Source organism: Micromonospora orduensis (assembly GCF_006228125.1).
GTDB lineage: Bacteria > Actinomycetota > Actinomycetes > Mycobacteriales > Micromonosporaceae > Micromonospora > Micromonospora orduensis.
The window spans coordinates 1-57,671 of sequence record NZ_VDFY01000200.1 but is presented as its reverse complement, the minus strand read 5'-3'; the positions used below and the strand labels follow the sequence as shown (position 1 = coordinate 57,671).

Below are 57,671 nucleotides of genomic sequence, written 5' to 3'. Positions count from 1 at the left end.
CGTGGGGGCGGGCGGGGAGAGGGTCAGACGCGGGTCGGGGACAGTCCGTAGGTCAGGGCGTCCACCAGGGCGTGCCAGCTGGCCTCCACCACGTTGGGGTGGACCCCCACCGTGGTCCAGTCCCGGCCGTCGCTGTCGGCGGTCTCCAGGAGGACCCGGGTGACCGCGCCGGTGCCGTGGCTGCCCTCCAGGATGCGCACCTTGTAGTCGGCCAGCTCGAAGTCGCGCAACTGCGGGTAGTGCCGGGCCAGCCCCACCCGCAGCGCCTCGTCGAGGGCGTTGACCGGGCCGTTGCCCTCGGCGGTGGCGATCACCCGCTCGCCGCGTACCCGGATCTTCACAGTGGCTTCGGAGACCACCGCGCCGTCCTCGCGGTGCTCGACGAGCACCCGGTACGACTCCAGGGCGAACGGGCGGGCCGGCCCGCCCTCGGGCAGCTCGGAGCGGACGAGCAGCTCGAACGACGCGTCGGCGGCCTCGAACGACCAACCGCCGGCCTCCAGCTCCTTGACCCGCCTGGTGACGGCGGTCAGTGCCTCCGGACGGCCGGCCAGGTCCAGGCCGAGTTCACGACTCTTGAGCTCGACGCTGGCCCGGCCGGCCATCTCGGTCACCAGGATCCGCATGTCGTTGCCCACCACCGACGGGTCCACGTGGTTGTAGAGCAACGGGTCGACCTTGATCGCGCTCGCGTGCAGCCCCGCCTTGTGGGCGAAGGCGGCGGCCCCGGCGTACGCCTGGTGGGTGTCGGGGGCGATGTTGGCGATCTCGGCGATGGCGTGCGAGACCCGCACCATCTGCGCCAGGCAGCCGTCGGGTAGGACGGGCATGCCCAGCTTGAGTTGGAGGTTGGCGACGACGGCGAAGATGTCCGCGTTGCCGGGACGTTCGCCGTACCCGTTGGCGGTGCCCTGGACGTGGCGCACACCGGCCTCGACGGCCGCGATCGTGTTGGCCACCGCGCAGGAGGTGTCGTTCTGCGCGTGCATACCGAGCAGCCCGGCGTCGATTCCGAGCTTGTCGGTGAGGTCGAGGATCGCGGCGGTCACCTGGGAGGGCAGCATGCCGCCGTTGGTGTCGCAGAGCACCATGCGTTCCGCGCCGGCGGCGAGCGCGGTCTGCACCACTGCGGCGCCGTACCCCGGGTCGTGCCGGTAGCCGTCGAAGAAGTGCTCGCCGTCGACGAAGACCCGACGGCCCTCGGCGACGAGGTGGCTGACGGTGTCGTGGATCATCGCCAGGTTCTCCGCGCCGGTGGTGCGCAGCGCACGTTCGACGTGCCGGATGTCGGCCTTGGCGACCAGGGCGATCGCCGGGGTCTGCGCGTCCAGCAGGCCGCGTACCTGGGGGTCGTCGGCGACGGCGACGCCTGCCTTGCGGGTGGCGCCGAAGGCCACGAGGACGGCGTGCCGCAGGCTCAGTTCGGTGCGCGCCCGGCGGAAGAACTCGGTGTCCTTGGGCACCGCGCCCGGCCAGCCGCCCTCGATGAAGCCGACACCGAACTCGTCGAGCAGCCGGGCCACCGCCAGCTTGTCGACCACCGAGTAGGTGAGCCCCTCACGCTGGGCGCCGTCGCGCAATGTCGTGTCGAAGACCTGGAACGTCATCAGGATCCTTTCTCGGAGCAACAAAAAGACCTCCCGCGGGTGCGGGAGGTCTGCGCGCTCGGCGGAGGGGAGAGCCGGCGCGCTAGGTCGCAATAATCAGGGCGGTGCTGGTCACGACCGTCACTCTGCCACTCCTGCCCCGTTTTTGGGAGGACCTATCCATATGACGGGATGGTGACACAGCGTGGCTCCGCGGGGCAGCTCCCCCGCCGGTGACCGGTCTCACCGCTCACCTGGCCACCCACGGTGGCACCATGCGTACGCGAGCCGCGATCGAGGAGGACCTGGTGCTCACTCCCAGCAACCGCGTTGGAGCCTGACCATGGGTCTGGACACGATCCGGGCGGCCCTGCCGGCGTACGCCGGGGACATCGCTCTCAACCTGGACTCCACCATCCGCGCCGCCACGCTGACGCCGGTACAGGCCTGGGGCACGGCGCTGGCCTGCGCGGTCGCCGCCCGCAACCCGGTGGTGCTGCGCGAGATCGCCGCCGAGGCGCTCGGTCACCTCGGGCCGGACGGTGTCGAGGCGGCCAAGGGCGCCGCCGCCGTCATGGCGATGACCAACACCTACTACCGGGCCAGGCACCTCATCGGCGACGAACGGTACGCCTCGATCCCCGCCCGGCTGCGGATGCGGATCGTCGCCAGGCCCGGGGTGGACAAGGGCGACTTCAAACTGTGGTGCCTCGCCGTGTCGGCGATCAACGGCTGCGGGATCTGCCTGGAGTCGCACGAGAAGACGCTGCGCGACAACGGCTTCACCCCCGAGCAGGTGAACGAGGCACTGCGGATCTCCGCCGTGGTGCACGCCGCCGCGGTCACGCTCGACGCCGAGGCCGCACTGGCCTGAGCCAGGTACGCCCCGACGCCACGGTGTCCCGTCGCCGTTTCCGGCCCCCGACGGCCGGGTAGCTCGTGCGGGGACGCACCGCACCCACCGCCGCCGAGCCGATCGGCGACAGTCAGGAGTGAACGGCATGGACAGGATCGACCCGCACGCCGCCCACGCCGGGCCGGACCCGCTGCGCGGCGGCGGCCAGGGCGCCGTGGCCGGCGGCGCGCCGGCCGGCACCTTCGACCCCTGGCGCTACCGGGACCAGGCCGAGGTGGCCGACGCCGACCTGGTCGGATACAAGGTCGAGGCCACCGACGGTGGAATCGGCAAGATCGACAGTGCCAGCCACGAGGTGGACGGCAGCTACCTCGTGGTGGACACCGGCCCGTGGATCTTCGGGAAGAAGGTGATGCTGCCGGCGGGCACGGTCAACCAGGTCGACCACGACCAGCGCACCGTCTCCGTGGACCGGACCCGCGACCAGATCAAGGCCGCCCCGGAGTACGACGAGACCAGCCACAGCGACCCGACCTACCGGGACCGCCTGGGCGGCTACTACGACGAGACGTACGGCGCGCTCCCGCCCGGAACGGCGCGCTGACGATCGGACCGACGGCCGGTGGGGGCAGACCCCACCGGCCGTTACCGTGTCAGCGTGGACGCCATCGACGAGAACCGACACATCCCGCTGCCCGCGACCTTCAACTTCCGCGACGTCGGCGGCTACGTCGGCCACGACGGCCGCGCCGTACGCCGGGGTCGGCTCTACCGCTCCGACTCCCTGCACCGCCTCGACGAGCAGGACCGCGACGCGTTCGCCGCGATCGGCGTGCGCACCGTCATCGACCTGCGCCGCCCCGCCGAGGTCGAACGCGACGGTCGGGTGCCGGCTTATCCGGGACTGACCTACCGGCACATCCACCCGGAGCACGCGGACTGGGCGGGTACGCCGCACGAGAAGGGCGCCGACCTGGCCCGCTATCTCGCGGACCGGTACGCCGACCTGGCGCAGACCGGCACCGCCGGCCTGGCCGAGGCGATCGGACTGATCGCGGACTCCGCGAACGCCCCGGTGGTGGTGCACTGCGTCGCGGGCAAGGACCGCACCGGCATCGTCTGCGCGTTGACGCTCTCGGTGCTGGGCGTGGACGACGCGGACGTCGTCGCGGACTACGCGCTCAGCACCGAGGCGTCGGCCCGGTTCAGTGCCTGGCTGGCCGCGACGATGCCGGACGCGGGCGAGGTGCCGGCCCCGTTCTTGGCCTCGCCCGCCGAGGCGATGCAGATGTTCCTCGACGAGCTGCGCGCGGGCCACGGCTCGGTGGAGGGATACCTGCGCCACGCCGGGGTGACCGACGAGCAGCTGGCCGCCCTGCGCGAGCACCTGCTCGACGAGGTCTAGCGCGCGCCACGCTGACCAGCCCGCTCCGACGGACGGGCCGGTCAGCGGTGGACGTCAGAGGACCTGGCGCACCCAGCCGTGCGGGTCGGCCGCCTTGCCCCGCTGGATGTCGACCAGCTGCTGGCGCAACGACGTGGTGACCCGGCCCGGCTCGCCACCGCCGACGAGGAACTCGCCGTCCGGGAAGCGCACCCCGCCGATCGGGGTGATCACCGCGGCCGTGCCGCAGGCGAAGACCTCGCGGAGCCGGCCGCTGGCCGCGTCGGCCTGCCAGTCGGCGAAGGAGACCGGCCGCTCCTCGACCCGGTGCCCGGCCTCGCCGGCCAACGTCATGACCGCGTCGCGGGTGATGCCCGGCAGGATCGTGCCGGTCAGCGGCGGGGTGACCACCGAGCCGTCGTCGTAGACGAAGAACACGTTCATCCCGCCCAGCTCGTCGACGAAGCGACGCTCCACCGCGTCCAGGAAGACGACCTGGTCGCACCCGGCCTCGATGGCCTCGGCCTGCGCGGCCAGGGACGCGGCGTAGTTGCCGCCGCACTTGGCGGCGCCGGTGCCCCCGGGCGCGGCGCGGGTGTAGTCCGGGGAGACCCAGACGGTGACCGGCTTGACCCCACCTGTGAAGTACGCCCCGACCGGCGACGCGATCACCATGTACAGGTACTCGTTGGCCGGGCGGACGCCGAGGAAGACCTCACTGGCGAACATGAACGGCCGCAGGTAGAGGCTGCCGTCCTCGCCGGTCGGGATCCACTCCCGGTCGATCTCGATGAGCTTGTGCAGCGAGTCGACGAAGACCTCCGGCGGCAGCACCGGCATCGCCATCCGCTGCGCCGACGTGGCGAACCGCGCGGCGTTGGCGTCCGGCCGGAACATGGTCACCCCACCGTCGGCCGTCCGGTACGCCTTCAGCCCTTCGAAGATCTCCTGCGCGTAGTGCAGGACCGCGCTCGCCGGGTCCATCGGGATCGGCCCCCGCGCCTCCACCCGGGCGTCGTACCAGCCCTTGCCGTCCGCGTACCGGACGGTGACCATGTGGTCGGTGAACACCCGGCCGAACCCGGGGTTGACCAGCAGGGCGGCCCGGTCGGCGGCGGATACCGGCGCGGGATTCGGACGGATCTCGAAGTCGAGCATGTCACCACCGCTCATCGCGCTGACCTCCCTGCGGGACAACGGCATGCGGGATCGCACACCGACATGGCTGTGCCAGAAACTTACCCCGAACGGTCGTTCAGCGGGTAGCGCCGCTCGGGGCGGGCGGAGTGCCCGGACAGGCGGAAACCGCCCCGGCGTTGGTGGGCCGGGGCGGTCAGGCTACGGCGTGGGCGACGAGCCGGTCGCCGACCTCGGCCGTCCGCAGTGCCACACCAGGCGTCCGGCCGGCCAGTTCGGCGGCGACCGCCGCGTTGACCCGGGTGGCGGCCTCGGCGTGCCCGAGCTGCTCCAGCAGCAACGCGACCGAGAGCACCGCGGCGACCGGGTCGGCGACGCCCTGGCCGGCGATGTCCGGCGCGGAGCCGTGCACCGGCTCGAACATCGAGGGGTACGCCCCCTCGGGGTTGATGCAGCCGCTCGCGGCCAGCCCGATACCGCCGGTGACGGCGGCGGCGATGTCGGTGAGGATGTCGCCGAAGAGGTTGTCGGTGACCACCACGTCGTAGCGCTGCGGCTGGGTGACCAGGAACATCGCGGCCGCGTCGACGTGCTGGTACTCGGTGGCGACGTCCGGGTGCTCGGCGGCGACCGCGTCGAAGGCGCGCGCCCACAGCGACCCGGCGTGGGTGAGCACGTTGGTCTTGTGCACCAGCGTGACCTTGCGGCGCTCCCGGCGACCGGCTCGGGCGAACGCGTCACGGATCACCCGCTCCACGCCGTGCCGGGTGTTGAGGCTCTCCTCGGTGGCGACCTCGGCCGGGGTGTCGCGGTGCAGCGAACCACCCGCGCCGGCGTACAGCCCCTCGGTGCCCTCGCGGACCACGACCAGGTCGACCTCACCGGGCTTGACGTTGCCGAGCGGGCCGGCGACGCCGGGCCAGAGCCGGGAGGGGCGCAGGTTGACGTACTGGTCGAAGGCGAACCGGAGCTTGAGCAGCAGCCCGCGCTCCAGCACACCGGGCGGAACCGTCGGGTCACCGACCGCGCCGAGCAGGATCGCGTCGTGCCCGGCCAGCTCGGCCAGGACCGAGTCGGGCAGCACCTCTCCGGTACGGTGCCAGCGGGCCGCGCCGAGGTCGTACTCGGTGGCCTGCACGCCGGGCAGCACCGCGTCGAGGACCCTGCGGGCCTGCGCGACAACCTCAGGCCCGATGCCGTCCCCGGCCACCACCGCGATGCGCGCCACGGCCAACTCCCCACGTTTCGACTACCCGTCCGGCCACGGTACGTCCCCGTCCCGCCTCCCGGTACGAAGGTTCCACCATCTGGGAAGCTCGGATCCACAGCACCCTCTCAGCGAAGACTCATCGAGCGATCATCTCCGCTGCCTAGGGTGAGGGTCTGCGGGTCACGGGGGCCCGCGACGGGCGGCGCGACGACGCGGCGCCAACTGCGAGGGGGCAGATGCGATGCGCATCGACGAGCAGCCGCGTACCCGCTGGCCGGACCCGTCAGCGTTCCGCAACCGTCGACCGGATTTCCGGCTCGGCGGCCGGCGGCACCGGGTCGACCCGGCCGGCGCCGCCCACGGCCGGATCGCCGTGCGGCACACCGTCCGCACCGGCACCGCCGAGTACACCCTGATCCTCAACGCCCCCGAGTGGCTCGGCCGCCGGGGTGTCGGCGATGCCCTGCGGGACAGCGTCGCCGAGCTGCGCGCCATCGACCTCACCTACGGCCCGAACCGGCCGGAGAGCCTGGTCTCCCGGCTGCGCCGACGTGAGATCAGCCCCGACTCGTACCCCCCGCTGGCCGACCTGGTGGACCGCTGCGCGGCGATGCGCGCCGCCACCGACGGATGGTTCGACGCCTGGGCGGTGCCGGGTGGCTTCGATCCGGGTGGCCTGCTCAACGGCTGGGCCGTGGAACGCGCCGCCGAGCGACTACGCGCCGCCGGCGTCCACGACTACGCCGTGCTCACCGGCGCCGACCTGGTGGTCCGCGGCCACGCCCCGCACGGCGGACCGTGGCGGGTCGCCGTACACCACCCGACCGCGCCCGAACGCGCGCCGCTGGTGCTGGAGATGACCGCCGGCGCGGTCGGCACCTCCGGGGTGACCGGACGGCAGGGGCACGTGGTGGACCCGCACACCGGAGAGCCGGCCGACCACCTCGTCGCCGCGACAGTCGTCGGCCCCGACCTGACAGTTGCCGACGCCTACGCCACCGCGCTGTACGCCGCCGGCACCACCGGCCTGGCCTGGTTCCGGGGAAACTCCGACTACCGGGCGCTCTTCGCCCACCGGCGCTGAGCGGAACGTCGCCCCACCGCGTCGTCTCCCCGCGGCGCTCCGGCCCGATTCGCACCTCGGCCGCCCCTCGGACGGCCGGCCGGGCCTGCGATCGGCCCCCACAGCCTCGGCAACGGCCGTGGGGGCCGGTCAGCGACGAGTGCGCGTGGCTCGCACAATCGAGGGGTGCGGACCGGTCGGGCCGGACGTCGACCGCGCCACCCGAAGACGGGCCGGCGCCGCGAACTCGGCCAGTGACCGCAGTCGTACGCTAGCGAATCGACGCAACTCGACGCAAGAGTCTCCACAGCGGACCGTCCCGGGCGGACCGTGGCGGATCAGCGATCGGCCTGCGGCGAGGCAGTTTCGACATGGTGAACGCCGGATGGCACGCTGTCCGCCGTGAGTTTCGATCTGAGTGTGTGGGCCCTGGACGACGGGGCGACGCCCGAGGACGTGCGGGCAGCGGTCGACGGTTGCCGGCAGGGGCGGCACGTGGACCGTTACCCGGACGCGCGAGTCGTCGCCTTCTACCGGGCGATCACCGCCTCCTACCCGGACCGGCACCCCGGCCCGGACAGCCCGTGGGCACGGGCGCCACTGCACGCCGCCCACGACCACGTCGAGCTGAACCTGCACCCGACCTGCCCGGATCAGGTGCTGCTGGACATCGAACGGCTGGCCGGCGAACACGGGCTGATGCTCTTCGACCCGCAGGACGGCTCGGTCTACCCGCCTCCGGCGCGGATGCCCGGCTGACCCGGCCCGGGCGGCGGGACACCCACCCCGGGTACGACGAAGGGGCCCAGCGGATCGCCGGGCCCCCCGTGGTGCTGCCGTGACTACTCGTCGCGCAGGTCGGCGGCGCTGGCCGCCGTCGCGCCGATCGACTCGGCCGCCGAGGTGAGCAGGTCGGCGCCGAGCGCCTGGTCGACGGTGAGCGTCATGAGCGTCTCGCCGCCCGCCTCGCGCCGGGCCACCTGCATGGCGGCGATGTTGATGCCCGACTCACCGAGCAGGGTGCCGACGACGCCGACGACGCCCGGCCGGTCGGCATAGCGGAGGAAGAGCAGGATGCCCTCCGCGCCGATCTCCACGTCGAAGCCGTCCACCTCGGTCAGCTTGAGCACGTCGCGGGCGCCTGAGTGGGTGACCGTGCCGGAGACGCTTACCGTCCGGCCGTCCGGCAGCGCCCCGCGCACGGTGACCAGGGTGGGCTGCTCCACCGTCTCGGCCAGGCTGGACAGGGTGACCTCGACGCCACGCTCGGCGGCCAGGTGCGGCGCGTTGACGTAGGTGACCTGCTCCTCGACCACGGAGCTGAACAGGCCCTTCGTCGCGGCGAGCTTGAGCACCGACACGTCGTGCGCGACGATCTCGCCGCGAACCTCGACGGTGACGCTCGCGGCGACGCCGCCGGCGACAGCGGTGAACGCCCGGCCGAGCTTCTCGGCCAACGGCAGCAGCGGCCGCACGTCCTCGGCGACCACGCCGCCGACCTGCACGTTGACGGCGTCCGGAACGAACTCGCCCTGCAACGCCAGCTTCACGCTCCTGGCCACCGCCAGGCCGGCCTTGTCCTGCGCCTCGTGCGTGGAGGCACCCAGGTGCGGGGTGGCCACCACGTTGTCGAAGGCGAACAGCGGCGAGGACGTGCAGGGCTCCTTGCTGTACACGTCCACGCCCGCGCCGGCGACCCGGCCCTCGGCGATGGCGTCGGCGAGGGCCTGCTCGTCGACGAGGCCACCGCGGGCGGCGTTGACGATGCGGACGCCCGGCTTGACGATCGCCAGTTCCTTCTCACCGATCAGGCCCACCGTCTCGGGGGTCTTCGGCAGGTGGATCGAGATGAAGTCGCTCTCGCGCAGCAGCTCGTCCAGGCCGACCAGGCGGACGCCGAGCTGCGCGGCCCGCGCCGGCTGGATGTACGGGTCGTACGCGATCAGCCGGGTGCCGAACGCGGCGATGCGCTGGGCGAAGAGCACGCCGATGCGGCCGAGCCCGACCACGCCTACGGTCTTGCCCTGCACCTCGACGCCTGTGTACCTGGACCGCTTCCACTCCCCCGCCTTCAGCGCGGCGCTGGCGCTCGCGGTGTTGCGGGCCACCGCGAGCAGCAGCGCGACGGCCTGCTCGGCGGCGGAGACGATGTTCGAGGTGGGCGCGTTGACGACCATGACGCCCCGGGCGGTGGCAGCCGGCACCTCGACATTGTCCAGCCCGACGCCCGCCCGGGCGACCACCTTGAGTCGCGGCGCGGCGGCGACCGCCTCGGCGTCGATCTGGGTCGCGCTGCGCACGATGACGGCGTCGGCCTCGGCGAGCGCGGAGAGCAGGGCCGGACGGTCGGTGCCGTCGACGTGACGGACGTCGAAGTCGTGGGCGAGCACCTCGATGGCGGCGGGGGCGAGTTCTTCGGCGATCAGTACGACAGGATTCATCGGTCCTCGTAGACGTCGTGTTTGCGATCGGCTCGGCGGCAGGGCGCCGCACTGCGCCCTGCGCTGGTCCGTGCCGTGGCCGTCAGGTGCCGGCTCAGCGCACCTACCCGCGATCGTAGGGGCTCGCTGGTCGGCGTGTTCCGGTCCGTGGGGTGAGTGCCCTCACACGCCGGGTCGGACGGCGGACATCACCCGTTCACCTGACCGACATGGTTGGCCCCGGCGGGCGCGGCACCGCGCGAGGCGTTTGTCACCCGGTCCCACGAGGTGGGCACGCGGGTGGTGGTGGAAGCCGGACGGCCCCGGGCGGCACTGGGGAGAGCGCCGGCCCGGGGCCGTGGGGAAACGCCGTGGTCCGGGCGGGCCGGACGGTCAGGCGGTCTCGGTGATCGGGCGGTCCACCCAGCTCATCATGCCGCGCAGCTTGCGGCCGGTCTCCTCGATCGGGTGCGCCGCACCCTCGGCCTGCCACTTGGTGAAGTTGGGCCGGCCCGCCTCGTCCTCGGCGACCCACTCGCGGGCGAACTCGCCGGACTGGATCTCGCCGAGGATCTTGCGCATCTCCTCCTTGACCCGGGCGTCGATGATCCGCGGGCCGCGGGAGAGGTCGCCGTACTCGGCGGTGTCGGAGATGCTGTACCGCATCTTGGCGATGCCGCCCTCGTACATCAGGTCGACGATCAGCTTCAGCTCGTGCAGGCACTCGAAGTAGGCCACCTCGGGGGCGTAGCCCGCCTCGGTGAGCACCTCGAAACCGGTCTGCACCAGCGCCGCAGCGCCACCGCAGAGCACCGCCTGCTCGCCGAAGAGGTCGGTCTCGGTCTCCTCGGTGAAGGTGGTCCGGATCGCACCGGCACGGGTGCCGCCGATCCCCTTGGCGTACGCCAGGGCCAGGGCGAGGGCGTTGCCGCTGGCGTCCTGCTCGACGGCGACGAGACAGGGCACGCCCTTGCCGTCGGCGTACTGGCGGCGGACCAGGTGGCCGGGGCCCTTCGGGGCGACCATCGCCACGTCCACCTCGGCCGGCGGCTTGATGAGGCCGTAGCGGATGTTGAAGCCGTGGCCGAAGAAGAGCGCCTTGCCCGGGGCGAGGTGCGGCTCGATCGACTCGGCGTAGAGCTTGCGCTGGGCGGTGTCCGGTGCGAGCACCATGATCACATCGGCCTCGGCGGCGGCCTGCGCCGGCGTGGCCACCCGCAGGCCCTGCTCCTCGGCCTTGGGGCGGCTCTTGGAGCCCTCCGGCAGACCGATCACCACGTCGACGCCGGAGTCCCGCAGCGACAGCGCGTGGGCGTGACCCTGGCTGCCGTAGCCGATCACCGCGACCTTCTTGGCCTGGATCAGGCCGAGGTCGGCATCGTCGTCGTAGTACACCTCAACGCTCATGAGACTTCCCTTTCGTACGACGGCCTCGGTGGCCCGTCGTGGTCTGTTCGGATGGGTCAGGCGGCCCGCAGCGCGGGACCGGCGGTGATCGAACGCGAGCCGCGCCCGATCGCCACCAGCCCGGACTGGACCATTTCCTTGATGCCGAAGGGCTCGAGGTCGCGCAGCAGCGCGTCGAGCTTGTCCGGGGTGCCGGTGGCCTCGATGGTCAGCGTGTCCGGGGCGACGTCGACCACCCGGGCGCGGAACAGGTTGACCGTCTCCAACACCTGGGTCCGCGCGGACCGGTCGGCGCGGACCTTCACCAGCAGCAACTCCCGGGCCACCGAGACCTGCGGGTCCAACTCAACGATCTTCAGTACGTTGACCAGCTTGTTGAGCTGCTTGGTGACCTGTTCCAGGGGGGACGACTCGGCGTTGACCACGATGGTGATCCGGGAGACGTCCGGGTTCTCGGTCTCGCCGACGGCGAGGCTGTCGATGTTGAACCCGCGCCGGGAGAAGAGGCCGGAGACCCGGGCGAGAACGCCTGGCTTGTTCTCCACCAGCACGGACAAAGTGTGCATCGTCATCAGATGTCATCCTCGTCGAAGACCGGGCGGACGCCGCGGGCGAACATGATCTCGTCGTTGCTGGTGCCGGCGGCGACCATCGGCCAGACCATGGCGTCCTTGCCGACCACGAAGTCGATCACCACGGGGGCGTCGTTGATCTCCATGGCGGCGGCGATGGTCTTGTCCACGTCGGCGGCGTTCTCGCAGCGCAGCCCCACGCACCCCAACGCCTCGGCGAGCTTGACGAAGTCGGGGATGCGGTGTTTGTGGGTGCCCAGCTCGGTGTTGGAGTACCGCTCGTCGTAGAACAGCGTCTGCCACTGCCGGACCATGCCGAGGTTGCCGTTGTTGATCACAGCGATCTTGACCGGGATGCCCTCCAACGCGCAGGTGGCCAACTCCTGGTTGGTCATCTGGAAGCACCCGTCCCCGTCGACCGCCCACACCACCGTGTCCGGCTTGCCGACCTTGGCGCCCATCGCCGCCGGCACCGCGTAGCCCATCGTGCCGAGACCGCCGGAATTCAACCAGGTGTACGGCTTCTCGTAGGAGATGAACTGCGACGCCCACATCTGGTGCTGGCCAACCCCGGCCACGAAGATCGCGTCCGAGCCGACGATCTCGCCCAGCCGCTTGATGACGTACTGCGGGGAGAGCGTGCCGTCGGCCGGCTCCTCGTAGCCCAGCGGGTAGCGGTTGCGCAGGTCGTCGAGCTGCGTCCACCAGTCACCGAGGTCGGTGCCGCGCCCCGCCGACCGTTCGACGGTGACCGCGGCGATCAGCTCGTCGATGACGTGCCTGGCGTCGCCCACGATCGGGACGTCCGCGTGCCGGTTCTTGCCGATCTCCGCCGGGTCGATGTCCGCGTGCACCACCGTCGCGTCCGGGGCGAACGAGTCCAGCTTGCCGGTGACCCGGTCGTCGAAGCGCGCGCCCAGCGCGACGATCAGATCCGCCTTCTGCAGGCCGTAGTTCGCGGCGACCGTGCCGTGCATGCCGGGCATCCCCAGGTGCTGCTGATGCGAGTCGGGGAACGCGCCGAGCGCCATCAGCGTGGTGACGACCGGAATGCCGGTCAGCTCGGCCAGCCGGCGCAGCCCGTCGGTGGCACCGGCCTTGAGCACCCCGCCGCCGACGTAGAGCACCGGCCGGCGGGCGGCGGCCATCAGCCGGGCCGCCTCCCGGATCTGCTTGCCGTGCGGGTGCAGGGTGGGCCGGTAACCGGGCAGATCGAGGGTGGGTGGCCAGGTGAAGGTCGTCGGCGCCTGGAGCACGTCCTTGGGGATGTCGACAAGCACCGGGCCGGGCCGGCCGGTGCTGGCCAGATGGAACGCCTCGGCCAGCACCTGCGGGATCTCCTCGGCGGTCTGCACGAGGAAGTTGTGCTTCGTGATCGGCAGGGTGATGCCCTGGATGTCCGCCTCCTGGAAGGCGTCCGTGCCGATCGACGCACGGGCCACCTGGCCGGTGATCGCCACCATCGCCACCGAGTCCATGTACGCGTCGGCGATCGGCGTGACCAGGTTCGTCGCGCCCGGGCCGGAGGTCGCGATGCACACGCCGACCTTGCCGGTGGCCTGCGCGTACCCGGTCGCCGCGTGCCCCGCGCCCTGCTCGTGCCGGACCAGGATGTGCCGGACGCTGGAGTCGTAGAGCGGGTCGTACGCCGGCAGGATCGCGCCACCCGGAATGCCGAAGACGACATCGACGCCGAGCGCCTCAAGGGACCGCACCAGCGAGCCGGCGCCGGACACCTGGGCCGGAGCTGTGGGGCGTACCGCCGGGGTGGCCGGGCTGGCCGGGGTACGCGCGGCGGCCTGGTCGACGTCGGCGGCCGGCTCGGCGGCCGCGCGGGCCCGCCGGGCGGTGTGGGCGAGGGTCTCGGGCGTGGGTCTCGTCATGGTGGGTCTGGCCTTCGGCTGGAGCGGCTGGGGCTTGTTCAGCGATGCGAGGCGGGCGGTGGGCCCGTCGCGACAGGTTCCGACGGCAATAAAAACGGCCCTCGTGCAGATGCACGGGGCCAGCGCACTCTCGATGGAGGAGAGTGCGCTCAGGTAAGTACTCGCAGCGACCGGTACGACGACATGCGGCTAAGCCTGACGCATCTCACGCGATGAGTCAACTGATCCCACATGTTGGTTAACGGAGGATGGCGCGTCGGCCGGCGACGCGCCATCACCAGCCGGTTTGGCCTGCCCGGACCCGCCGGAGACCCGGCGTGGCGTGGGCAGCGGAGCGGGACGCGCACCCGGCGACGTCGCCGCCTCCAACATCGCCTCCAGGTGCTCCGCCGGCACCCCCCAGCCGAAGAGCGCGCCCTGACCGAACCGGCAACCGGCGGCCACCACCGCGGCCAACTCGGTAGGCGTGGTCACCCCCTCGGCGATCACCTCGAGCCCCAGCTGGTGGCCCAGCCGCATCACGATGTCGACCATCGGCGCGAACGCCGGACCGTCCTGGCCGACCGGGCGGACCGGCTCGTGCTCGGCCACCAGGCTGTGGTCGATCTTCAGGATGTCGATCGGCAGGCGACGCAGCTGACCCAGCGAGGAGTAGCCGGCGCCGAAGTCGTCCAACGCGATCCGCACACCGGTCAGCCGCAACGCGGTCAGCCGTCGGATCAGCTCGTCCAGGTCGGTGGCGACCGCGTGCTCGGTGACCTCCAGGACCAGCCGCTGCGGCGGCACGTGGTGGGCGCGCAGCGCCTCGGCGACCTGCACCACGTACTCCGGAGCGTGCAGCTCGCGCGGGGACACGTTCACCGACACCCACACGTCGTGCCCGTCGGCCAGCCAACGGGAGAGCTGGTAGCAGGCCTGGTGCAGCACCCACGCGCCGAGCGTGGAGATCATCCCGCACTCCTCGGCGAGGGGGATGAACTCGTCCGGGCGCACGTTGCCCAGCTCCGGATGGTGCCAACGCAGCAGCGCCTCGGCGCCGACCGGACGCACCGACGGCAGCGACGCCACCGGCTGGAAGGCCAACCGCAGCTCGTCGCGGTCGATCGCGCCGCGCAGCTCGTGCTCCAGCGTCGTCCGCCGACGCAGCAGCTGGTCGTAGGTGGCGTCGTAGCGCTCGATCCGGTTCTTGCCGCGCTGCTTGGCGTACCGCAGCGCCAGGTCGGCGTGGCGCAGCAGCAGCTCCACGTCCGGCTCGTCGGCCCAACCGGCCACCCCGATGCTCACCGACAGGAAGACCGGCCCCTCCGGCTGGTCGTACGGCCGGTTGACCACTCCGAGCAGCCGCTCGGCGACCCGGTCCGCGTCGGCCGGCCGGCCCTGCATGAGGACGGCGAACTCGTCGCCGCCGAGCCGGGCCGCCACGTCGCCGGGGCGCAGGTTGCCGCGCAGCCGACGGCCCACCTCGGCCAGCACGGCGTCGCCGACGTCGTGGCCGCGCATGTCGTTGACGTGCTTGAAACCGTCCAGATCCAGGCCGAGCAGGACGCACGGGGTGCCCGCCGCCGCGCTGTCGTGCAACGCGCGCAGCAGCCCGCGCCGGTTGGCCAACGAGGTCAGCGGGTCGGTGTGCGCCAGCTCGCGGAAGTGCGCCTCGCGCTCGGCCAGCCGGTCGGCGTAGTCCCGGACGTCCTTGAGCGTCAGGTACTGACGGGCCACCAGAGCGAAGCCCTCCACGCTGCCGGCCACGATGCCCGCCGCCGTGAACCGGCCGTCCTGCAGCAGGTGGTACATCGCCGAGGCGGCCATCGCCAGCATCGGGGCGAGTGCGTACTCCCCGTCGCGACCGATCAGGTCCAGCTCGACCTGCCCCGGCCGGTCGGCCCGGTGCACGGCGAGCGCGACGCTCAGCAGGCCGGCGGCGAGCACCGCCCCGCCGGTCAGCGCCAGCACCGGCCCGGCCTGGCAGAGCCCCGCGCTCAGGCCCAGACCGCCGCAGCTCACCGCGCTGATGCCGGCGCCGAGCACGGCCAGCCGCCGACGTGGCGCGGCGGCCCGGAAGACGATGATCACGGCGAGCCCGGCGCCGATCGCGGCGCTCACCGTGGCGAGCAGGATCGCCGGGCAGGCCATCGGGGTGGCGTCGCCGAGCAGTCGGGTGGGCTCGGAGAAGAGCACCCAGCCGACGAACCACAACGCGGCCGCCATGGTCAGGCCGTCCAGGGCGAGCCGGGCGGTCCCCGCGGCGGTGGCTGCCACCCCGGGCAGCCGGAGCAGACCGGCCGCGAACGCCAACCCGCTCACCGCCGTGCCGATCGCCACGATGGTGGCCCAGCCGGTGCGCTGCCCCTGCTCGTGGGCCCAGTGGTCGTTCGCGGCGAGCGCCGCCCCGACGCCGACCACGAGGCTGGACAGGGAGATCCCGGCGGCCACCGCGAGGAGCACGTGCGCCGGCCGGCGCGGCCCGCTACGGCGCCGGGCCACCACGGCAAGCAGGGCGGCGGCCACCGCGGCGACGAGGCCGCTCAGCGCCGCGACCGCGACCATGCCCGGGGGGAGATGCACGTCCTCCAGAGTGCCGGATGAGCGCTCGCCATGGGGGACCAGGTGTGCATCTGTTGGGACACGGCACACACGGCCGATGGCGGGCGCCGTGGCGGTGTCATGCTGATAGACATGCCTGAGCTGCGGTCGAAGACCTCCACGCACGGTCGGACGATGGCCGGCGCCCGGGCCCTCTGGCGGGCCACCGGGATGACCGACGACGATTTCGGCAAGCCGATCGTCGCCATCGCCAACAGTTTCACCCAGTTCGTCCCTGGTCACGTACACCTCAAGGACATGGGTGGCCTGGTCGCCGACGCGGTCGCCGAGGCCGGCGGCGTCGGTCGGGAGTTCAACACCATCGCCGTCGACGACGGCATCGCGATGGGCCACGGCGGGATGCTCTACTCGCTGCCCAGCCGCGAGCTGATCGCCGACGCGGTGGAGTACATGGTCAACGCGCACTGCGCGGACGCCCTGGTCTGCATCTCGAACTGCGACAAGATCACCCCGGGGATGCTGCTGGCCGCGCTGCGGCTCAACATCCCGACCGTCTTCGTCTCCGGCGGCCCGATGGAGGCCGGCAAGACGATGGCGATCGAGGGTGTCGTGCACAGCAAGATCGACCTGATCGACGCGATGATCGCCTCCTCCAACGAGTCGGTCACCGACGAGCAGCTCGGCGAGATCGAACGCTCCGCCTGCCCGACCTGCGGCTCCTGCTCCGGCATGTTCACCGCCAACTCGATGAACTGCCTCACCGAGGCCATCGGCCTTGCGCTGCCCGGCAACGGTTCGACGCTTGCCACCCACGCCGCGCGCAGGTCGCTCTTCGTCGAGGCCGGCCGCACCGTCGTGGAGATCGCCAAGCGGTGGTACGACGGCGACGACGCCTCGGTCCTGCCCCGCACGGTCGCCTCGAAGGCCGCGTTCGAGAACGCCGTGGCCCTCGACGTGGCGATGGGCGGCTCCACCAACACGGTGCTGCACCTGCTCGCCGCCGCCCGCGAGGCGGAACTGGACTTCGGCGTCGCCGACATCGACGCGATCTCCCGGCGGGTGCCCTGCCTGGCCAAGGTCGCGCCGAACTCGCCGAACTACCACATGGAGGACGTGCACCGGGCCGGCGGCATCCCGGCCATCCTCGGCGAACTGGACCGGGCCGGGCAGCTCAACCGGGACGTGCACGCCGTGCACTCCCCCTCGCTGGCGCAGTGGCTGACCGACTGGGACGTGCGCGGCGGCTCACCCACGCCGACCGCGGTCGAGCTGTTCCACGCCGCACCCGGCGGGGTGCGCACCGTCGAGCCCTTCTCCACCACCAACCGCTGGTCGTCCCTGGACACCGACGCGGCCGGCGGCTGCATCCGCGACCGCGAACACGCGTACTCCGCCGACGGCGGCCTCGCCATCCTGCACGGCAACCTGGCCCCGGAAGGCTGCGTCGTGAAGACCGCCGGCGTTCCGGAGGAGTGCCTGACCTTCCGCGGCCCCGCGAAGGTGTACGAGTCGCAGGACGACGCGGTGACCGCGATCCTCGCCAAGGAGATCGTCGCCGGTGACGTCGTGGTGATCCGCTACGAGGGCCCGAAGGGTGGCCCCGGCATGCAGGAGATGCTCTACCCCACCTCTTTCCTCAAGGGTCGGGGGCTGGGCCGCTCCTGCGCGCTGCTCACCGACGGCCGCTTCTCCGGCGGCACGTCCGGCCTCTCCATCGGGCACGCCTCCCCGGAGGCCGCCTCCGGTGGGCTGATCGCCCTCGTCCGCGAGGGCGACGAGATCGTCATCGACATCCCGGGCCGGTCGATCTCGCTCAACGTCCCGGAGGACGAACTGGAGGCGCGACGGGTGGCCGAGGAGAAGCGCGACAAGCCGTACACCCCGGTTGATCGGCAGCGACCGGTGTCGGCGGCGCTGCGCGCGTACGCCTCGATGGCCACCTCGGCCAGCGACGGCGCCTACCGCCGCGTCCCGGAGTAGGGGCGCGAGGCCGCCGCACGCGAGATCACGATATCGGGGTATCCCGTCGACCGGGATACCCCGATATCAGCGAACTCGTGTCGATCACCGCTGCCCGACAGTCCTCAGGTCAACGGGAGATCGCGCAGGTCAGGGCCGTCGGCGAGGAGGCGTACGCCGTCGTCGTCGTGTCGGTGCACGGCGCAGCCGGCGCGGGTGAAGCGGACGGTGACCGCCTGCCCCGCGTGCCGGGAGGCGAGCCGCAGCAGATCCGGCTCGGGGTCGACGACGAGATCGCGCGGCCCCGACCACGGCACTGGGATCGGTGTCGCCGGGTCGGTCGGGGCGGCCCCGGCGACGGCGTCGGACAGGCACTCGACGCACCAGGCGAGGGCGGCAGCCAGGCTCGGCCGGTAGGGGAAGTCGTCGGGGCTCACGGCTGCGTCCCGGGGCTTTATCTCGACGGACCAGCGCAGCCCGTCGGCCAGCAGCGGGTCGCCGGCGTTGTGCCGCAGGTCGCAGACGGCCACCACGAGGGCCAGGTCGAGGCCGAGGGCGAGCCGCAGCAGCTCGACCAGCGGCGGCGCGTCGGGAGGCGCCGCCACCACGATCAGCCGGCCGGCGGCGGCGCCCCGCCCGGCAGCGCGCACGTGCTCCCCCACCGGGTCGGAGCCGGCCCAGGGCAGGGTGACGTACCCGTCGCGTAGGTCCCGGTCGAGGTCGTGCCCGCCGTCGGCGTCGCGGAGGTCCTCGGGCCGCGCGCCGAGGACGGCGGTCCAGGAGCCGAGCCGGTAGCGGTCGCAGGCGCGCAGCCGGCTTCCGGGCCGGCAGTCCGGGCAGGGCCGCCAGTCGACCAACTCGCCCAACCAGGACGCTTCGGGTGGCTCGTAGCCGCGGGTCACCGGCACCCGCACACGCCGGACCACCTGGCCGGTGGGCTGCTCCGCGAGGATCTCCGCCGGCTCGCCGGCGCGCAGCGTGGTGTGCCACCAGCGGCCGTCGCGCCAGAGGGCCTGCGCCCCAGGCAGCTCCTCGCCGTGAGCCGCGTCGACGCAGTCGGCGAGCACGCGGCGTTCGAGCTGGTCGACGTCCACGACGGGGGCGGCGGGCGGGCGCGGCGAGTCGGGGCGCAGCAGCCGGGCGGGAGCGGTCAGGCCGCGCTCGGCAAGGCCGCTGAGCGCCTTGGCCACGTCGGTGCAGGCCAACACCTCCGGCAGGTCCCGACACCAGCCGGGCGGCCCGAGCGGTACCGGGGAGCCGGGCACCTCGTACCGAATGGACCAGCAAAACCCCGCGCCCTGCCGACGGGCCTCGACCACCAGGTCGAGCAGCAGCAGGTCGGCCAACGCGCACAGCCGGGCCAGTCGGGCGGCCGGGTCGACAGTCGCCGGGGCGGTGGATCGGCCCAGCACCAGCCGCCAGGGAGCGTGATCGGCCCGCAGGATGGCGTGGGCCTCCAGCTCGCGCCGCTGCGCTGCGGGCAGGTCGGGTCGCCACTGCCGGTCCAGCCACAGCGAAGGCATGTCGGCCTCGTCCAGAACCGCGCCGACAGTGGCTGCGAGTTCGCGTACCCGGGAAGCAAGCTCGACCACCCAGTGGCCCGCCGGGTCGCGGTGGGGGCCGAGGCCGCCGGGCACGACCTGGTGCGACGCGACCGCGCCGGTGTCCAGGTTGGCGACGGTGACCACGAGCTGCGCCCGCCGCCGGCCGCGTCGACCGCAGCGATAACAGGGGTACGCGATGCTGCCCGCGCCGCGACACTGCTCGCAGCTCCGGTACGCCTCCCGGCGCGGCCCGAGCACGTCGGCGTCGGCGAGGAACCGGTCACCGTAGGTGGTGCACCGGCACGGTTCCAGCATGAAGGTCGTCCCGTCGCAGTCGGGGCAGACGACGACGGGCGCGGCGGTCACCGACACCGCCGGGCCGCGCAGTCACCGTCGTGTTCCACCCGCCGCACGCACCGCCGGCCGCCGTCGAGCGGAAGGTCGCAGAAGACCCGATGGCGTACGCCCTGAGCGTCCTCGGCCGAAACGGTGGTCTCGCCGGCGTCCACCTCGGACAGGAAGGTCAGCGATCGGGCCAGGGTGCCGGCGAAGTGCTGGGCGGCCGGCAGGTCGGCGGCGGTGAACGGCAGGTGCGCCACCCACCGGGCGCTCATCGGCGGGCCGCCAGGTCCTCGCGGGCCCGCTGGGACTGCCAGCACTTCAGCGCATCCTTGATCCGCTCGGTCTCCCGCCGGCTGCTGCCCAGCGCCGCGTACACCTCGGCCAGATCGTCAGCGACCTGGTCGAGGAACTCGGCGACCTCCACGGCCTCCACGCCACGCCGGCCACGGCGGGTGAACCGGCGCCCGCGGACCTGCCAGGGCTTCAGGGGTACGTAGTTGGCCGCCCGATAGGACACCGGCCGGGGTGGCTCGGCCCGGAGGTGACGGAGAAACGCGCGCACGAAGCAGCACCACCCTTCCTCGTATGTGATCGACATTCGCCGGCGCGGGAATTGCGCGTCCATCGGCGTTGTCGGACCAATCTTGTAAGGTCGGAATCACCATCGCAATGAATGTCGACTCACACTGTTCCGCTATTTGTGGGCAACATTCCCCTGTTGCAGAACGGCTGTCGGGATGTTGCAAAACTCAACAGGAAGGAGAGCCGGGTGGCCGATGACATGGGCTCGACGGTGCCCCGACGCCAGCTCGGCAGGGCGCTGCGTGACCTGCGCACCGAGGCGGGAGCGACCCTCGACGCGGTCGCCGAAGCGCTGGAGTGCAGCCGCCAGAAGGTGTGGCGGATCGAGAGCGGGCTCGGCTCGGTGCGCGGCGTCGACGTCCGAGCGATGTGCGAGCTGTACGGGGCGACGGGCGAGCTGACCCGGGCGCTGACCTCCCTGGCCGGCGAGACGAGGGCCAAAGGATGGTGGCACGCGTACGGCGACGCGGTCCCCGAATGGTTCGAGCTGTACGTCGGCCTCGAATCCGCCGCCTCCCATCTGCGCTTCTTCAACGAAGCAATGGTTCCGGGTCTCCTACAACATCGGGGTTACGCACTGGGCGTCTACCAACACCGAGCGGAGGTGAGCGACGAAGAGCGGGAGTGCCTGGTGCAGGTCCGCCTGCAACGCCAAGCCCTGCTGAGACGCCGCCTGCCTCCACCTCCGAAGCTGGACGTGATCCTCTCCGAGGCCGCCCTCCTGCGGACAGTCGGCAGCCCCGAGACGATGACGGATCAGCTCAATCACCTGCTGCTGTTAGGGGACACAGCGACCAACTCGATCCGAATCCTGCCGCTCACTGCCGGCCTGCACCGTGGCGTCGAGGCGGGATCCTTCGTGATGCTCGACTTCCCGTTGGGCAACCGGGCCCTTCCGGAGCCTTCGGTGATCTACTGCGAGTCCTGGACGGGCGCTCTCTATCTTGATCGTCCGGAGGAGTTCGCCGCCTACGAGCAGGCCTGGTCAAGCCTGGATCAGCTTGCCCTCGATGAAGGACAATCAAGGCACCTGATCAACAAGATCATCGGGGAGGTCCACCATGGTTGATCTGACCGGCGCCCACTGGCGCAAGAGCACTCGCAGTGGCAGCAACGGCGGGGAGTGTGTCGAGGTTGCCGACAATTTGCCCGGCATCGTCGCTGTCCGCGACAGCAAGGACCCGCACGGCCCGGCTCTCACCTTCTCCCCCACCGCCTGGGCAAACTTCGTGTGCTCGACCCGCATTTCCCGCTGAGGCATCGGTGGGTGTTTCGGGGGCTCCTGGGACACCCACCCGCCCAGGGCGTCGGCGCGCCACCACCTGATCCCACAGAAGGAGCAGCAGCAGTCAGCTACCGGACAGGACCACCCATCAGGGGCCGAACCGGTGACGTCCGCATCTCTGTCCGACAGGCCCGGCTCAACCGCGGCGGGTCCCCCGGCAACCGACCGGCCAACTCCTTGGGTCGTGGGTGCCTCAGTCAATCACCCACCAGGGCAGGCCGCAGTGTGATGCCCCAGCAAGGGCCAGCAGGACCGACGGTTCGCAGCCGCCGGGAGGGACGACCCGGGCGTGCCCTGCGCCGCCAGCGGCAAGGCTTGCCTGCGTCGGCCCTTTGCGCCGCCTTCTCGTGGTTTACTCGCAGAGATGTACTTGTAACCGCCCACGAGCTAGGGGCACGCGGCCAATGCTGCTGAGTTTTCGCTTCGCCAACCATCGTTCGTTTCGCGACGAGCATCAGCTGAACCTGACGCCCGTCTACGGCGACGGGGCCGAGCCCGACGAGCCGGCTCCGCAGGCGGTCCAGGTCGTCGGCATCTTCGGAGCCAACGCGTCGGGCAAGTCGAACTGCCTGGGCGCGCTGGCGTACATGCGGCATATGGTCGTGGAGTCCGACCGGGCGGTCGAGCCCGGTGTGGGCCTGTCCCGGGAGCCGTTCCGGTTGGATCCGGAGGTCGCCACTCAGCCATCGCGCTATGTCGTCGACCTCCTGCTCGGCGGGTTCAGACACACCTATGGCTTCACGATCGACGACGACCGGGTGTTGGAGGAGTGGCTCTACCACTATCCGCTCGGGCGCCGGCGGCGCGTGTTCGAGCGCGACGGCGATGTCTTCAACTGGGGCGAGGAGTCGGGACGACGCAGCGACCTGGAGCAGATTGCCGGGATTACCGCGCCAACAGCCCTATTTCTCAGCACTGTCGCGCGTTTTGGCCAGAGCCGCCCCCAACCGGATCCGGCAAACCCACAGCCGTTGCACGACACCTACCGGTGGTTCTACCTAACGGGCCAACGGACCGACCCGACATCTGGGTTGTCCGCCCTCGTCCGCATTGGCCAGTCGGATACTGAGGAGGTACGCCGGCTGGTGGTTGACCTGTTGCAGGCCGCCGATGTCGGGATCGTCGACGTCGTGATCGCCTCTGATTCGGCTGATGATCAGGCTGTCTGGTCCGACCTGCCAGCCAGGAGGTTGAGCGACCGGTTGAAGAAAGCCGTCGCGGCTATCCGGCCCTCGCCACGCGTCCAGTTCGCCCATCGGGGTCCGCACGGCACCGCACTTCTAGACCTGCAGGACCAGTCGACCGGCACACGGCAACTACTGACGCTGGGCCTGCATGCCGCAGCGATGCTGCGTAGCGGCACCACAATGCTGATCGACGAGATCGATGCGAGCTTGCACCCGATCCTGACCGCCAAGCTCATCAGCCTGTTCCGCAGCCCGGCCGCGAACCCCCTTGGCGGCCAACTCATTTTCACCAGCCACGATGCCGCTCTGCTCGGCACCCTCGACGCTGAGGAGATCCTCCGCCGCGACGAGATCTGGTTCGTGGAGAAGGACGACGAGGGCGCTTCCTCGCTGTACCCGCTGACCGATTTCAAGCCTCGGAAAGAAGGCGAGAATCGTCAGCGCCGTTACTTGAACGGCAACTACGGGGCAATTCCCAACCTGTCCACCGGTCTGTTCGAGCAGGCCCTTGCCACCCGTGGAGGCTCGGATGACACCCCGGCAGGGTGATCGGCGTGCCTCGGGCCCGATACGGTCCGGCCGTGGCCGCGAGACCGACCTCCGGCGACGCGCATCGACCCGGGAGCAGCGGACAACCGTGCTGATCGCCACCAACGGTGAATCCACGGAACGGGACTACTTCAACGGCCTCAAGCAGGAGGCGTGGGTGCGCCCCCGGGTGGTCGTCGTGGTAGAACGCGGCTCGCCGGTCAACGGCGTACGAGGTGCGGCGCGGCGCCGCCAGCGCGACGACTTCGACGAGGCATGGGCCGTCTGCGATGTCGACGACTTCGCCACTGAGCCGGCGACCCGCGAATCTGCCGCTATCGACGTCAATCTGGCCTGGTCCAATCCCTGCTTCGAGGTGTGGCTACTGCTCCACTACGGCAACTGCACCCGGTTCGTGGAGAACGCCAAGCGAGCCCGCGACCTGCTACGGGAGCACATCCCCTCCTGGGACAAGACCAGGCTCGACTTCGGCAACTTCCGCGACCGGATTGAGGACGCCTGCCGGCGGGCTGATCGACTCGGCCCGCCCCCGGAGGGCAATCCGTCCACCTCCATCGGGCAGATCATCGCCGCTCTTCGTTGAGGCGCCACATCTGACCCTCCGTTGGATCGGTGGGCGTGCGGGCTTACATACGCTTCAGACCCACCGTCCTAGCCGGTGGCGCACTTCCTGACAGCTATCTCCGGCCGATCGGGCCGATCGCCGCGGAGAGAGCAGCCGCACGGGCGTGCCGGATCGCGGCCGGTGTGTCGGTGAAGACCAGCCCTTCGCGGCGCAGGTCGTCAGCCACCCCCAGGGTGGCTAGTACCTGGTCGTGGGCGGGGGTGATGCCGGAGAGCAGGACGGTGATCCCGCGTCCGCGTAGCCGTCGGATCGCGTCGCCGAGGACGTGCGCGCCGGTGGCGTCCATGGTGGTCACGCGGGACATCCGCAGGATGACCACGCGAACGTCGGCGACCTCGGACAGTTCGAGCAGGAACGTGTGGGCGGCGGCGAAGAAGAGCGGCCCGTCCAGCCGGTACGCGACGATGTGTTCGGTGAGCAGCGCGTACTCCTCGGCGCTGTGTTCACCGGGGTCGAGGGGCACCTGTTCCAGCCGGGCGCTGCGGGCCACGGCGCGCAGGGCGAGCACCACGGCGACGCCGACGCCGACCGCCACGGCGGTGACGAGATCCCAGATCACCGTGACGGCGAAGGTGAGTACGAGCACGACCGCGTCGCCTCGGGTGGCCCGGGCCAGCGCCCACAGTGAGCCGGCCTCCACCATGCGGGCTGTGGTGGCCAGCAGTACCCCGGCCAGAGCGGCGAGCGGGATCCGTCCGACCAACGGCGCGGCAGCCAGCACGATCCCGGCGAGGGCGACCGCGTGGGTGAGAGCCGCCAGCTTCGAGGCCGCCCCGGCGCGGACGTTGACCGCCGTACGGGCGATGGCGGCGGTCGCCGGGATGCCGCCGAAGAGCGGGGCGGCGAGGTTGGCGAGGCCCTGACCGAACAGTTCCCGGTCCGGGTCGTGTCGCTCACCGACGGTCATGCCGTCGGCGACGGTGGCGGACAGCAGGCTCTCCAGGGCGGCGAGCGCGGCGACGGCGAGCGCGCTGGGCAGCAGCACGCCGAGCGCGCCGAGGTCGAGGAAGCCGAGCGAGGGCGCGGGCAGGCCCTGCGGTAACGCGCCGATCCGCACCAGGTCGACCGGGGCAAGCTCGGCGAGGACGGTGGCAGCCGCCACGCCGAGCAGTGAGAACGGCAGGCCGGGCCGCCACCGGGCGCCCAGCAGCATCAGGGCCGCGACGGCGAGGGCCACCGCGAGCGCGGCCGGCTTCGGGTGTACGACGAAACGGGCGACCGCGTCGGCGGCGACGGCCCAGACCTTCTCCCCGTGCGCGTCGGTGACGCCGAGCGCGGCGGGCACCTGTTGCAGGGCGATGACCACGGCGATGCCGGTGGTGAAGCCCTCCAGCACCGGGGTGGGCAGGTAGCGGACGTACCGGCCCAGGCGGGCCACTGCGAGCGCGATCAGCACCAGGCCGGCCATCGCCCCGACCATGAGCACGCCGGTGGCTCCGAACTGCTGCACCACCGGCACCAGCACCACGGTCATCGCCCCGGTCGGCCCGGACACCTGGAGGTTGGAGCCACCGAAGACGGCGGCCACCGCGCCGGCGATCACGGCGGTGATCAGCCCGGCCTGGGCACCCAGCCCCGAGGTGACGCCGAACGCCAGCGCCAGGGGCAGCGCCACCACCGCCACGGTGAGCCCGGCCAGCAGGTCGCGGCGCGGTGAGCGGTGGACGGCCGCCCAGTCGGCCCGGCCGGGCAGCAGCCCGAGGATCCGCTCGCGGGCCGCCAGTACGGCGGCGCTCACCGGTCGCCGCTCGTGGCGCGCAGCTCGTCGAGGAGGGCGTCCCGGTCGGTCAGGACGGCGCCGAGGATCCGTCGACCGGCGGCCAGCAGGTCGGCCACGTCGGGGGTGCTGAGCGCGTACATGACGAGGGGGCCGTCGCGATGTGAGGTGACCATTCCGGCGCGGCGCAGCACGGCTAGCTGCTGGGAAAGGTTCGACGCCTCGACCTCGATCGCGGCGAGCAGGTCGCGGACCGGCTTCGGGCCGTCCTGGAGAAGCTCCAGCACCCGGATGCGCACCGGATGCCCGAGGGTGCGGAAAAGCTCGGCCTTCGCCTGGTACAGCGGCACCGACATGAGCATCCCTCCCGATCGACACGAAGACTTTAACACTTGAACAAGTCTTCAACTTGGACCCGTGATGATCGTGCTCGAACATCGAAGTAGTGGCCTCCTCGCAACGGGAGACCACTACTTCATGGATCGAGCGCGATCATGGGGCGTCAGCCCAGGTCGTTGACGCAGCGCAGCACCGGGCGAGCGACGAGAGCCGCCTCGTCCACCAAACCGTCGGCTCGCACCGTGAACGTGGCCGACTCACCCGGCAGCAGGGTGACCAGGGCCTGGTCCACAGACGCGGAAGCGTCCAGCCGGTCCGGGAAGAGGGTCAGGTCGCGCAGCACCGAACGGGCGGTGACCCGGACCCGCTGCCCACCGTCGAACGGCTCCACCGTCGCGTCCCACGCCGCCGCCGGCCAGTCCACGTCCCGGTCCTCGGCGAAGAACCAGAGCGCCCGCTCGGCGCTCTCCCCCGCCTCGGCGACCAACAACTCCCGCCGGGCCTCGTCCGGCCGCGCCAGCTCCGCCGGCAGTGCCAGCGTCACCGCCGAGTACGCGGGGACGTCCAGCTCCATCGTCGTCTTGGCTCGCGGTTCACCGGCAAGGGTCACCCGGGTCACCGAAGCCGACGCCCGCCATGGCGTGCCGCCGTCGTTGACCGCGACCACGGCCAGGCCGCCGTCGCGCGGCTGCACGGTGAGAAGCCGGTCGGCGTACGCGTGGCGCAGCGCGTACCACAGGGGTTTGCGGCGGCCGTCGCCGTCGACGGCCGACCAGGAGGTGACCGGCCAGCAGTCGTTGAGCTGCCAGACGATGGTCCCCGCGCACACGCCCCGGTGGGAGCGGAAGTGTTCCACGCCGAGTTGGATGGCTCGGGCCTGGTTGAGCTGCGTGAGGTAGTGCCAGTCGTCGAAGTCCGCCGGTGCGGGCAGGTGCGCGTCCAGGCCCCGCTGGAGCTTGGCGTCGCCGCCGGTCGCCTTCTGGTGGTGCGCCATGCCCGGTGAGTCGGGGGCCAGGGGTTCGTCGCTGAGCGCCCGGCGCAGGGTGGCGTACGCGGGTGGGCCCTGGTAGCCGAACTCGGCGACGAAGCGCGGCACGTACTCCCGGTATTTCGTGTAGTCGTCGGTGTTCCACACGTCCCAGATGTGGGTGGTGCCGTGCGCCGGATCGTTGGGGTGGATCGTCTCGGTGCCCGACCAGGGGCTGCCCGGCCAGTACGGGCGGGTCGGGTCCAGCTCGCCGACGATGCGGGGCAGCACGTCGAGGTAGTAGCCGCGCCCCCAGGTGCACCCGGCGAGTGGCTCCTGCCAGTCCCAGTCGTGCCAGCCCCAGATGTTCTCGTTGTTGCCGGTCCAGAGCACCAGCGACGGGTGCGCCGCCAGCCGGATCACCTGCTCGGCGGCCTCCGCGGCCACCTCGCCGCCGAACGGCTCCTCCTCCGGGTACGCGGCGCAGGCGAAGAGGAAGTCCTGTTGGACGAGCAGGCCGCGTTCGTCGGCGAGGTCGTAGAAGTCCTCCGACTCGTACCGGCCGCCGCCCCAGACGCGCAGCAGGTTGACGTTGGCCTCGGCGGCCTGGTCGAAGCGCCCGGCCAGCCGGTCCCGGGTGATCCGGGTGGGGAACACGTCGTCCGGGATCCAGTTGACGCCCCGCACGAAGACCGGGACGTCGTTGACCGACAGCGCGAACGGGGTGCCGTGCTCGTCTGGTGTGGTGTCCAGCCGGACCGAGCGAAAGCCGACCTGCCGCGACCAGCCGTCCAGGGTGTCGCCGTCCGGCGCGTGCAGGGTCACCTCCAGCAGGTGGCGGGCCTGCTCGCCGTACCCCCGGGGCCACCACAGCGCGGGCTCGCGGACGGCGAGGGTCAGCACGGCCGTGCGCTGCCCGGCCGGGACGACCACGTCGGCGCTGACGCCGGCGACGGTGGCGCGGACGGTCAGCGGTACGTCGGCGACCCGCTCGACCTCGACGTGCAGCTCGACCCGGCCGTCGCGGCCGTCGACGGTGACCAGCGGGCGGACGCTGGCCAGGCGGGCCGTCGACCAGGCGTGCAGACCGATGTCCTGCCAGATGCCGGCGCTGACAAGCGTGGGCCCCCAGTCCCAGCCGAAGTTGCAGGCCATCTTGCGGATGAACTGGAAGGGCTCCGGGTACGCGTTGGGCCGGTCGCCGAGCCGGTCGCGCTGCGCCTCGGCGTAGCGGTACGCGGAGTCGAACGAGACGGTCAGGTCGTTGTCGCCGTCGCGCAGCAGCGACCGGACGTCGAACCGGTAGCCGCGGTGCATGTTCTCGGTGCGGCCGACGGGCATCCCGTTGAGGGTGAGCGTGGCGGCGGTGTCCAGGCCGGCGCAGACCAGGTCGATCCGGTCCGCGTCGCCGGGAGTGTGCGTGAACGTGGTCCGGTAGGTCCAGGCGGTGCGCCCGATCCAGGCCAACGCCAGCTCGTTGTCGTCGAGGTACGGGTCGGGGATCAGCCCGGCGTCGAGCAGGTCGGTGTGTACGCAACCGGGCACGGTCGCCGGCACGGCCCGCCCGGCGATCTCGGCCGGCACCTGCGCTCCGGGTGCCGCGCGCAGGGTCCAACCGTCGTGGAGTGCCTGTCGGCTCAAGACTTCACCGCACCTTCCATGATTCCGCGGACGATCTGGCGTCCACCGATGAACAGCATGACCAGCAGGGGGATCGTCGCCACGAACGCCCCGGCGAGCACCCGACGGTAGATCACGTAGTTGCCGCTGGCCAGGTCGGAGATGGCGACCATCGAGGTCGGGTAGTCGGTGCCACCGAGGGTGATAAGCGGCCACTGGAAGTCGTTCCAGGTCGCCACGAAGGTCAGCAGGCCGAGCACCGCGAGGGCCGGCCGGATCGACGGCAGGACGATGGACCGGTAGACCCGCATGGTGGTCGCCCCGTCCATCCGCGCCGACTCGACCAGCTCGTCGGGCACGGTGTTGAGGATGAACTGGCGCATGTAGAAGACGCCGAAAGCGGTGACCAGGCCGGGCACGATGACCGCCAGCAGGGTGCCGTTCCAGCCCAGCCTGCCCATCACGATGTAGAGCGCGACGACGCCGAGCTGGTTGGGCACGGTGAGGGTGAGCACCACGAACAGCATCAGCCACCGGCTGCCGGCGAAGCGCAGCTTGGCGAAGGCGAACCCGGCAAGTGAACAGAAGAAGAGCATCGAGGCGGTCACCACTGTCGAGACGATGACGCTGTTGACAAGCGACGCGGCGAAGTAGACGTCCTGGAGGGAGAAGACCTCGTCCAGGTTGACCAGGAACCGGTCGCCGGGGATCACCGTCGGCGGGATCTGGGCCAGGGCCTCGTCGTTGCTGGTGGCGATGACGAACATCCAGTACAGCGGGAACGCCGCGAAGAGCATCGTGGTGGCGAGCAGCAGGTACGTCCCGATGCCGGCCGGGGTGTCCTGCGGCGCGCGGCCCATCAGCGCGGCCCGCCGGCGGGGCCTGGTGACCCGTGGTGCGGTGTCGACGGCGCTCACCTGGATCGCCCTCCCGAGAGTCGGTTGGTCAGCAGGGTGTTGATCCCCGCCACGACCAGGATGATCAGGAAGAGTGCCCAGCTCATCGCGGCCGCGTACCCGAGATTCAGGTCCTTCCAGCCGACCTTGTAGATGAGTTGGGCGATGGTCTGCCACTCGCCGTTCGGTCCGCCGGTGGCGGCCTGCGCGTTGAGGTCGAACAGCATCGGCTCGATGAAGAGCTGGAACCCGCCGATGGTGGACAGGATGACGGTGAACACGATCACCGGCTGGATCATCGGCACGGTGATCCGCCACAGCTGTCGCCACGGGCCGGCGCCGTCGACCGCGGCGGCCTCGTAGACGTCCCGCGGGATGGACTGCATGGCGGCCAGGTACAGCAGGGCGTTGTAGCCGATCCACTTCCAGTTGACCATGGTGGCGATGGCGATCCAGGCGTGCAGCTTGTCGGCCCGCCAGTTGATCGGCTCGTCACCGCCGACACCGAACAGGCCGAGCACCCAGTTGGCCATGCCGAAGTCACGGGAGAAGAAGACGCTGAACACCATCGTCGAGGCGACGATCGGGGTGACGTACGGCAGCAGGACACCGACCCGCCACCAGGTCTGCGCCCGCAGCCGGCGATTGAGCAGGGACGCCACGATCAGCGCGAGCAGCAGTTGCGGCACCGAGGAGAGCAGGAAGATGCCGAAGGTGTTGTAGAGCGCATTCCAGAAGTCCTCGTCGCCGAAGAGCTGCCGGAAGTTGTCCAGCCCCGCCCAGCCCGCGGCGGCGGGGTCGTCCAGTCGGTAGGTGCGCAGCGCGATGACGCCGTTGAAGACCAACGGGAACAGGCCGAAGACCAGGAAGATCAGGAAGAAGGGCGCGATCAGCAGGTACGGCATGTAGCGCACGTCGAACCGGTACAGCCGGTCGCGCCAGCCGAGCCGGCGGTGGTGGTCCGGGTCGGCGCCGTGGCCGTGCCGGCCGGCTGGTCGGGCCGACGGCGCGGGCGCGGCGCGTGTCGTGGACATCGGAGACACTCCAGGGCCGAAGAGACAGGGGTACGGGTGGCGCGGGGGCGGACCGCGTCCGGCCCGCCCTCGCGCAGCGGACTCAGGACTTGCTGGCCTTCTCGGCTTCCTTGACGGCCTCCGCCCAGGCGGCCTCGGGCTTGAGGGTCTTGTTCTGCACCCGGATCAGCACGTTCTCCACGGCCACCCGCGTCGGGCCGTTCTTCTTGCCCAGGTACTGCGGGGTGAGGCCCTGCGCCATGTTCGGGAAGATCTGTCCGACCGGCGCGTCGTTGAAGAACGGGTTCTTGAAGTCGGCGATGGCCGGGTCGCTGTAGAGGGCCGGCTGGGACGGCAGGTTACCGACCTTGTTGAAGATCTCGATCTGCTGCTCCGGCTGGACCAGCCATTCCACCAGCTTGTACGCCTCGTCGACGTGCTTGCCCTGCTTGGGAACGGTCAGGAACGAGCCGCCCCAGTTGCCGCCGCCGCCGGGCACCGCGGCGATGTCCCACTTGCCCTCGGTGCCGGGGGCGGTGTCCTTGATGTGCCCGAGCATCCAGGCCGGGCAGGCGAGCACCGCGAAGGAACCGCTGGTGAAGCCCTTGTCCCAGTCGGCCTGGAAGCTGGCCAGGTTGGCGGAGAGGCCGGCCTGGATGGCCTTGACGGTGTAGTCGAAGGCGATCTTCGGGCCCTGCTCCATCTGGAGCTGGTCCTGGTCGTCGTAGAAGCCGACCGGCTGCTGGCCGAGGATCGGGTTGAACAGGTTGCTGCCGGCGTCGATGAACTTCTTGTTGCTGGCGGCGGTGTACCGCTGCCCGACCTCGATGAACCTGTCCCAGGTGGGCCAGAGGGCGGAGACCTGGTCGGGCGCGGTGGGCAGACCGGCGGCCTTGAACAGGTCGGTGCGGTAGCACATGGCCAGGCCGCCGACGTCGGTGCCGAGGCCGATCTGGGTCTTACCGTCGGCGGAGAGCGACTGCTTCCACTTCCAGGGCAGGTACCTGCTCTCGTACGAGCCGGCGCCCTTGTCGAGCAGGTTGACGAACTTGTCGGACTGGCTCCGGAACTGCACCATGAAGCCCTCGTCGATGGCGGCGATGTCCGGTGCGCCGGAGCCGGCGACCAGCTTCTTCTGCAGGTCCTCGTGCTGGGCGTTGTACTCCCCGGAGTTCAGCTGGATCTTGACGTTCGGGTTGGCCGCCTCGTACTTCGTCTTGAGGTCCTGAAGGCCGAAGTCACCCCAGAAGTTGATCTTCAGGGTGACCTGCCCGTCCGTGGCGCCGGAATCCTGACCGCTCCTGCCGCTGCACGCGGCGACCAGGGCGAGGCCGACCGCCCCCACGGCGACCGTACGGGCCCATCGGGTCCAGGACCGTTTCATGTCATCCTCCGAGCATGTGGGAACGCTCCCGACATCGAGAGACGTTGACTGAACCGGATAAGTGAGGCCACCGTACGGTTCGGTTCCAGGAGTGTCAACGGCCGGTTAAATCCGTCCCCGATCGATGCACCAAACAGGCCCGTGGGAGCGCGAACACGCGTGGTGGAGCGCTTTCTTCCGCAGCTCCACACACCAACCGGCACCCCGCCGCCCCCGACGCGGCGGTACGCTGAACCGGGCAAGTGCCTGCCGCCCCCGTTCGCCCACGCCGAGGCGCGACGGCAACCGACCCCGGTTGCGCTAGGTTGGGGCCGCCGACGCGGCGGCCCGAGCCACGGCCCGCGGCAGTCAGGAACCCCGCCTCCGGGCGGAGAGTGGAGGAGCACGCCGGTGAAGCGGCCGACAATCGCCGACGTCGCCCGACGCGCCGGAGTGTCCAAGGGCGCCGTGTCGTACGCGCTGAACGGGCAGCCCGGTGTCTCCGAGGCCACCCGGCAACGCATCCTGGCCATCGCCACCGAGATCGGCTTCAGCCCGAGCAGCGCCGCTCGCGCCCTCTCCGGGGCCACCGCCGAGGCGGTCGGCCTGGCCCTGTGCCGCCCCGCCCGCATACTGGGCATCGAGCCCTTCTTCATGGAGCTGATCAGCGGCGTCGAGGCGGAACTCTCCGCCCGCTCGTACGCGCTGACCCTCCAGGTGGTGGCCGACCAGGACGCCGAGATCGCGGTCTACCGACGCTGGTGGGGCGAACGCCGGGTCGACGGTGTTCTCGTCTGCGACCTGCGCACCGACGACCGTCGCATCCCCGCACTCGAACAGCTCCAACTTCCGGCCGTGGTGATCGGCGGGCCGGGCGGCACCGGCGACCTGGCCAGCGTGTGGTCCGACGACGCCGCCGCGCTGACCGAGGCCGTGGAGTACCTGGTCGCGCTCGGGCACCGACGGATCGCCCGGGTGGGCGGCCTGCCCGACCTGCGGCACACGCAGATCCGCACCGACGCCTTCACGGCGGTGTGCGCGCAGCTCGGCCTGGTCGACGCGGTGACCGTCTGGTCCGACTACACAGGCGAGGAGGGTGGGCGGGCGACCCGCCGGCTGCTCAGCTCCGCCCAGCGGCCCACCGCGGTCATCTACGACAACGACGTCATGGCCATCGCCGGGCTGTCCGTCGCCCAGGAGATGGGGCTCACCGTGCCGGGTGACCTGTCCATCGTGGCCTGGGACGACTCACCGCTCTGCCGGCTCGTGCACCCGCCGCTGACCGCGCTGGGCCGGGACATCCCGGCGTACGGGGCGCACGCCGCCCGCCAACTCCTCGCCGTCATCGCCGGGCAGCCCGCCGGCCGGGTGCAGGACGAGACGCCGCACCTGACCCCGCGCGGCAGCACCGCACCGCCCCGGGAGAGGTGAACCGGTTCACCACCGGGAACGTCAGCGGGACGCCGACGGAAACTCCTCGAAGTACGCCTCGACCCGCTCGGCCGTCGCCGGGCGGGCCAGCGCGAAGCCCTGCCCGTACCGGCAGCCGGCCCGCTGCGCCCCCTCGACCTGGGTGGGCGACTCCAACTCCTCGGCGACGATCTCCACTCCCAGCCGCTCGCCGACGTTCACCACCACGTCGATCAACGGCGGCTGCCCGTCCGGCCGCGCGCCCACCAGCTCCGGGCCCACCTTGAGCAGATCGATCGGCAGCCGGCGCAGCTGGGCCAGCGAGGCGTGTTCGGCCCGGAAATCGTCAAGCGCGGTACGCACACCCAGCGACCGCAGCCCGGCCAACCGGGCCACCACTGTCGACAGGTCGGCGGCGATCCTCGGCTCGGACACCTCGACCACCAACCGCTCCGGCGACACCCCGTACGCGGCCAGCACGGCCGCGGCGCGCTGCACGAAGTCGGGAGTGGTCAGCTCCCGGGGGGTGACGTTCACCGCCATCCACAGCTCCCGGACGCCCGCCGACCAGTGGGACAGCTGCCGGCAGGCCCGATCCAGCACCCACCACTCCAGCTCACCGATCAGATCCAGGTCCTCCGCGACCGGCAGCAGCTCGGCGGGGAGCACCGTGCCGAGCACGGGACTGCGCCAGCGCAGCAACGCCTCCGCGCCCACTGGCTGCCGGTCAGCCAGGTCGAGCACCGGCTGGTAGACGAGGTCCAACTCGCCGCGCGCCACCGCGCCGGGCAGCTCGCGTTCCAGGTCGAGCCGGCGGACCAGCTGCTCCTCCAGGAACGCGTCGTACCACTCGACCCGGTCCCGACCCAGCTGCACGGCCCGTCGGCGGGCCAGCTCAGCCTGGCGGAGCACGTCCGCCGGCCCGGCGCCGCTCACCTCGGCCAGCCCGATGCTCGTCCGTACCCGCACGGCCGAACCGCCAAGCAGGTAGGGCGGACCGAGCGCGGTCAGCAGTCGTATGCCCAGCGCGTACCCCAGCACCGGTCCTGCCGCGGTGACCACCGCGAACCCGGCGCCCGTGCAGCCGGTGACCAGGTCGCCGGGAGCAACGGTGGCGCGGGCCCGCGCGACCGCCTCGGCCAGCAGGTCCTCGCGGACCGACGGGCCGAGCACATCGCCTCCGTGCAGGTCCACCAGCAGCAGCGCGCCGGCCGGCGCGGGCACGTCGCCGATCGCGGCGAGGGCGTCCAGCAGGGCCGCCCGGTCCCCCGGGCCATCGCCGGGCGGGACGGACGGCCAATCGTGCCTCGACCGGGCCGCACCGTCGTCCGACGGCCAGGCCGCGTCGAGACCGGTCGAGGCGCGGGAACGCCCGGTCGCGCCGGACGTCTGATCGCCGGGCGGCGGCTGCGCCCCCGGCCAGCGTGACGCGGCCACGCGGCGGTGCCGGACCCCGCGGCCGGCACGCCGACGGTGCGCGGCGCGCCGTTCCGGAGTGGCCGCGTCGCCGGCCCGCAGCAGCTCCCGCAGCACCAGCGGTGGCACCGCGGCCAGAGCCAGCAGCACGCTCGTGCGGTCCGGTGCCCGGCCGGCACCCACGTGCAGGCCGGCCGCCAGCAGCACCACCGTCGCCGGGAGCACCGCCCGGGGCCACGCCGGGGCAGCCCGGGCCTCCGTCGACTCCGCGTCGGCGGCGTCCACCGCGGCGGCCGCGCCGAGGGCGGTGAGCAGCATCCCGAGCACCAGCGGCGGCACGGCCAGCAGGGCCGTCCGACCGCTCACCCCGGGCGGCAGCGCCGCCAGCAGGGCCAGGCCGAGCAGCGTGAGCAGCACCCCACCCCGGCACATCGCCGCGGGCGAGTGCCGATCCGGTCCGGCGAACGCGCTGGTCGCGGCCATCCCCAGCGCGCCGAGCACCAGCGCGGCGGCCAGCCGGGCCGGAACCGGCAGATCGTCCCCGGGCAGCAGCAGCCAGCCGGCGAGGGCCAGCCCGAGCGCCGGGCCGGCCGCCTCGATCAGCGAGCGCAGCCGAACCCCGGACGGTGGTCGCCACCGCCCGGGGAGCCGGCGCAGCCCGGTCACCGACAGCACGGCCACGACCAGCGACCCGGCCAGCGCGGCGGCGCGGTGCCCGTCGGCGACCAGTGGCAGCACGGCGGCGGCGAGACCGGCCGCCACCACCGCCGCGTCGAGCCGCACACCCGCCGTGCGCCCGGACGACCCGCTCGGCGACCCGGGACCGGCGGGATGCCGGATGGCCAGGCGGGAGAGTCGGACACCCGCGAGCGTGGCGCCCGCGCCACCGGCCAGAGCGATCACCACCGCACTCGGCACCAGATCGGCGGCGCCGGCGAGGACGAGCAGCGCCACCGCCGTGGACACGGCGGCCTCCGGAAGCGCACGGCGGGGGACGTGGACACGGAACGGGTACGCGAGGAGCACGGCGGTCGCCTTCGTGAGGGGGCACGGGGGCGGTGCGGCGGTGCGGCGGCATCGGACGTTGCGGGTCCGCTGCCCACCAGTCGAGAACGACCAGAGGCCGAAAGAGTTACGCGCTGGTCATCGGACGGAAGCAATGACCTGTGTCACTGTACGGCGAACCGGGCCGCCCCGGCACCGCCCGCTGCGACCCGGATCCGCCGGGGGTGGGATCATCGCAGGGTGAGTAAGTCCGACACGGTCCGCTTCCGGCACAACCAAGCCATCCTGGTCGCCGCGGTGATCGCCTTCATCGGCGCGCTGCCCCTGGCCAACGCGCGGGGCTACCTGCTGCCGGTGCTGCTCGTCCCGCTCGGCGTCGCGGTGTGGGCCTGGCGGGCCGGCACCGACGCCGACGCCCGGGGGCTGCGCCTGCGCGCACTGGTGGGGCAGCGTCGCATCGACTGGGACCAGGTCGTCGAGCTCGCCACCGACCCGCGCGGGCGGGCCGTCGCCCGGCTCGACGACGGCCAGCAGGTCACCCTGCCGGCGGTACGCGGCGTGGACCTGCCCCACCTGGTGTCGGCCACCGGGCAGAGGCTGCCCGACGGGACGGCCGGGACGCCCGGTCAGTAGCCGCCGACCACCGTGTTGATCAGCGGCTGGCCGGCGGCGAACCTGCGCACCTGGTCACCCACCAGCCGGTAGGCGCGGGGCAGCAACCCGCGTACCGACCCGGCCACGTGCGGGGTGAGCAGCACGTTCGGCATCGTCCACAGCGGCGAGTCGGCCGGTAGCGGCTCCGGGTCGGTGACGTCCAGCGCGGCCGAGATCCGGCCCGTGCCCAGCTCGGCGACGAGCGCCTCGGTACGCGCCACCGGCCCCCGGGCCGCGTTGACCAGCAGAGCCCCGTCCGACATCGCGGCCAGGAACTCCTTGTCGATCAGCCCACGGGTCTGCTCCGTGAGCGGCACCAGCACCACCACCACGTCCGCCTCGGGCAGCAGTCGGGGCAGTTCGTCGACGCCGTGCACCCCCTGCTCCGGCCGGGCGGTACGGGCGACCAGGGTGAAGCTCACCTCGAACGGCGCGAGCCGGTCCCGCACCGCCGTACCGATCGAGCCGGCCCCGACGATCAGCACCCGCTTACCGGTCAGCTCGTCGGTCGGGGTGAACCCGTCGTACGCCCACCGGCGGTCGGCCTGCGCCCGGACGAACGCCGGGAACGCCCGCAGCTGAGCCAGGATCGCGGTGACGACCCACTCCGCCGTGGACGGGTCGTGCACCCCTCGGGCGTCGCAGAGCGTCACACCGTCAGGCGTCCGCCCCACCCACGCGTCCGCGCCGGCCGAGAGCAGCTGCACCACCGCCAGGTCGGGCAGCTCCCGCACCAGCGCCGTCGAGTCCGTGCCGCCCAGGAACGGCGGCACCCAGAACCGCACCCCGGCCACCGTCGAGGGCAACCGGTCGGCGCGCTCCACGACCTCCACCGTCACGTCCGACGGCACCTCGCCGATGAGATCCAGACCGGCCTCGTGCGGAATCCATACCTTCACGTCCGCCGACGATAGCCGCCGGCGCGACGGCCCGCGCGGGCACGGCCGCGATCCGACCTCACGGCTGGTGGCGCGCGCCGCCGCGGCGGGCGAGACTCAGCACAGCGATGTTCGCCCACGCCCTGAACGAGGTATAACGGAGGGCCCGGAGGGCCGGTCGGCCTCCACCCCGGCAGACAGGTGCCCGATGACCGACGGCTCCCCCGCCAGCCCTCGCCGTACGCCCGGACTTCCCCCGGCGCTCGGCGATCCCGCACGGCTGCGCGCGCTCGCCGACACCGGGCTGGACGCCGTCGCGGACGAGGCGTTCGACCGCTTCGCCCGGCTGGTCAGCGACCTGCTGGACGTCCCGGTCGCGCTGGTGTCCCTGGTCTCCGCCGACCGGCAGTTCTTCCCGGGCGCGGTCGGGCTGCCCGAGCCCTGGTCGCAACGCCGGCAGACACCGCTGAGCCACTCGTTCTGCCAACATGTGGTGGACATCGAGGTGCCGATGGTGCTGCCGGACGCCCGGCTCTACCCCCGGGTACGGACCAACCTCGCCATCGAGGACCTCGGCGTGGTCGCGTACGCCGGGATGCCCCTGACCGACCTCTCCGGCCGGGTGCTCGGCTCACTCTGCGCCATCGACAGCAAACCCCGCGCCTGGACGGCCGCGCAGCTGCGGACACTTGCCGACCTGGCGGCCGCCTGCTCGTCGGAGCTGCGGCTGCGGATCGCCCTGGACGGCGCGCAGGAGGCCCGCCGGCGGGTCGTGCAGGCGCACGAACGGCTGGAGCTGCTGGCCGGTGTGAGCGAGACGCTTGCCGACACCCTGGACGTCGGCGTCGCGGTGCGTCGCCTCGCCACCACCATGGTGCCGTTGCTGGCCGACTGGTGCCTGCTCACCCTGATCGGGCCGACCGGTCAGCCCCGCGAGGTCGTCGCCGTGCACCGCGACCCGGCCCGGACGGCTGACGTCGACCGCTTCGCGCAGCTGCTGCGTACCGGCCTGAGCCAGGAGTCGATCATCAGGGCGGTGCTGCGGACCGGTCAGCCCCGGCTCGGCAGCGCGGCGTCCCTGGCCGACGTGTCGCGGGGCACCACCGATCCGGAGATGAGCGCCATCGCCGAGCGGCTGGGCATCACCTCCTACCTGAGCGTTCCGGTGCGCGCGGCGGGCGGCACCGTGCTGGGCGCCATCACCCTCGTCAACGGGGCCGACGGTCCGCAGTTCGACGACCGCGACCTGCTCACGGCCATCGACATCGGCCGCCGCGCCGGGCAGGCCATCGGCAACAGCTCGATGTACGGCGAACAGCGGCACGTCGCCGAGGTCCTGCAACACAGCATGCTCCCGCGGTTGCCCGCCGTCACCGAGCTGGAGCTTGCGGCCCGCTACCAGCCGGCGGCCGACCGGGTGGAGGTGGGCGGCGACTGGTACGACGCCTTCGTCCAGCCCGACGGGGATCTGATCGCGGCGATCGGGGACGTGGCCGGGCACGACATCGAGGCGGCGGCGACCATGGGTCAGCTGCGCAACCTGGTCCGCGGCAACGCCTTCGGCCGGCCGGACGCGGTCGGGGAGCTGATGACCCACCTGGACGGCGCGATCCGGGGCCTGCGGCTGCCGATCGCGGCGACCGCGACGCTCGTGCGGATCTGCCCCCAGCGCGCCGGTGTGCACGAGCTGACCTGGTCCAACGCCGGGCACCCGCCGGCCCTGCTGGTGCGCGCCCACGGCACCGTGGAAGCCCTGGAGGCGACACCGGAACCGCTGCTCGGCCTGGGCCGGCCGTCGCGGCGGTCCAGCCACTCGGCCAGCCTGGCGACCGGCGACACCCTGCTGCTCTACACCGACGGGCTGATCGAGCGTCGGGACCGGTCCATCGACGAGGGACTGGCCGAGCTGGTCAACCGGATCACCGGCACCGGCGGCGTGCCCCTGGACGAGCTGTGTGACCTGCTGCTCGCCTCGATCCAGCGCCGGGAGGACGACACCGCGCTGCTCGCCGTACGGGCCCGTTGAGCGGTCCCGTCGGACGCCGCGCCCACTGTCGGCCCCGGCCGGGCCGTCGGGAGGGATACCCTGGGCCGGATGAGCGCCCGTCCCCCGTACCCTCGCGTCCGCCGCCTCCGGGCGGTCCTCGCGGCGTCCTGCGCGGCGCTGCTGTTCACCACGGGTTGCAGCTTCGGTGAGCCGGAGCCGGACCCGGCGGGTGAGCCGCCCAACCTGCCGACGCCGTCGACGTCGGCGAGCCCCGGCGGCGCCGACCGGCAGGCGGTGACGACGGTTCTCGCCAAGGGACTGCGGGTGCCGTGGGGCATCGCCTTCCTGCCGGACGGCGGCGCGCTGGTCACCGAACGCGACAGCGGTCGGATCCTCCAGGTCGGCCCCGAGTCCGGGCCGGACGGGCTTCGGGTCCGGGTGGCGCAGACGATCACCGACGTGGCGGCGGCGGGCGAGGGCGGCCTGCTCGGCATCGCCGTCTCCCCCGGCTACGCCCAGGACCGGACGCTCTTCGTCTACTACACGGCCGAGCAGGACAACCGGGTCGTCCGGCTGCAACTCGGCGGGCAGCCGACGCCGATCCTCACCGGCATCCCCAAGGCCAACGTGCACAACGGCGGCGGGTTGGGCTTCGGCCCGGACGGGCAGCTCTACGTGAGCACGGGCGACGCCGGGGAACGCCCCCTCGCCCAGGACGTGAAGAGCCTCGGCGGCAAGATCCTGCGGGTCACCCGCGACGGCAGACCCGCCCCCGGCAACCCGTACCCCGGCTCTCCGGTCTGGTCTCTCGGCCACCGCAACGTGCAGGGCTTCACCTGGGACGCGGGCAAGCGGATGTACGCGGTCGAGTTCGGTCAGAACACCTGGGACGAGATCAACCAGATCACCAAGGGCGGCAACTACGGCTGGCCGCAGGTCGAGGGGCGGGCGGGTGACCGTCGATACATCGACCCGATCACCCAGTGGGCGACCTCGGACGCGTCCTGCTCCGGGCTGGCCGCCACGGATCGGCTGCTGGTCACCGGATGCCTGCGGGGCAAGCGGCTGTGGGTGCTGGAGGTGACCGACACGGGCACCCTGCTCGGCCAGCCCAGCGAACTGCTCACCAACCGGTACGGCCGGCTGCGCGCGGTGGCCGCCGCACCGGACGGCTCGCTGTGGGTGAGCACCTCGAACCACGACGGGCGGGGCGATCCGGCGGCCGACGACGACCGGTTGCTGCGGGTGGTGTTCGCCGGCGGCGACGGCGGTCGCAGCTGATCCTTGTCACCATCCGTTCAGGTTTGCCAAGATCTTCCGACGGGCAGGTCAGAATCTCAGCATGGACGGGCAGCGCGACGAGCAGCATGACGACACCGGAGACCGGGCCGACGACCCGGTGACCGGTGCCGACCCGTCGCCGCGGGCGGGCGGGCGGCCCGGCCCGCTGCGGCGTACCGGGGTGATCCTCGCCGTCCTCGCCGTCGGCCTGGCCGGGGCGGTGCTCGGGGTGCTGGCCGGCGGGCACGTGGACACCGACATCGGGCCGTTCCGGGCCAACCTCACGCTCACGCCGGCCAGCGCCGGCGGCACCACCGTCGACGTGCCGCCGCTCGGCGCGCTGCTGCTGGACAGCCATGACGGGCCGGTCCACCTCACCGTGCGGCTGGGCGCGCTGGACCAGAGCCGCACCGAGGCGCTGATCGACGACCCGGCCAGCATCAGCCGGGCCAGCCAGAGCGCCGTCGAGGACGTCCGTACCGGGGTGATGCGACTCGGCCTGCGGACCCTCGCCTCGACGGTGCTTGTCACCCTGGTCCTGGCCGGGCTGGTCTTCCGCGACGTTCGGCGGACCGCCTGGGCGGGTGGGCTCGCACTGCTCGTCACGGCCGGCAGCCTCGGCGCGGCGGCGGCGACCCTGCGCCCCCAGGCCATCGAGGAGCCCCGCTACGAGGGGCTGCTGGTCAACGCGCCGGCCATCGTCGGTGACGCCCGGCGCATCGCCAACGACTACACCAAGTACGCCGAGCAGCTGCAACGTTTGGTCGGCAACGTCAGTCAGCTCTACACCACCGTCTCGGCGCTTCCGTTGTTGGAGCCGACCCCGGGCACCACCCGGGTGCTGCACGTCTCCGACATGCACCTCAACCCGACCGGCTGGCAGCTGATCCGGACGGTGGTGGAGCAGTTCGGCATCGACGTGGTGATCGACACCGGCGACATCACCGACTGGGGCAGCGAACCGGAGGCGTCCTTCGTCGGCTCGATCGGCCTGCTCAAGAAGCCGTACGTCTTCATCCGGGGCAACCACGACTCCGGCAAGACCGCCGCCGCCGTCGCCCGCCAACCGAACGCGATCGTCCTGAACAACTCGACGACGACGGTGGCCGGGTTGACCATCGCCGGCGTCGGCGACCCCCGCTTCACCCCGGACAAGAACACCTCCCCGGCCGGCAGCGGGCTGACCCAGCAGGTCGCCGACCAGGTGATCGGCGCCGGTGAGCAGCTCGCCACCACGGTGCGCCGCTCGCCCCAGCCGGTGAACATCGCGCTGGTGCACGACCCGGCGTCGGCCGGGCCGCTCGCCGGCACCTGCCCGCTGGTGCTGGCCGGGCACACCCACGCACGACAGGTCTCCAAGCTGCCCGCGGCGCCCGGGCAGCAGCCCACCACCCTGATGGTGGAGGGCTCCACAGGCGGCGCCGGGCTGCGCGGCCTGGAGGGCGAGAAGCCGACCCCGCTGTCGATGAGCGTGCTCTACTTCGACCAGAACAAGATGCTCCAGGCGTACGACGACATCACCGTCGGCGGCACCGGGCAGGCCCAGGTCAACCTGGAACGGCACGTGGTCGAGAACCCGACAGCCGGCGCGCCCGCCTCGGTCACCCCGACCCCGACCCGCTGAGCGCGGGCCGGGGGCCGGGGGTCAGCGCAGGGCGATGGCTGCCAGCGCGGCGTTGACGATGCTGCCGGGCAGCAGGTCGTGCACCTCGTACAGCTCGGTGACGGTGCCGGACTGACCGAACTCGTCCACCCCGAGCGGTACCGCGGGAGCGCCGAGCGCCGAGCCGAGCCAGGCCATCGCGTGCGACGCGGCGTCGTGCACGGTCACCACGGGCACCCGGTCGGCGAACGCGGACCGCAGGGCGCCCGGCACGCTGGGCACGGTGGCCGTGCGGACACCCTGACGCAGGGTGCGCTGCCACGCCCGGTAGAGCCGGTCCAGCGACGTCACGTCGACCACGTGCGCGGCGATGCCCTCCTCGGCCAGCTCGGCCGCCGCGGCCAGCACCTCGGGCAGCACCGCGCCGGACGCGGCGAGCTGCACCACCGGGGCGTCGGCCAGGTGCGGGTACGCCTGGTGCGCGTCGACGAGCCGGTACGCCCCGGCGACCACCTGCCGGCGCAGCACCGCGTCACCCAACCGGGCCCGGGCGGCCTCGAACGGCGCCTGGTCCAGTGGACGGGTGCTCAACCGGAAGTAGTACGCCCCGTCCTCGGCCGGCGCGGCGGTCGCCGCCGGGGTCGACCCGCCGGCGATCTGCCCGAGCGCGTCGCAGAGCAGCCAGTCGAGGCTGGCCGCGTACGCCGGCTCGACGAAGGTCACCCCGGGCAGCTCCAGGCCGACCGACGCGGTGATGGTGGACTGGTGGGCGCCACCCTCCGGGGCCAGGGTGATGCCCGACGGGGTACCGGCCACCACGAACCGCGAGCCGGAGTAGGTGCCGTACAGGAACGCGTCCAGGCCGCGCAGCACGAACGGGTCGTAGACGGTCCCCACCGGCAGCAGCGGCTGCCCGGACAGGTCCCACGACAGGCCGAGCTGACCCAGCAGCAGGAACAGGTTCATCTCCGAGATGCCCAGCTCGATGTGCTGCCCGGCGGGGCTCTCGGTCCAGCGCAGCATCCGGTCCTCGGTCCAGGAACGCTGCTCGGTGGGGGCGAACACCCCGGTCTTGTTGATGAACCCGGCCAGGTTGGTGGAGGTGGCCACGTCCGGGGCGGTCGTGACCAGGTAGCGGCCCACCTCCCGGTCCCGCGCCAGGTCCACAAGCACCCGACCGAAGACCTCCTGCGTGGAGATCGGCTTGTTGGCGCGTACTCCCGTGCTCTCCGGAACGGTGACCCCCAGCGCGCGCTCGCGCGGCGCGCGGGACAGCGCCTCCCGGCGGGCGCCGGCCCGGATGCCGGCCGGTGACGCCGGGTCGAGGCGCTCCCACTCGGTGTCGCGGGTCAAGCCCTGCGCGGCCCGCAGCGTGTCCACCTGCTCGGTGCTGAGCAGCGCCGAATGGTTGCGCGGGTTGCCGGCGATGGGCAACCCCCAACCCTTGACGGTGTACGCGAAGACGACGCTGGGCCGGTCCGTGACCGCGTCGCACTGGGCGTACGCGTCGAGCATCGCGGACAGGTCGTGCCCGCCCAGGTCGGTGACGAGCGGGCCCAACTCCTCGTCGGGAACGTCGGCGATGAACTCCGCGATGCCCGCCGGAGCGCCGTCCAGGAACTGCTTGCGCAGCACCTCGCCGTCCAGCCCGAACAGCGACTGGTACTGCTCGTTGGGCATCGCGTCGATCCAGTCGCGCAGCGCCCCGCCGCCCGGCCGGGCGTACGCCTCGGCGAGCCTGCGGCCGTACTTGACCTCCACGACGTGCCAGCCGGCGGCCTCGAACTGGCCCCGCCACTGGTTGATGCGGATACCCGGCACCACCCGGTCCAGCGACTGCCGGTTGAAGTCGACGAGCCACATCACGTTGCCCAGGCCGGTGGTGGCCGGGTCGGCGACCGCCTCCCAGATGTTGCCCTCGTCCAGTTCGGCGTCGCCGATCAGCGCCACGAACCGGGAGTGCGGGCGGGCCCCGAAGTGCGCGTCGACGTAGCGGCGGGTGGCGGCGGCGAACAGCGGCGCCGCCGCGCCCAGACCGACCGAGCCGGTGGAGAAGTCCACCTCGTCCGGGTCCTTGGTGCGCGACGGGTACGACTGGAGGCCGCCCCGGGCCCGCAACCGGGGCAGGTAGGAGCGGTCCAGGTTGCCGAGCAGGTACTGGATGGCGTGGAACACCGGGGAGGCGTGCGGCTTCACGGCCACCCGGTCCTCGGCGTCCAGGTGCGCGAACCACAGCGCGGTCATCGCGGTGACGAGCGAGGCGCTGGACGCCTGGTGGCCGCCGACCTTCACCCCGTCGCCGGTGGCCCGGTCGTGGTTGGCGGCGTCCACGATCCGGGTGGCGAGCCAGAGCACCCGCCGCTGGATCTCGTCGAGGACATCGAGGTCGTGCTGGTTCACGGTGACTCCATCCGGGCGTCGCCGTTGACGCCCTCGCGAGGGGTTTGCGGTGTGTACGGCGAACGGGCCGGCGCGCGCGGCGCCAGCCCGTTCGTCCCCGCGGATCAGCCCTGGACGCCGAGGCGTTCCAGGATGAGTTCGCGGACGGTCTTCGCGTCGGCCTGGCCACGGGTGGTCTTCATGACCGCGCCGACCAGTGCGCCGGCCGCAGCCACCTTGCCGCTGCGGATCTTGTCGGCGATGCCCGGGTTGGCGGCGATCGCCTCGTCCACGGCGACCGTCAGCGCGCCCGTGTCCGACACGACCTCCAGGCCCCGACTGGTCATGATCTGGGTGGGCGAACCCTCACCGTCGACCACGCCCTCCAGCACCGTACGGGCCATCTTGTCGTTCAGCTTGCCGGCGTCGACCAGACCCTGCAGCTCGGCGACCTGCGCCGGGGTGGCCCCGATGTCGGCCAGCTCCACGCCGCTCTCGTTGGCCCGCCGGGACAGCTCACCGAGCCACCACTTGCGGGCCGCCGCCGGGGTGGTGCCGGCCGCCACGGTGGCCTCGATCAGCTCGACCGCGCCGGCGTTGAGCACCGACTGCATGTCCAGGTCCGACAGGCCCCACTGCTCCTGGAGCCGACGCCTGTGCACCCGGGGCAGCTCCGGCAGGGCGGCCTTCAACTCGGCGACCCAGGCCGGGTCCGGAGCGATCGGCACCAGGTCCGGCTCCGGGAAGTACCGGTAGTCGGTGGCCGTCTCCTTCGAGCGCCCCGGGGTGGTGTCACCCGTGTCCTCGTGGAAGTGCCGCGTCTCCTGGGTGATCCGGCCCCCCGCGTCCAGCACCGACGCCTGCCGCAGCATCTCCGAACGGACCGCCCGCTCCACCGACCGCAGCGAGTTGACGTTCTTCGTCTCGGTGCGGGTGCCCCACTCCTGACCCGGCAGGTTGAGCGAGGTGTTCACGTCGCAGCGCAGCGAACCCTCCTCCATCCGCACGTCGGAGACGCCGAGGGTGCGGATCACGTCGCGCAGCTCGGCGACGTACGCCTTGGCCACGTCGGGCGCGAGCACCCCGGTGCCCGCGATCGGCTTGGTGACGATCTCCACCAGCGGGATGCCGGCCCGGTTGTAGTCGACGAGCGACTCCGTCGCGCCGTGGATCCGGCCGGTCGCGCCACCGACGTGCAGCGTCTTGCCGGTGTCCTCCTCCAGGTGCACCCGCTCGATCTCGATCCGCACCGTCTCGCCGCCCACCTCGACGTCCAGGTAACCGTCGACGCAGATCGGCTCGTCGTACTGGCTGATCTGAAAGTTCTTCGGCATGTCCGGGTAGAAGTAGTTCTTCCGGGCGAACCGGCACCACCGCGCGATCGAGCAGTTCAGCGCCAGGCCGATCCGGATGATCGCCTCGATGGCGGCCTTGTTGGCCACCGGCAGCGACCCGGGCAGCCCCAGGCACACCGGGCAGACCCGGGTGTTCGGCTCGCCACCGAAGTCGGTCGGGCAGCCACAGAACATCTTGGTGTTCGTGCCCAGCTCGACGTGGGTCTCCAGGCCGATCACCGGTTCGTAGCGCGCGACGACCTCGTCGTACGCGGGAAGCGTCGTCGTCATCTGGGCTCCTGCCTCACAGTGCCGGTGGGGTGAACGTGCCGACCGCGGACTCCAGCGCGGCCGCGACCCGGTACATCCGGTCGTCGGCCATCGTCGGGGCCATCACCTGCAGGCCCACGGGCAGCCCCTCGGAGAGGCCGCAGGGCACCGAGATGCCGGGCCCGCCGTACAGGTTTGTCGGAATGGTGTACAGGTCGGCCAGGTACATCTGGTACGGGTCGGCGGTCCGCGCGCCGATCGGGAACGCCACCGACGGCGTGGTCGGCGAGATCAGCGCGTCGACCTGCTCGAACGCGGCCGTGAAGTCCCGGGTGATGAGAGTCCGGACCTTCTGCGCCTGCCCGTAGTACGCGTCGTAGTACCCCGACGACAGCGCGTACGTGCCGATCATGATGCGGCGCTTGACCTCGGGGCCGAAGCCGGTCTCCCGGGTCAGCGACATGACCTCCTCCAGCGACCGGTTGCCGTCGTCGCCGACCCGCAGGCCGAAGCGGACGCCGTCGAACCGGGCCAGGTTGGAGGAGCACTCGCTCGGCGCGATCAGGTAATACGCCGGCAGCGCGTACGCGAACGTCGGGCAGGAGATCTCCACGATCTCCGCGCCCATCTTGGTCAGCGCGTCCACCGACTCGCGGAACGCCGTCATGACGCCCGGCTCGGCGCCCTCGCCGACGAACTCGCTGACGATGCCGAGCCGTACGCCGGTCAGGTCGCCTGTCGCGCCGAGCTTCGCCGCCGCCACCACGTCCGGCACCGGCTGCGGGATCGACGTGGAGTCGCGCGGGTCGTGCCCCCCGATCACCTGGTGCAGCAGGGCCGCGTCGAGCACGTTACGGGCGCACGGACCGGGCGTGTCCAGCGACGAGGAGAACGCCACAAGCCCGTAGCGGGAGGTGCCGCCGTAGGTGGGCTTCGCGCCGACCGTGCCGGTGACCGCACCGGGCTGGCGGATCGAGCCGCCGGTGTCCGAGCCGATCGCCAGCGGCGCCTCGTACGCGGCCAGCGCGGCGGCGCTGCCACCACCCGAGCCGCCCGGGATCCGGCTCAGGTCCCACGGGTTGTGCGTCGGCCCGTACGCCGAGTACTCCGTGGAGGAGCCCATCGCGAACTCGTCCATGTTGGTCTTGCCGAGCATCACCGTACCGGCGTCACGCAGGCGCTGGACGATCGTCGCGTCGTACGGCGGGCGCCAGCCCTCCAGGATCTTCGACCCCACGGTGGTCGGTACGCCCCGGGTGGCGAGCACGTCCTTCACGGCGACCGGCACGCCCGCGAGCGGGCCCAGCTCCTCGCCGGCGGCCCGTCGCTCGTCCACGGCGCCGGCCGCGGCCAGCGCACCCTCGGTGTCCACGTGCAGGAAGGCGTGCACCCGGTCGTCGACCGCGGCGATCCGGTCCAGATGCGCCCGGGTCACCTCGACGGCGGAAATCTCGCCGCCGGCGACCAGCGCGGCGATCTCCGTCGCGGTCATTCTGGTGAGATCACTCATGCCGTCACTCCGCTTCGCTCCGTGACGCCATGAGGCACCACCGCGCTGCACTGCTGATTCGCTCGCTGGCGCTCGCTCATGAGGCCACATCCTCGCTCAGGATCCGCGGCACGCGGAAACGCTGGTCCTCGGCGTCCGGCGCACCCGACAGCACCTCCTGCGGGGTGAGGCACGGCGTGACGACGTCCTCGCGGAAGATGTTTGTCAGCGGCACCGAGTGCGAGGTCGGCGGGATGTCCGCGGCGGCGACCTCACCGACCTGGGCGACCGCCTGGAGGATCACGTCGAGCTGGCCGGCGAAGGTGTCCAGCTCCTCCTCGGTGACGGCGAGCCGCGACAGGCGCGCCAGGTGCGCGACCTCCTCGCGGGAGATGGCGGCCATCCGTGCCCCCTTCTGATGTCCTGCTGGTCGGGCGGTGTGCCGGCCGCGCGACGCGTGCGGCGTGACGCGCGGTGACCGGAGCGAGTCTATTGTTCCGCCCCCTCCGCCGGCTGCTCGGGTGGGTCGGCGGGCGGGTCGGCGGGCGGGTCAGCGGGTCAGTCGACGACCGGCGTCCGGCTCCGGGCCGCCGCTGGGGCGGACCGGCCGGTACCGGGCCAGCCAGGTGACCAGCTCCTCGGCGGGCATCGGCCGGGCGTAGAACCACCCCTGGGCCGCGTCACAGCCGGCGGCGTGCAGCATCCGCCAGGTCCGCTCGTCCTCCACGCCCTCGGCCACCACCCGCAACCCGAGCGCGCCCGCCAGCTCGATCATCGACCGGACTATCGCCGCGTCGTCGGCGTCGTCGGCCATGCCGAGCACGAACGAGCGGTCCACCTTCACCTCGGACAGCGGCAACCGGCGCAGGTGCTGCAACGACGAGTAGCCGGTGCCGAAGTCGTCAAGCGCGATGGCCACGCCGATCCGGTGCAGCCGGGAGATGGTGGCCAGCACCCGACGCGGATCGGCCATCAGGGCACCCTCGGTGATCTCCAGTTGCAGTCGCTCGGCCGGCACCCCGTAGCGGGCCAGCCGGTCGGCGATCTGGTCGGCGATCTCCCCGGTGTGCAGGTCACGGACGCTCACGTTCAGCGCCGCGCGCAGCCCGATGCCGGCCGCCGACCACTTGGCGAGCTGCTCCACCACGTCGTCGACGACCCGGCGGGTGAGCAGCCGCATCACCGCGCTCTGCTCGGCGACCCGGATCAGCTCCTCCGGGTCCACCATGCCCCGGCGCGGGTGTCGCCACCGCAGCAACGCCTCGACGCCCACCACCTCGCCCGTCGCGATGGCGATCTGCGGCTGGTAGTACATGGTGATCTCACCGGCGTCGTCGGCCGCCTCGCCGGTCGGGTGCGCCCACCTGGACGGCTCGGACGGCTGCGTCCCCGGGCCGCCGTCACCCCGCGGCACCGGGCCGCCGCGGTCCGGCGCGGGTACCGCGCTCCCGTTCCGCGGCCGCCGACCGCCCCCGGAGTGCCGGTCCCGGACCGACCCGGAGCGGCTGCCGGGGACGGTGGCGCGGGCGTTGCGCCCCCGGATCGGGTCGGCGCCGGTGGCGATCCGGTTGATCAACTCGTCGGCGTGCACGAGGTCCGCGTCGGACCGCCGGCGGCGACCCCACCAGCGGCCGCCGAGCCTCGGCGCCGTGGCGACCGCCGGCGCCGGGTCCCCCGGCTCCACGGCCCCGGCCGGCGCACCGGTGGGCAGGGCCGCGCCGTCCCCGCCGCGCACCTCCGCCGCCGAGTCCAGGGGTACGTCGGACGCCTCGACCGGCACGGCCGCGCCCGCCTCGGATCGCGTCGGCTCCGCCGGCTGGTCGTCTCCGGCCGACCGGGCGTCGAACAGGTCGTCTGTCGACGACGGACCGGCCTCCAGCACCCGGCGAAGGTCGGCCAGGAGACCGAGCCGCTCGGCGGAGTTGTGGTCGGACTCCGGGGCGTACACGGCGACCGTGTCGTTGCGGTGCTTCGCGTCGTACATCGCCACGTCGGCGTGGCGCATCAGGGTGGCGAAGTCCTCACCGTGCTCGGGGAACAGGGCGATCCCGATCGACCCGCCCACATCCAGTGGCAGCCCGTCCAGCGGCACCGGCTCGGCCAGCGCCTCCACCACCCGGTCGGCCAGCTCACGCGCCTGGCCGACATCGGTCAGACCGGTCATCACGACGGCGAACTCGTCCCCGCCGAGGCGGGCGACCATCTGCGGTCGCGGCTGAACGTCGGTGAGTCGGGCGCTGACCTCGACCAGCAGCCGGTCACCCACCGCGTGCCCGAGCGCGTCGTTGACGTTCTTGAAGCGGTCCAGGTCGATCAACAGCAGCGCCAGGTGACCGTCGGGCTCACCACGGGCGGTCCGCTCGGCGTGCAGGTGCACCTGCTCCGCCACCTCGGTCAGCAGGGCCTTGCGGTTGGGCAGCCCGGTGAGCGGGTCAGCGGCCGCCAGGTGCTGCTGCTCTACGGTCAGCCGGGCCATCCGGTACACGGCGAAGAGCGGCACCAGCACCAGCGGAATCAGCGCCGCGCTGACCCGCGCGGCAGCGACCAGCACCGGCGCGAGCAGCAGCAACGAGCCCGTGGACAGCAGCTCGAAGCCGAGGCCCTGCCGCAGGGTGGGCCACCACCGGTCACCGAACCGCAGTCGTACCGCCCAGCTCACCAGCCCGTAGTTGACAACGAACCAGGCCACCGTGGCGCCACCGACGGCGGCGACGTCGGTCCAGTGCAGCCGACCGCCGGAGAAGACCATGCCCGGCCCGAGCGCGAGGACGCCGTACGCGGCGGCGAGGGCGCAGGCGTACTGGCCGACGTTGAAGGCGGTCCGCCACGAGGCGTGCCGCATCCGCCACCCGGACACGACCACCCCGACCGCCTGCACCGCCACCGCCGGGCCGAGCCCCCAGCCGAGCAGGATCGCGAAGGTGAAACAGGTGGACGGGAAGACCGCCGACGTCTGCCGGCGCCCGGGAGGGACGAACGGGCGGGCGTCGCACACCACGGCGAGGGCGGCCATCGTCCAGAACGCCACCGGCAGCCGGGGCAGCTCGCCCGGAAGCGTCGCGAGTGGACCCGCGGCGGTCAGCGCGGCCACCGCCAGGATGCCACCGACGAACGTGGCGAACGGCGCCACCCGACCAGGCGGGAGCGAGTTGCGCGGGTCGGCGACCTCCACCACACCTCCCGACCGACTGTCGACGTGCCGGTGCGCACGTCGTGACCCAATGAAACGCCCTCGCCCCCAGCTTTCCCGGTATGACAGTCACGAATCGGTCGTAGTCGTAATTAAGTTGGTATACGCGCCAGTGGCCGCATCGGACCCGCCACGAGCTCAGCCCTCGACGCGGGCGACCTCCCGGGCCGCGTCCGGACCGGCGTCCAGCAACAGCCGGAACCCGTCCTCGTCGAGCACCGGCACCTTGAGACTGGCCGCCTTGTCGGCCTTGGACCCGGGGTTGTCCCCCACCACCACGAAGCTCGTCTTCTTGGAGACCGACCCGCTGATCTTGCCGCCCCGGCTCTGCACCGCCTCGGCGGCCTGATCACGGGAGAAACCGGCGAGGGTGCCGGTCACCACCACGGTCAGCCCCTCCAACGGGCGCGGCCCCTCGTCCACCGCCTCCTCGGCCATCCGTACGCCCGACTCGGCCCACTTGCGGACCACCTCGCGGTGCCAGTCCACCGCGAACCACTCCCGGATGCTCGCCGCGATGGTCGGGCCGACCCCGTCGACCGAGGACAGCTCCTCCTCGCTTGCCGCGTCGATGGCCTCCATCGACCGGAAGTGCCGGGCGAGCGCCTGTGCCGCCGTCGGGCCGACGTGCCGGATGGAGAGCGCCACAAGCACCCGCCACAGGTCCCGCTCCCGGGCCACCGCGAGATTGTCAAGCAACTTCACCGCGTTGCTGCCCAGGCTGCCGTCCTTGTTGACGAAGAACGGGGACCGGGCCAACTGCTCGGCGTCGAGCTGGAAGAGGTCACCCTCGTCGGTGATGATCTCCGCGTCGAGCAGGGCCGCCGCGCCCTTGTAGCCGAGCACCTCGATGTCGAAGGCGCCCCGGCCGGCGAGGTGGAACACCCGCTCGCGCAGCTGGGCGGGGCAGCTGCGGGTGTTGGGGCACCGGATGTCGACGTCGCCCTCCTTGGACGGCGCGAGAGGCGTGCCGCAGGCCGGGCAGTTGGTCGGCATGACGAACGGCCGGGCGTCGGCCGGCCGCAGGTCGACCACCGGGCCGAGCACCTCGGGGATCACGTCGCCGGCCTTACGCAGCACCACCGTGTCGCCGATCAGCACACCCTTGCGCTCCACCTCGCGGGCGTTGTGCAGGGTGGCGAGCGCGACTGTGGAACCGGCCACGCGTACCGGTTCCAGGACGGCGAACGGGGTGACCCGGCCGGTACGCCCCACGTTGACGTCGATGTCCAGCAGCTTGGTGGTCACCTCCTCCGGCGGGTACTTGAAGGCGATGGCCCACCGCGGCGCGCGGCTGGTCGACCCGAGCCGGCCCTGGATCGAGACCGGGTCGACCTTGACCACCACGCCGTCGATCTCGTGCTCGACGACGTGCCGGTGCTCGGCGTAGTAGGCGATGTACTCCGCCACACCGGCCAGATCCGGCACCACCCGCCAGCGGTCGCTGGTCGGCAGCCCCCACGCCTTGAGCGCTGCGTACGACTCGGACTGCGCAGTGGGCTGGAACCCCCGACGGGCGCCGATGCCGTGCACCACCAGGCGCAGCGGTCGGGAGGCGGTGACCCGTGGGTCCTTCTGCCGCAGGCTGCCCGCGGCGGCGTTGCGCGGGTTGGCGAAGGGCGCCCGGCCCTGCTCGACCAGCCGTGCGTTGAGGTCGGCGAACCCGGCGACCGGGAAGTAGATCTCGCCCCGGACCTCCAGCAACTCGGGCATGTCGGGGTATTCGGCGCTGGGGGTGAGCTGGCCGGGCACGTCCCGGATGCTGCGCACGTTTGCGGTGACGTCCTCGCCGGTGCGCCCGTCACCCCGGGTGGCCGCGCGGACCAGCCGGCCGCCCTCGTAGGTGAGGTTGATCGCCAGCCCGTCGACCTTCAGCTCGCACAGGTACGGAACCGGGCCGCCGGCGTCCCGCTCGACCCGCTCGGACCACGCCGCCAACTCCTCGTCGGCGAAGGCGTTGTCCAGTGAGAGCATCCGCTCGGCGTGGGTGACCGGGGTGAAGTCGGTGGAGAACGTGCCGCCCACCCGCTGGGTCGGGGAGTCGGGCGTACGCAGCGCCGGGAACTCCTCCTCCAACGCCTCCAGCTCGCGCAACCGCCTGTCGAACTCGGCGTCGTCGATGGTCGGCGCGTCCAGCACGTAGTAGCGGTACTGATGTTCGGTCAACTCACGGCTGAGGGTGGCGTGCCGTTCGCGCGCCTGCGGCGGCGGCTCCGCGCCGGCCGCCGCCTCCTGAGCCGGGCTGACCTGCTGACCGATCTGCTCCTCGGACACCCCGCCACCTTCGGACACGCCTGCGACCTCCCTGATCACGCTACTCCCGCACGGTATCGGGCCGGGGTGACAATCCGCCCCCCGCCCGCGCCCGCGACGGCGTCCTGCTCCGCGGTGCGGTTGGCGGGCGGCTCGGACGGCGGCGTGCGAGGATCGCCGCACGGTGCGACCAGCGGGTCGCCGGGAGGCGGAGGTACGGATGCCCGAGGCCCTGCTCTGGTCGGTGGCGCTCCTGTTGGCGGTGGCCGCCGGCTGGGCGTGGAACAGTTGGCGGCACCGGGTGGCCGACCGGCGTCCGGGGCGGGACGGCACCCGCCGTCCCACGGCGCCGAGGCCGCGCGGCGCCGATCGGCCGTCCGCCCGGCCACGCTCCCGTGCCACCGAACGGGCGGCCGGCACTCCGGCGCCGGGCGAGATCTGGTGGGCCGACGTGCCGTACGCCGACGGCAGCGGATCGAAGGTGCGGCCCTGTCTGGTGCTGCGCGCCGACTCGCGGGGCGCCGACGTCCTGAAGATCACCAGCCAGGACAAGAGCGACCGGGACGACCACGTGCGGATCCCCACCCGGGACTGGGACCCCGGCGCCGAGCACGACAGCTACCTGAGCCTGACCGAGCCGATCCGGATCAGTTCGGCCGACTTCGCCGACCGCGCCGGGCGCTGCGACGCCGACCTGTGGCGGCAGGTACGCGCTCTGCGCCACCTGCCCACCAGCTGACCGTCCCGGGTCAGTCCCAGGCGGCTCCGAGGGTGGCGAGCTGTTCGGCGTACTCGATGCGGTCGGCCCACCCGGCCGGCCAGGCGGCCATCCCGGCCGCGGCGCCCACGAACGCGCCGGCCAGCGCGGCGATCGAGTCGGAATCGCCGGCGGTGGTCGCGCCCCGGGCCAGCGCCGATACCGGGTCGTCGGCGTGTCGTACGGCGCAGAGCAGCGCGGTGGCCAGCGCCTCCTCGGCGACCCAGCCCTCCCCGGTGGCCCGGCACGGGTCGCCCCCGTCGTCCGGCTGCTCCAGGGCGGCCGTCAGCCGGCCCAGCACCGCCAGGCACTCGTCCCAGCCCTCGACGCTGAACGCCTCCGGGGAGCTGGCGCCCGCGCGCTGCCACAGGTCGCCCAGCCAACGCCCCTGATACACCCCACGCTGGGATCGCGCCCGCTCGACGAGGAGCGCGGGAAGCTCCGGCAGGGCGACGCCGCCGCGCAGGGCGAGAACCGCGTACGCGGTGAGCTCACTGGCGGCCAGCCCGGTCGGGTGCCCGTGGGTCAGCCCGGCCTGCAACTGGGCCAGACCGGCGAGCGTGTCCGCGTCGACGTCGAGCAGCCCGACCGGCGTGACCCGCATGTTGGCCCCGCACCCCTTCGACCCGAGCACGGTCGCCGCCTGCCAGGTCAGCCCGCGGCCCAGCTCGGCGCAGGCACGCAGGCAGGTCATCCCGGGGGCGCGGTTGTTGTCCGGGCTGACCGACCAGGCCACGAAGCGTCGCCGCAACAACGGCTCCACCGCCTCGGGGGTGAGCGACGGCGCCTCGTGCAGCGCCCACCCCACCGCCAACGCCATCTGGGTGTCGTCGGTGACCAGGGCCGGCTCGCCCGACAACGCCCGGGGCCGGTCGGGCCGTAGCGGCGCTCGATCTCGGCGACGGACAGGAACTCGGTCGGCTTGCCCAGCGCGTCACCGTAGGCGAGACCGAGGAGCGAGCCGGAGGCGCGCATGGCGGAGGGGGAGATCACGGCGGTCATGATGCCCGGCCGCCGCAACCCCCGCCAGGGTCAGTCCCAGCAGAGACAGAACGGATGGCCGACCGGATCCGCGTAGACCCGCCAGCCCTCACCCTCACCGGGCAGCCGCCGGGCGCCCAGGGCGAGCGCCGCCTTCTCGGCGGCCTCGATGTCGTCCACCGTCACGTCGATGTGGAACTGCTGGGGCCGCTCCGGATCGGGCCAGGCCGGCGGGCGCAGGTTGAGCGCCCGCTGGAACGCCAGCCGGGGCTGGTGCCCGGGCGGGCCGCCCAGCACCACCCACTCGTCGTCGGAGTCACCCTCGGCCAGAGGGATACCGAGCAGCTCGGCGTAGAACGACGCCAACGCCCGCGGATCGGGGCAGTCGATCACCACTGAACGCAGCTGTCCAACCATGACCGTCATCCTGCCCACCGGGTACGACAGGAAAACGTTCAGTCCTCGGTGAACCGCCGCCCGGCGTCCCGGCACGCCGCGAGCACCGCCCGGGCGTACTGCGGGGTGGCCCCGGCCAGCCCACAGGCGGGCGTGACGACAACCTGCTCGGCGAGCTGCCGGCGAGCAAAGCCGAGGCGGTCCCAGAGCTGACGTACCCGGTCGGCGACCTGCGCGGATGTCGGCGCGCCACCGGCCGACGGTGGCCGGGTCGGCGCGGCCCCGGCCAGCAACCCGAGGCCGGCGTCGATCGCCTCGCCCAGCGGGTCCAGGTCGGTGACCAGGTCGAGGTCGAGGGCCACCGCCACGGCGCCGGTGGAACGGATCAGCTCCAACGGCACCTCCGGGGCGCAGCAGTGCACCACCGTCGGCACACCGACCGCCTCGACGACCGTCCGCAGCAGCGCCGCCGCGTCCGCCGACTCCACCGCCCGGTACGCGCCCAGTCCACTCTCGGTCGGCACGCGCCCGGCCAGCACGGTCGGCAGTGACGGTTCGTCCAGCTGGAGCAGCACCGAGGCCCGGGGCAGGCGCCGGGCGACCGCCGCCACGTGTGCGCGCAGACCCTCGGCCAGGGAGCCGGTCAGGTCCCGGACCGCGCCCGGATCGCGCAGCAGCCGGCCGCCGATCGGCAGCTCCAGCGAGGCGGCCAGGGTGAGCGGGCCACCGGCCTGCACCTTGATCGGGCCGGCGTACTCCTCGGCCTGCTCGGCGAGCTGGTCCAGGTCGCGTTCCATCAGGTCGCGGGACCGCCGCAGGTCCCGCCCGGGGCGGGGGGCGACCCGCCACCGACCGGCGTACAGCTCCACGGGCAGCTCGACCAGCAGCCCGGCCGTACGGCCGATCAGGTCGGCCCCCGGACCACGCGCCGGCAGCTCGGGCAGATGGGGCAGCGCGGGGAGCTCACCGAGGACCACTCGCTGCGCCTCGGCGATGTCGGTGCCGGGCAGCGAACCAATTCCGGTCGCCGCGCCGGCCGGCCAGGGCCACGCCTGATCTGTCACGGCCGAAGGCTATCCCGGTCCGGGCGCGGACCGTGCGGCGACCGGACGTTCAGCCGGTGATGGTGGCGGAGCCGAGGACCACGTCGCCGGCCGGGTCCGGCCGGTACGCCACGATGGCCTGACCGGCGGCGACACCGCGTACCGGACGGCGCAGCTCGGCGTGCAGGAGGTCGCCGTCGAGGGCGACGGTGGCCGGCACCACGTCGCCGTGCGCCCGCAACTGCACCTCGCACTCCACCGGGGCGTCCGGGCGCGCGCCGCCGGTCCAGACCGGACGGACGGCCCTGACCTCGGACACCTCCAACGCCTCGGCCGGGCCGACGGTCACCGTGTTGGTCTTCGGCGTGATGGACAGCACGTAGCGGGGCCGCCCGTCCGGCGCCGGCCGGTCCAGGTGCAGCCCACGACGCTGACCCACCGTGTACGCGTACGCGCCGGTGTGGCTGCCCACCACCGCGCCGGTGCTCGCGTCCACCACGTCGCCGGGCGCCTCGCCGAGCCGGCCGGCCAGGAAGCCCCGGGTGTCGCCGTCGGCGATGAAGCAGATGTCGTGCGAGTCCGGCTTGTCGGCCACCGCCAGGCCCCGCTCGGCGGCCTCCGCGCGGACCTGGGCCTTCGTCGAGTCACCGAGCGGGAACATCGACCGGTCCAGCTGCTCGCGGGTGAGCACGGCCAGCACGTACGACTGGTCCTTCGCCACGTCGACGCTGCGGCGCAGCAGCCCGTCCGGGCCGAGCCGGGCGTGGTGGCCGGTGACCACGGCGTCGAAGCCCAGGGCCACCGCCCGGTCCAGCACCGCCGCGAACTTGATCTTCTCGTTGCACCGCAGGCAGGGATTCGGCGTACGGCCGGCGGCGTACTCGGCCACGAAGTCGTCCACCACGTCCTCGTGGAACCGGTCGGCCATGTCCCACACGTAGAACGGGATGCCGATCACGTCGGCGGCCCGACGGGCGTCGCGGGAGTCCTCCAGGGTGCAGCAGCCGCGCGCCCCGGTGCGGTAGGTCTGCGGGTTGCGGGCCAGCGCCAGGTGCACACCGGTCACGTCGTGCCCGGCCGCCACCGCCCGCGCCGCCGCCACCGCCGAGTCGACCCCGCCCGACATCGCCGCCAGAACCCTCACCAGCCCACTCCCATCCCCCCGCGCGCCTTCTCCGTGCCCTGCACAAGCCTATCCGCCACCCCGAACAGCCCCGGTCTCCCGCCCGCCCGGTCACGTCGGGAGGCGCGGACTTCCCGCGCCTCCCGACGTGACCGGGCGGGCGGGAGACCGGGGC

At 72.4% G+C, this 57,671-nt stretch carries 44 protein-coding genes and 1 pseudogene; 16 read left to right on the top strand and 29 right to left on the bottom strand.

The window, feature by feature from the left end; translation table 11 throughout:
- Nucleotides 1-23: 23 nt before the first annotated feature.
- Nucleotides 24-1,607 (bottom strand): citramalate synthase, encoded by a 1,584-nt coding sequence (cimA, locus tag FHG89_RS23100; protein WP_139586504.1) that lies wholly within the window; start codon nucleotides 1,605-1,607, stop codon nucleotides 24-26.
- Between the two features lie 322 nt (nucleotides 1,608-1,929).
- Here cimA and ahpD point away from each other — a divergent pair, with 322 nt between their 5' ends.
- The 3 genes from ahpD to FHG89_RS23085 all read left to right on the top strand — a co-directional run bounded on the left by ahpD (nucleotide 1,930) and on the right by FHG89_RS23085 (nucleotide 3,847).
- Complete coding sequence (gene ahpD, locus FHG89_RS23095) at nucleotides 1,930-2,460, top strand: alkylhydroperoxidase, AhpD family (protein ID WP_139586503.1); 531 nt, start codon at nucleotides 1,930-1,932, stop codon at nucleotides 2,458-2,460.
- A 127-nt stretch (nucleotides 2,461-2,587) separates the two neighbouring features.
- Nucleotides 2,588-3,046 (top strand): PRC-barrel domain containing protein, encoded by a 459-nt coding sequence (locus tag FHG89_RS23090; RefSeq protein ID WP_139586502.1) that lies wholly within the window; start codon nucleotides 2,588-2,590, stop codon nucleotides 3,044-3,046.
- A gap of 18 nt (nucleotides 3,047-3,064) precedes the next feature.
- Nucleotides 3,065-3,847 (top strand): tyrosine-protein phosphatase, encoded by a 783-nt coding sequence (locus FHG89_RS23085; RefSeq protein WP_208761070.1) that lies wholly within the window; start codon nucleotides 3,065-3,067, stop codon nucleotides 3,845-3,847.
- A 54-nt stretch (nucleotides 3,848-3,901) separates the two neighbouring features.
- Here the strand turns inward: FHG89_RS23085 and FHG89_RS23080 are convergent, their stop codons facing one another.
- Both FHG89_RS23080 and FHG89_RS23075 read right to left on the bottom strand, forming a co-directional pair.
- Entirely contained in the window at nucleotides 3,902-4,999 is a 1,098-nt protein-coding gene (locus FHG89_RS23080; RefSeq protein ID WP_139586500.1) for a branched-chain amino acid aminotransferase, read from the bottom strand.
- A 160-nt stretch (nucleotides 5,000-5,159) separates the two neighbouring features.
- Complete coding sequence (locus FHG89_RS23075) at nucleotides 5,160-6,191, bottom strand: 3-isopropylmalate dehydrogenase (RefSeq protein ID WP_139586499.1); 1,032 nt, start codon at nucleotides 6,189-6,191, stop codon at nucleotides 5,160-5,162.
- 223 nt (nucleotides 6,192-6,414) lie between these two features.
- On the opposite strand from FHG89_RS23075, the gene FHG89_RS23070 reads away from it, so the two are divergent.
- Nucleotides 6,415-7,257: an FAD:protein FMN transferase gene (locus FHG89_RS23070; RefSeq protein ID WP_139586498.1), complete on the top strand. Its 843-nt coding sequence runs from the start codon at nucleotides 6,415-6,417 to the stop codon at nucleotides 7,255-7,257.
- A gap of 381 nt (nucleotides 7,258-7,638) precedes the next feature.
- Entirely contained in the window at nucleotides 7,639-7,995 is a 357-nt protein-coding gene (locus FHG89_RS23065) for a hypothetical protein (protein ID WP_139586497.1), read from the top strand.
- 83 nt (nucleotides 7,996-8,078) lie between these two features.
- Here FHG89_RS23065 and serA read toward each other — a convergent pair whose 3' ends face one another.
- From serA to FHG89_RS23040, 5 genes are all read right to left on the bottom strand, one after another.
- Nucleotides 8,079-9,677, bottom strand: coding sequence for a phosphoglycerate dehydrogenase (gene serA, locus FHG89_RS23060; protein ID WP_139586496.1), 1,599 nt, complete (start codon nucleotides 9,675-9,677; stop codon nucleotides 8,079-8,081).
- A 372-nt stretch (nucleotides 9,678-10,049) separates the two neighbouring features.
- Nucleotides 10,050-11,063, bottom strand: coding sequence for a ketol-acid reductoisomerase (gene ilvC / locus FHG89_RS23055; RefSeq protein WP_139586495.1), 1,014 nt, complete (start codon nucleotides 11,061-11,063; stop codon nucleotides 10,050-10,052).
- A 56-nt stretch (nucleotides 11,064-11,119) separates the two neighbouring features.
- On the bottom strand, nucleotides 11,120-11,635 hold the full coding sequence (ilvN, locus tag FHG89_RS23050; protein WP_089017348.1) for an acetolactate synthase small subunit: 516 nt from the start codon (nucleotides 11,633-11,635) through the stop codon (nucleotides 11,120-11,122).
- A complete protein-coding gene (locus FHG89_RS23045) occupies nucleotides 11,635-13,518 on the bottom strand; it encodes an acetolactate synthase large subunit (RefSeq protein ID WP_139586494.1) in 1,884 nt (627 codons plus the stop codon). Before FHG89_RS23045 ends, ilvN begins: the two co-directional genes overlap by 1 nt.
- 189 nt (nucleotides 13,519-13,707) lie before the next feature.
- Nucleotides 13,708-16,062, bottom strand: a complete 2,355-nt coding sequence (locus tag FHG89_RS23040; RefSeq protein ID WP_425280207.1) for a putative bifunctional diguanylate cyclase/phosphodiesterase — start codon at nucleotides 16,060-16,062, stop codon at nucleotides 13,708-13,710.
- Nucleotides 16,063-16,191: 129 nt separating this feature from the next.
- Here FHG89_RS23040 and ilvD point away from each other — a divergent pair, with 129 nt between their 5' ends.
- Nucleotides 16,192-18,039 (top strand): dihydroxy-acid dehydratase, encoded by a 1,848-nt coding sequence (gene ilvD / locus FHG89_RS23035; protein ID WP_139586492.1) that lies wholly within the window; start codon nucleotides 16,192-16,194, stop codon nucleotides 18,037-18,039.
- Between the two features lie 104 nt (nucleotides 18,040-18,143).
- Here ilvD and FHG89_RS23030 read toward each other — a convergent pair whose 3' ends face one another.
- From FHG89_RS23030 to FHG89_RS23020, 3 genes are read right to left on the bottom strand one after another with little or no spacing between them, the layout of a single operon-like run.
- Nucleotides 18,144-19,928: a hypothetical protein gene (locus FHG89_RS23030; protein ID WP_139586491.1), complete on the bottom strand. Its 1,785-nt coding sequence runs from the start codon at nucleotides 19,926-19,928 to the stop codon at nucleotides 18,144-18,146.
- Entirely contained in the window at nucleotides 19,925-20,176 is a 252-nt protein-coding gene (locus FHG89_RS23025; RefSeq protein WP_139586490.1) for a hypothetical protein, read from the bottom strand. Before FHG89_RS23025 ends, FHG89_RS23030 begins: the two co-directional genes overlap by 4 nt.
- Nucleotides 20,173-20,466: a DivIVA domain-containing protein gene (locus FHG89_RS23020; protein WP_244295734.1), complete on the bottom strand. Its 294-nt coding sequence runs from the start codon at nucleotides 20,464-20,466 to the stop codon at nucleotides 20,173-20,175. The genes FHG89_RS23025 and FHG89_RS23020 overlap by 4 nt, the downstream gene beginning before the upstream one ends.
- A 207-nt stretch (nucleotides 20,467-20,673) precedes the next feature.
- Between FHG89_RS23020 and FHG89_RS23015 the strand changes: the two genes are divergently transcribed.
- From FHG89_RS23015 to FHG89_RS23000, 4 genes are all read left to right on the top strand, one after another.
- A complete protein-coding gene (locus tag FHG89_RS23015; protein WP_139586507.1) occupies nucleotides 20,674-21,555 on the top strand; it encodes a helix-turn-helix domain-containing protein in 882 nt (293 codons plus the stop codon).
- Nucleotides 21,548-21,742, top strand: coding sequence for a DUF397 domain-containing protein (locus FHG89_RS23010; RefSeq protein WP_139586488.1), 195 nt, complete (start codon nucleotides 21,548-21,550; stop codon nucleotides 21,740-21,742). The genes FHG89_RS23015 and FHG89_RS23010 overlap by 8 nt, the downstream gene beginning before the upstream one ends.
- A 433-nt stretch (nucleotides 21,743-22,175) precedes the next feature.
- Nucleotides 22,176-23,507 (top strand): AAA family ATPase, encoded by a 1,332-nt coding sequence (locus FHG89_RS23005; protein ID WP_139586487.1) that lies wholly within the window; start codon nucleotides 22,176-22,178, stop codon nucleotides 23,505-23,507.
- An 88-nt stretch (nucleotides 23,508-23,595) separates the two neighbouring features.
- On the top strand, nucleotides 23,596-24,090 hold the full coding sequence (locus tag FHG89_RS23000; protein ID WP_167517502.1) for an RloB family protein: 495 nt from the start codon (nucleotides 23,596-23,598) through the stop codon (nucleotides 24,088-24,090).
- Between the two features lie 94 nt (nucleotides 24,091-24,184).
- Here the strand turns inward: FHG89_RS23000 and FHG89_RS22995 are convergent, their stop codons facing one another.
- From FHG89_RS22995 to FHG89_RS22970, 6 genes are all read right to left on the bottom strand, one after another.
- Nucleotides 24,185-25,870, bottom strand: coding sequence for a SulP family inorganic anion transporter (locus tag FHG89_RS22995; protein WP_139586485.1), 1,686 nt, complete (start codon nucleotides 25,868-25,870; stop codon nucleotides 24,185-24,187).
- Nucleotides 25,867-26,205, bottom strand: coding sequence for an ArsR/SmtB family transcription factor (locus tag FHG89_RS22990; RefSeq protein ID WP_139586484.1), 339 nt, complete (start codon nucleotides 26,203-26,205; stop codon nucleotides 25,867-25,869). The genes FHG89_RS22995 and FHG89_RS22990 overlap by 4 nt, the downstream gene beginning before the upstream one ends.
- Before the next feature lie 146 nt (nucleotides 26,206-26,351).
- Nucleotides 26,352-28,796, bottom strand: a complete 2,445-nt coding sequence (locus FHG89_RS22985; protein WP_139586483.1) for a glycoside hydrolase family 2 protein — start codon at nucleotides 28,794-28,796, stop codon at nucleotides 26,352-26,354.
- Nucleotides 28,793-29,635 carry a carbohydrate ABC transporter permease gene (locus FHG89_RS22980; protein ID WP_139586506.1) on the bottom strand — a complete coding sequence of 281 codons (843 nt, stop codon included), beginning with the start codon at nucleotides 29,633-29,635 and terminating at the stop codon, nucleotides 28,793-28,795. The genes FHG89_RS22985 and FHG89_RS22980 overlap by 4 nt, the downstream gene beginning before the upstream one ends.
- Nucleotides 29,636-29,688: 53 nt before the next feature.
- A complete protein-coding gene (locus FHG89_RS22975) occupies nucleotides 29,689-30,705 on the bottom strand; it encodes a carbohydrate ABC transporter permease (protein ID WP_139586482.1) in 1,017 nt (338 codons plus the stop codon).
- 82 nt (nucleotides 30,706-30,787) lie between these two features.
- The gene (locus tag FHG89_RS22970; RefSeq protein ID WP_139586481.1) at nucleotides 30,788-32,068 is read right to left on the bottom strand and encodes an ABC transporter substrate-binding protein; all 1,281 of its coding nucleotides are present in this window, start codon (nucleotides 32,066-32,068) and stop codon (nucleotides 30,788-30,790) included.
- A gap of 390 nt (nucleotides 32,069-32,458) precedes the next feature.
- Here FHG89_RS22970 and FHG89_RS22965 point away from each other — a divergent pair, with 390 nt between their 5' ends.
- Complete coding sequence (locus FHG89_RS22965; protein ID WP_139586480.1) at nucleotides 32,459-33,478, top strand: LacI family DNA-binding transcriptional regulator; 1,020 nt, start codon at nucleotides 32,459-32,461, stop codon at nucleotides 33,476-33,478.
- 21 nt (nucleotides 33,479-33,499) lie between these two features.
- Here the strand turns inward: FHG89_RS22965 and FHG89_RS22960 are convergent, their stop codons facing one another.
- On the bottom strand, nucleotides 33,500-35,899 hold the full coding sequence (locus tag FHG89_RS22960; protein WP_139586479.1) for a GGDEF domain-containing phosphodiesterase: 2,400 nt from the start codon (nucleotides 35,897-35,899) through the stop codon (nucleotides 33,500-33,502).
- Nucleotides 35,900-36,118: 219 nt separating this feature from the next.
- On the opposite strand from FHG89_RS22960, the gene FHG89_RS22955 reads away from it, so the two are divergent.
- Complete coding sequence (locus FHG89_RS22955) at nucleotides 36,119-36,511, top strand: PH domain-containing protein (protein ID WP_139586478.1); 393 nt, start codon at nucleotides 36,119-36,121, stop codon at nucleotides 36,509-36,511.
- Here FHG89_RS22955 and FHG89_RS22950 read toward each other — a convergent pair.
- Entirely contained in the window at nucleotides 36,505-37,431 is a 927-nt protein-coding gene (locus tag FHG89_RS22950) for a 2-hydroxyacid dehydrogenase (RefSeq protein WP_139586477.1), read from the bottom strand. The two genes, FHG89_RS22955 and FHG89_RS22950, sit on opposite strands and share 7 nt — an antisense overlap.
- Before the next feature lie 187 nt (nucleotides 37,432-37,618).
- Between FHG89_RS22950 and FHG89_RS22945 the strand changes: the two genes are divergently transcribed.
- From FHG89_RS22945 to FHG89_RS22935, 3 genes are all read left to right on the top strand, one after another.
- Nucleotides 37,619-39,436: a SpoIIE family protein phosphatase gene (locus FHG89_RS22945; protein WP_139586476.1), complete on the top strand. Its 1,818-nt coding sequence runs from the start codon at nucleotides 37,619-37,621 to the stop codon at nucleotides 39,434-39,436.
- Nucleotides 39,437-39,505: 69 nt separating this feature from the next.
- The gene (locus tag FHG89_RS22940) at nucleotides 39,506-40,678 is read left to right on the top strand and encodes a PQQ-dependent sugar dehydrogenase (RefSeq protein WP_139586475.1); all 1,173 of its coding nucleotides are present in this window, start codon (nucleotides 39,506-39,508) and stop codon (nucleotides 40,676-40,678) included.
- A 61-nt stretch (nucleotides 40,679-40,739) separates the two neighbouring features.
- Nucleotides 40,740-42,302, top strand: a complete 1,563-nt coding sequence (locus FHG89_RS22935; RefSeq protein ID WP_139586474.1) for a metallophosphoesterase — start codon at nucleotides 40,740-40,742, stop codon at nucleotides 42,300-42,302.
- 21 nt (nucleotides 42,303-42,323) lie between these two features.
- Here FHG89_RS22935 and FHG89_RS22930 read toward each other — a convergent pair whose 3' ends face one another.
- From FHG89_RS22930 to ligA, 6 genes are all read right to left on the bottom strand, one after another.
- Nucleotides 42,324-44,681: a transketolase-like TK C-terminal-containing protein gene (locus FHG89_RS22930; RefSeq protein WP_139586473.1), complete on the bottom strand. Its 2,358-nt coding sequence runs from the start codon at nucleotides 44,679-44,681 to the stop codon at nucleotides 42,324-42,326.
- Between the two features lie 104 nt (nucleotides 44,682-44,785).
- Nucleotides 44,786-46,285 (bottom strand): Asp-tRNA(Asn)/Glu-tRNA(Gln) amidotransferase subunit GatB, encoded by a 1,500-nt coding sequence (gatB, locus tag FHG89_RS22925; protein WP_139586472.1) that lies wholly within the window; start codon nucleotides 46,283-46,285, stop codon nucleotides 44,786-44,788.
- 13 nt (nucleotides 46,286-46,298) lie between these two features.
- The gene (gene gatA / locus FHG89_RS22920) at nucleotides 46,299-47,774 is read right to left on the bottom strand and encodes an Asp-tRNA(Asn)/Glu-tRNA(Gln) amidotransferase subunit GatA (RefSeq protein ID WP_139586471.1); all 1,476 of its coding nucleotides are present in this window, start codon (nucleotides 47,772-47,774) and stop codon (nucleotides 46,299-46,301) included.
- A gap of 76 nt (nucleotides 47,775-47,850) precedes the next feature.
- Entirely contained in the window at nucleotides 47,851-48,156 is a 306-nt protein-coding gene (gene gatC, locus FHG89_RS22915) for an Asp-tRNA(Asn)/Glu-tRNA(Gln) amidotransferase subunit GatC (protein ID WP_139586470.1), read from the bottom strand.
- Between the two features lie 147 nt (nucleotides 48,157-48,303).
- Nucleotides 48,304-50,925, bottom strand: coding sequence for a GGDEF domain-containing phosphodiesterase (locus FHG89_RS22910; RefSeq protein WP_139586469.1), 2,622 nt, complete (start codon nucleotides 50,923-50,925; stop codon nucleotides 48,304-48,306).
- A 156-nt stretch (nucleotides 50,926-51,081) separates the two neighbouring features.
- Nucleotides 51,082-53,217 (bottom strand): NAD-dependent DNA ligase LigA, encoded by a 2,136-nt coding sequence (gene ligA / locus FHG89_RS22905; RefSeq protein ID WP_139586468.1) that lies wholly within the window; start codon nucleotides 53,215-53,217, stop codon nucleotides 51,082-51,084.
- 163 nt (nucleotides 53,218-53,380) lie between these two features.
- Here ligA and FHG89_RS22900 point away from each other — a divergent pair, with 163 nt between their 5' ends.
- The gene (locus FHG89_RS22900; protein WP_244295732.1) at nucleotides 53,381-53,935 is read left to right on the top strand and encodes a type II toxin-antitoxin system PemK/MazF family toxin; all 555 of its coding nucleotides are present in this window, start codon (nucleotides 53,381-53,383) and stop codon (nucleotides 53,933-53,935) included.
- A 10-nt stretch (nucleotides 53,936-53,945) separates the two neighbouring features.
- Here the strand turns inward: FHG89_RS22900 and FHG89_RS22895 are convergent.
- The 4 genes and pseudogenes from FHG89_RS22895 to mnmA form a co-directional block, all read right to left on the bottom strand.
- Nucleotides 53,946-54,955, bottom strand: a pseudogene (locus FHG89_RS22895) (ADP-ribosylglycohydrolase family protein).
- Between the two features lie 30 nt (nucleotides 54,956-54,985).
- Nucleotides 54,986-55,351 (bottom strand): VOC family protein, encoded by a 366-nt coding sequence (locus FHG89_RS22890; protein WP_208761069.1) that lies wholly within the window; start codon nucleotides 55,349-55,351, stop codon nucleotides 54,986-54,988.
- Between the two features lie 38 nt (nucleotides 55,352-55,389).
- Nucleotides 55,390-56,394: a uroporphyrinogen decarboxylase/cobalamine-independent methonine synthase family protein gene (locus tag FHG89_RS22885; protein WP_139586465.1), complete on the bottom strand. Its 1,005-nt coding sequence runs from the start codon at nucleotides 56,392-56,394 to the stop codon at nucleotides 55,390-55,392.
- Between the two features lie 49 nt (nucleotides 56,395-56,443).
- Nucleotides 56,444-57,517 carry a tRNA 2-thiouridine(34) synthase MnmA gene (gene mnmA, locus FHG89_RS22880; protein WP_208761068.1) on the bottom strand — a complete coding sequence of 358 codons (1,074 nt, stop codon included), beginning with the start codon at nucleotides 57,515-57,517 and terminating at the stop codon, nucleotides 56,444-56,446.
- Nucleotides 57,518-57,671 lie beyond the last annotated feature (154 nt).

What these genes read in the sequence shown, in the direction of transcription:
- FHG89_RS22940 (WP_139586475.1), top strand. Translation starts at nt 39,506, where the DNA reads ATGAGCGCCCGTCCCCCGTACCCTCGCGTCCGCCGCCTCCGGGCGGTC.
- cimA (WP_139586504.1), bottom strand. Translation starts at nt 1,607, where the DNA reads ATGACGTTCCAGGTCTTCGACACGACATTGCGCGACGGCGCCCAGCGT.
- FHG89_RS23040 (WP_425280207.1), bottom strand. Translation starts at nt 16,062, where the DNA reads ATGGTCGCGGTCGCGGCGCTGAGCGGCCTCGTCGCCGCGGTGGCCGCC.
- FHG89_RS22980 (WP_139586506.1), bottom strand. Translation starts at nt 29,635, where the DNA reads ATGGGCCGCGCGCCGCAGGACACCCCGGCCGGCATCGGGACGTACCTG.
- ilvC (WP_139586495.1), bottom strand. Translation starts at nt 11,063, where the DNA reads ATGAGCGTTGAGGTGTACTACGACGACGATGCCGACCTCGGCCTGATC.
- FHG89_RS22945 (WP_139586476.1), top strand. Translation starts at nt 37,619, where the DNA reads ATGACCGACGGCTCCCCCGCCAGCCCTCGCCGTACGCCCGGACTTCCC.
- FHG89_RS23080 (WP_139586500.1), bottom strand. Translation starts at nt 4,999, where the DNA reads ATGAGCGGTGGTGACATGCTCGACTTCGAGATCCGTCCGAATCCCGCG.
- FHG89_RS23090 (WP_139586502.1), top strand. Translation starts at nt 2,588, where the DNA reads ATGGACAGGATCGACCCGCACGCCGCCCACGCCGGGCCGGACCCGCTG.
- FHG89_RS22935 (WP_139586474.1), top strand. Translation starts at nt 40,740, where the DNA reads ATGGACGGGCAGCGCGACGAGCAGCATGACGACACCGGAGACCGGGCC.
- FHG89_RS23010 (WP_139586488.1), top strand. Translation starts at nt 21,548, where the DNA reads ATGGTTGATCTGACCGGCGCCCACTGGCGCAAGAGCACTCGCAGTGGC.
- FHG89_RS22975 (WP_139586482.1), bottom strand. Translation starts at nt 30,705, where the DNA reads ATGTCCACGACACGCGCCGCGCCCGCGCCGTCGGCCCGACCAGCCGGC.
- gatC (WP_139586470.1), bottom strand. Translation starts at nt 48,156, where the DNA reads ATGGCCGCCATCTCCCGCGAGGAGGTCGCGCACCTGGCGCGCCTGTCG.
- FHG89_RS23070 (WP_139586498.1), top strand. Translation starts at nt 6,415, where the DNA reads ATGCGCATCGACGAGCAGCCGCGTACCCGCTGGCCGGACCCGTCAGCG.
- FHG89_RS23005 (WP_139586487.1), top strand. Translation starts at nt 22,176, where the DNA reads ATGCTGCTGAGTTTTCGCTTCGCCAACCATCGTTCGTTTCGCGACGAG.
- FHG89_RS23045 (WP_139586494.1), bottom strand. Translation starts at nt 13,518, where the DNA reads ATGACGAGACCCACGCCCGAGACCCTCGCCCACACCGCCCGGCGGGCC.
- FHG89_RS22890 (WP_208761069.1), bottom strand. Translation starts at nt 55,351, where the DNA reads ATGGTTGGACAGCTGCGTTCAGTGGTGATCGACTGCCCCGATCCGCGG.
- serA (WP_139586496.1), bottom strand. Translation starts at nt 9,677, where the DNA reads ATGAATCCTGTCGTACTGATCGCCGAAGAACTCGCCCCCGCCGCCATC.
- gatA (WP_139586471.1), bottom strand. Translation starts at nt 47,774, where the DNA reads ATGAGTGATCTCACCAGAATGACCGCGACGGAGATCGCCGCGCTGGTC.
- ilvN (WP_089017348.1), bottom strand. Translation starts at nt 11,635, where the DNA reads ATGACGATGCACACTTTGTCCGTGCTGGTGGAGAACAAGCCAGGCGTT.
- FHG89_RS23025 (WP_139586490.1), bottom strand. Translation starts at nt 20,176, where the DNA reads ATGAGCGCCCGGTGGGTGGCGCACCTGCCGTTCACCGCCGCCGACCTG.
- ilvD (WP_139586492.1), top strand. Translation starts at nt 16,192, where the DNA reads ATGCCTGAGCTGCGGTCGAAGACCTCCACGCACGGTCGGACGATGGCC.
- gatB (WP_139586472.1), bottom strand. Translation starts at nt 46,285, where the DNA reads ATGACGACGACGCTTCCCGCGTACGACGAGGTCGTCGCGCGCTACGAA.
- FHG89_RS22990 (WP_139586484.1), bottom strand. Translation starts at nt 26,205, where the DNA reads ATGTCGGTGCCGCTGTACCAGGCGAAGGCCGAGCTTTTCCGCACCCTC.
- FHG89_RS22970 (WP_139586481.1), bottom strand. Translation starts at nt 32,068, where the DNA reads ATGAAACGGTCCTGGACCCGATGGGCCCGTACGGTCGCCGTGGGGGCG.
- ahpD (WP_139586503.1), top strand. Translation starts at nt 1,930, where the DNA reads ATGGGTCTGGACACGATCCGGGCGGCCCTGCCGGCGTACGCCGGGGAC.